Genomic DNA, 57,166 nt, shown 5'->3' with positions numbered 1-57,166 from the left:
ATCGACCGGAAGGTCGGATGTGACCGTGAGCAACGGCGTGGTCACCTTTTGGGGAGCCTACCTGTCGGAGCAAGAGCGGAAAGCCTCGCTCATCCTGGCTGAAAACACCGCTGGCGTGCGGGCTATCGATGATCACCGCATTCCCCTCGATATGACCTACGGTGTGGTCTGAAGGACCGGATAAGCGCTGGACCAGAGCATGCCCTTGACACAGACAGCCCCGATTTCCGAAGAACAGATACGACTGCTCGTCGACTCCTTCTACGGCAAGATCCGGGTCGATGCAGATCTCGATCCGATTTTCGAGCGCGTCGTTGCCGGCGACTGGGAAACGCATCTGGCGAAGATGTACGATTTCTGCTCCTCGGTGATGCTGACCACCAGGTATCGCAAGGAAAATCTGTTCGCGGTCCGCAAGCACTTCGATGGGTTGGAGATCGGTCTGCTCGACCGGTGCCTCGCCTTGTTTGGCGACAGTTGCGACGAATTGCTGGACAGCGAGACTGCAGGGCTCTGTTGGCTGAAGGCCGCCCACATAGCTGAAAGTCTGAAGCTGTTCTTGTTCTGTCGCCTTGACCGGTCAGGGCTGAGAAACGCCGCATGACGTTCGTGGTCACCGACAATTGCATCAGATGTAAATACATGGACTGCGTGGAAGTCTGTCCCGTGGATTGCTTCTATGAAGGCGAGAACATGCTCGTCATCCATCCCGATGAATGCATCGACTGTGGCGTCTGCGAGCCCGAATGCCCGGCGATGGCCATTTTTCCCGATACCGCGCCTGGTCTCGACGATTGGCTCGCGCTGAATGCTGAGTACGCGTCTGTGTGGCCTAATATTGCGATCAAGCGTGATCCACCGGCCGACGCCAAGGCGTTCGACGGCGAAGCAAACAAGCTTGCGAAATATTTCTCGCCGGAACCCGGGCTGGGTGACTGATCAAAATGAACGCATACGCGCACCAGCCGTCACCTCTGTATCTGGGCATCGATACCGGCGGCACGTACACCGATGCCGTGCTGTGGTCGGAATCCAAAGGCATCGTGGCCAAGGCCAAATCGCTGACCACGCGCCACGATCTTGCCGAGGGCATCGCCGGAGCCGTCGACGCTGTTTTATCCGAGGCTGCCATCGAACCCAGCGCGATCAAACTCGTCTCGATGTCGACCACGCTCGCAACCAACGCCCTCGTCGAAGGGCAGGGCGGACGGGTCGCGCTGGTGATGATCGGTTTCGCTGAAGGCGATCTTGCCCGGAACGGGTTGTCAAAAGCCCTCGGCTTCGATTCCGTGATCTTCTGCCCGGGCGGGCACGACGTCCACGGCGATCCGTGCCAGTTGGTGCTGGACGCTCTCGTGGCCGCGCTGCCGTCTCTCGCCGGCACGGTTTCAGGCGTCGCCGTGGCCTCCTATTTTGCGGTTCGCAATCCTGAACATGAGATCGCGGTACGTGACGTCATCCGCGAACGCACCGGGCTTCCCGTGACCTGTTCGCACGAACTGTCGTCGAAACTCGGTGGCCCGCGTCGGGCGCTGACGACGCTTCTCAACGCGCGACTGATCTCGATGATCGATCGCCTTGTCAACGCCACCGAGGGCTTTCTGGCGGAACGTGGGATTGCCGCTCCGCTCATGGTCGTGCGCGGGGACGGCGCGCTTATCACGGCGGAATTCGCTCGCGCCCGGCCCATCGAGACCATCCTATCAGGACCAGCGGCAAGCCTGGTGGGAGCGCGGTATATGAGCGGCATCGATGACGCCGTGGTATCCGACATCGGCGGCACGACAACCGACATCGCCGTTCTCGACGGCGGCCGCCTGCGGCTCGATCCGGAGGGCGCCACCGTCGGCGGAATGCGAACGATGGTGGAAGCCGTCGCCATGCGCACCTTTGGCCTCGGTGGAGATTCGGAAGTCTCGCTCCATGAGCGGTCGCTGACTTCGACGATCGTCCTCGGCCCCCGTCGACTCGTGCCGCTGGCGCTCGCCGCTGTGAAGCACGGCGATGCCATCCATAATGGCCTCAAGCGGCAATTGCTCAGCCCCAATCCCAGCCGGCTGGACGGCCGCTTCGCGTTGCGCACAGGTGTACCCGAGCGTCTGGCTGCGGGCCTGACAGTTACCGAGGCGCGGCTCTATGCCGACATTTCGGCAATTCCCGCTGCGCTCGATCGGCTGCTCGTATCGACGTCACAGGTCGCAACGCTCAATCGCCTGGTTGCGCGTGGTCTGGTGCATATCGCGGGCTTCACGCCCTCCGACGCGGCCCACGTGCTTGGCCGGCAAGAGAATTGGGATTCTGTCGCGGCTCGACTGGGCGCGGAATTGTTCGCACGCAAGCGCGACGGCCAGGGGCATCGTGTCGCCAAAGACGCAGAAGCATTTTCCGAGATGGTCCTCACCGCCGTCACCCGGCGTTCTGCCGAAGCCATTCTTGAAACAGTCTTTGCCGAGGACGGGCTGGATGGCGGCGTCTCTGTGGCCAATCCGCTGGTTCAGCGGGCGGTTGGCCGGCGAGGCGGTATGGCGCGGCTCTCGATCGCACTCGACCGGCCGGTAATCGGCCTAGGGGCCTCCGCAGCGCTCCATTATGCGGGTCTACCGCAATTGATCGGCAATGACTGCAGCATTGCCGAACACGCCGATGTCGCAAATGCGTTGGGTGCCGTCGTCGGGCAGGTGCGGATGTCGGCGGAAGCGCGCGTCAGCCAACCCGAGATCGGGCTTTTCCGTCTGAATTCAGGCGAGCGGTTGGACGACTATGATACCGAAGACGAAGCAATGGCTGCCGCCGAAGCCCACATTCGTGCCCTGGCGGCAGGCCTTGCCGAGCGCGCCGGAACCGATCAGGCGCGGATCGAGATCGCACGGGACATAAGGGTTGCTACAATCGAAGGCGAACGCAGTTTCGTCGAAGCCATTGTCGTCGCGACAGCCACCGGGCGCCCGCGCATCGCGTCGTGACGCAGATCAGTGCCGCGCCGCAACGATGGCCGCACGTACGACGCTGGAGGGCTTCACCGGTCCGAGGACGATGCAGATATGGCGCCAGATACAGCCAAGGATGCTGCGAAACATTACTCCGCAGGCCAGCGGCCCTCCGCAGTAGGTGCATGTGCCGTCAACCGCCAGCGCATCGTGGCCGAGGCGTACCAGGAACACCAGCTAACCGGGGGCATGGGCATTATCGCTATTGTTACGTTGAACCACCAGCAGCGAGGTCGGGGCAGTTTCCACGGTCGGCGAGCTTTCCTGCCTGTGTCGTGCCTTGGGGAACCAATCCTCGCCAAGCGCATCCAATAGTTTAGAGCATGGAACTGGAGATATCGATGGACCTGCAATCGCAAATTCTGGACGGCACCGAAGACGGCGCGCCGGCAGCCGCCCAGGGAAATTCAGTGAGAGAGCTTAGGCCAGTCGCCCGCGCGCGCCCGACGCGCTCCGATGCAGAGGCCGCAGTCAGGACGCTGATCTCATGGGCCGGCGACGATCCGGCCCGGCCCGGGCTTATCGATACTCCTGCGCGTGTCGTGCGTGCCTATGAAGAGTGGTTTGCCGGCTATCGGCAAGATCCTGCGGTGATGCTTGAACGGACGTTCGATGAGATCGGCGGTTATGACCAGGCGGTCGAGCTGCACGACATAGCGTTTCACTCTTTCTGCGAACACCACATGGCGGCAATCCACGGCAAGGCGTACATCGCCTACATGCCCGTCAACCGAGTGGTGGGCATCTCCAAATTGGTACGGGTTGTAGAAGCCTGCGCCCACCGGCTGCAGATACAGGAGCGGCTCACGGATGACATCGCTCGCGCCATCGAGGATGCTCTGCAGCCGGGCGGAGTGGCGGTCGTGCTTGTTGCCGAGCATGGCTGCATGACATCGCGCGGTGTCCACGCGCACGGCACGCGCATGGTCACCAAACGCATGTTTGGCGTTTTCGACACGAACCTCGATCTGAGGCGCGAATTCCTATCGTCGATCCCAGTGTGACGAATTTTCGGAACTACGTCATCGATCCCACCAAGAAGATCCGTCTCAGCATGACCTATCACCGAGCGCAGGCCGGAACCTTTCCGAAATCCTGCGCGGCATCGTCAAGGTCACTACGCCGGTAAACCGGCAACCAGGCCAGTCATCATCACGCCAATACTCACCCACGCGCAGGCGAAAGATCAGTGGCTGGTGCTAGGCGGCCTCGGACTTCTTGCCTTTCGCGCAGCTTGATCATCGTCTCCGAACGGGTTGACGTAACGCCGGCGAAGTTCCGCGTGATCGTCACCCGCCGCCTCAAGTATGGCTGCTCGCAATGCAAAGAGGGCGTTTCACAGGCGGAACAACTGCTGCGGGCTCACGCCATGCGCCCGCGCCACTGCCGACACGTTTGCGCCCGGCGCCAGCGCCTCTCCCAGAATCCGCCCTTTCGCCTCCGCCGACCAGCGCCGCGGAGCAAGGGTGGGCTCTCCTCGAGCCGGTTCGCTACCGCCTCGATGACTGCATATGTTTCAAGTCTGGACTTGGGTGCAGACTTGAATCAAGCCTCCCGCGCAGAACTATTACGAGAGTGTCGCCCCTGCACAGCTCAGCGAAATACGGGGTCGGATTGGCGCTTACGATGCGAACACCGCTCGGTCCGTTTGATTCGATGCGCCAAGCACATCGCGAGCCATTGAGAGCCGAAAGAGCCAGTCTTATGAGTTTCGTTCACGGAGGACGCAGCATTATGGGGAGCTAGGCTCCCCAACGTCCGGAGCCTTCACGCAAATGTTCCTAACCGGTGCCAGAAACGCGTGTCTCGGTCAGCGCTAAAATTCGTCATCGACAGTGGCTTGCCGGCCGCTACTGCTTTCAATCCGGATACGATAAAAAATCGTTTCGGGTGCCCTTATCGATCTTTGGCTGCTTGGCTTTAGGCCGCCGGGCTCCCACCAATCGACCCGTTTTCTGAGAAGGTCCCACGCATGACCACGATCAAACCTCATAACCGGGTCTTCGGGCAACTCATGAAAGACACCGTTGACAACGACACTTCGCCACGTGCGCTTGCCAGAAAACTGATCGACCTGGACGCACACCCACGGGTTCATCCGCATCCACTCGATCTTCCGGCCAAGCAGCGAAAAGCTGTAAAGATGGTTCTCAGCAAAAGCAAAATGGATGGGCACTACATACGGCCGGTTGTCTTTGACACATGCCAAGCGACCAAGCCTGCTCTCGGAAAGAACGGCATCAATTTCTGCTCGTGTCATCTCATGAATAATCATCGCTGCTCGCAACGCGGAAGACGCACATCGTGTCGTACGGGGCGATCGGTACCGGGAATCTCAAGCCCATCGCTTAGGTGCCGGTGGCGAGTAAGCACGTCACACGCCAAGTGTGTTACGTGTTTGCTCCTTCCGTCGATCGCGGTCACGCGGGGGCCCGGGTGCAGATCGAATTTGTTATCCGCATAAAGAGCCCGGAGCAAACTCAAATCCTCGGGAGCTGCGCCAGCGAGATAGCCTTTCGAAAGGTCGACCACAAGCCAGTGTCTCATTGGCTCAAACTCGTAAACCCGGCCGGATTACTCCCGACGAGGTGTTCTTGTTGCGGCGCCAGGTCGACGATATCCTCGTTTCGGAACATCGACGCGCCGCCATAAGATCGCGCGCCTTTAACCCTTTCAAACAGCGACCCACTCGATGCCCCGCCGGCCAAGCGACGTCGGCGTCTATGACGCTAACATCCGCCACCGGCGTTAGTTCCGCATCAGGTCGTTTTTGGAGTCGTTTGGGCTTGGCTGCGGGTGGCCGTTGCCCTTCGCGTAACAGCTGCCGTCGATCAATCGTACGGTCGTTGGCTGAACGACATTGGCTCAGCCGCAAGTTTCGTGAGGCTCGAGCCTTTGTGGAAGGCGATAAGCCCAGCCTTGCTGCTTTTGATTTCATATTGGGGCGCTAACCGTTAACCTTGAAATTCCACGTGCGTACCCGGCTGATGCTGACGCGCCCGGCATCGGACATTCAGCTCACCATGATCGTCGCTTTTGAAACTTCTGGTCATAATACCCTCACGCAAAAACTCTTATGCCCGGATTCGCGTAAACCTTTCGCGCCTTCATCCGCCTCGCACTGAAGACCTTAAAGTCGTGTCGGCTACCACTTCGACCATAGTCGCAGCAGCGAACGGAGGCGAGGTGTCAGGCGCGTATGGTTGTACGCTTCGGCTGCCTTCTTGATAGCTTCGGCCTGGGTCGGATAGGCGTGAATAACGTGAGCCAGAGTGCGCAAACCGATCCCCGCGACCATCGCCAAAGTAATCTCGCTGATCATTTCTCCCGCGTGGCGCGCAACGATAGTCGCGCCGAGGATCCGATCCGTCCGCTCCTTAACGTGGATTTTCACGAAGCCCTCCTCCTCGTCGTCGGCGATTGCGCGATCCACGTCGTGCATCGGGATGGTGAAGGTCTTGATCGGGATATTCCGCTCGCGAGCCTGCCGCACATAAAGGCCGACATGCGCGATCTCCGGATCGGTGTAGGTGCACCAGGGAATCGTCAGCGCACTCAGCCGCCGGCGACCGAGGAACATCGCATTCCGAACCACGATGCGAGCCGACGCCTCGGCCGTATCATTGAATTTATGCTCCAGGCAGACATCGCCCGCAGCATAGATGCGCCGGTTCGTGGTCCGCAGAAAATCGTCAACGTGGACGCCATTGTCGGCGTCGTAGTCAACCCCGGCGGCCTCCAGGTTCAGACCTTCGACACTCGGCATTCGACCCGTGCCTATAAGGATGGCGTCGACCTCGACCGTGTTCCTAAAATCATCGCTGACTAGATCTGCGATCTTATGACTGCCTTCCACGCGCACGCCGACGACGCGGGTGTTGAGCCGCACCTCGATGCCATCGCGCGCTAAGGCATCGGACAAGATCTGCGCGGCATCGCGCTCTTCCCTTGGTAGGAAAAGCGGCCGTTTCTGCACGATGGTAGTGCGTGCTCCAAAGCGGCAGAATGCCTGCGCCATTTCGCAACCGAGGGGGCCGCCCCCAATGACAAGAAGGCGGCGCGGCAACTCGGTCTGGTCGAAGACGTTCCGGTTGGTCAGGTAACCGGCCTCGACGAGGCCCGGAATCGAAGGCGTATTCGGCCGCGCGCCAGTTGCGATCATTGCCTTTTTGAAGTGCAGCGTGGCGCCGTCGTCGACCTTTAGTGTATCGGATCCGGCAAAGCATGCCTGGCCGAAGAACACATCCACGCCAGCCTCCACCAGCCGTTGCACCGAATCGGCGTTACTGATGTGCGCGCGAATAGCACGCATGCGCTGCATAACCGCGGAAAAGTCGACACGGATACCGGTCGGAATGCGCGCGCCGTACTGCTCAGCCTGGCGCATTTCCGCATAGAGCCGCGATGTGCGGATAACCGTCTTCGATGGCACGCAGCCGATGTTCAGGCAGGTGCCGCCGAGTAGATGACGCTCGATCAGCGCGACCTTCGCGCCCAGTGCCGCGGCAGCGTGCGCCGCTGCCAGTCCCGCCGTACCCGCACCTACGACCACCAGGCTGTATCGGCCGGCAGGCTGTGGATTGCGCCATTCGGCTGGATGCACGTTATTTAGCCGCTGGTGCTCGTATACGTCATTCGGCGCTGTCGAGACTGGATCGTTGAACTGTTGCATGGTTGTCATCCGTGAAAGCCACTACAGCCAGCCGCCGCGGAATCCGGCGCGCCGCAATCCGGCCGCGACAATGGGACACTCCCGCATCAGCCGCCAGATCAGTTGGGTTCGATGATTTTCAATCATCATCACGACGATGCCTTGGTCGAGCCCGAAGTGGCCGGTCGAAACCCAGGCGTCCCGGTTGGCAGTGGCGAGAGTCGGATTGAAACTGCTCGTGTATTGGTGCGCGACCAGCATCTCGGGATAGCGCTGAAGCATGTCGCGCGCGGCGCGCAAGGCGGTCTCGGGCGCGAACGGCAGCGACGCCAGCGCCGCCCACCCGCTGACGGTTCCGTCATCAGGACCATACGGCACACCACGCGCGGCATACCCGAACAGGCGCCGCGGCTCGCTTGCCAACCTCGGCGACTGGTTGGTGGGCCCGTCACAGGCAGTCAGGCCCCAGCAGTTTTCGTCGTAACCGATGAACCGGTGCGGGTTGCGCCGCGTGTACTCGCGCTGAACTTCGGTCGCGCGTCGGCTGTTCTCGAAGTAGTCGCAGCGTTTCTCTCGCATGAAGCGATCTTGAATGCCTCGAAAGTCGATCCAGGCGTGGGAGAATTGATGCACGAACAATGGCCCTGCATACAAAAAATCATAGCCATACAAATTCTCCCACTGGTAGGTCGCGGTCCACGCCTCGTATCCGTCGCCCTCCATCGGGTGCGTCGCCGATCCCAGCGCGAGCGCGTAGAGCACAATGGCCTCATTGTAGCCGTCCCAACCGTAGTGCAGATATCCACAATCGGGCTTCCAGCCTTGTCGGATGGTCGCCTCGCCACCTTGTGCCCAGCGCCAGTCGACACGCTGGTAAAGGGCATCGGCGATCCCACGCAACGTTGCTTCTTCGCAGCTGTCTGAGTTGAAGTAAGTGCTTGCCACTAGTACGCCAGCGATCAGCAACGCTGTGTCAACCATCGACAATTCCGAGCGCCACACGCGGGCGCCGGTATGCATATCGAGAAAGTGGTAGTAGAAACCTTTGTACCCGGTTGCATCTGGACTGTCGCTCTGATCGCTGTCGTGGAAGAATCGCAGCACCGAAAGGCTGCGGTTAACCCCTTCGGCCCGCGTCATCCAGCCGCGCTCCACCGCCACCGGATAGGTCGACAACCCGAATCCAACGACGGCGATGCTGGATGGCGAATTCTCGCGCGAGGTGTCGGCGATCAGCCCGTTGGCCGGATTGACCTCCTGCAAGAAATAGTCGAATGCGGCACGCTGAAGCCGGTCGAGTAGCGTTTCATCGCTCATCATCGCCTTCCTTGCTCCAGGGTTTTCCGACGCGCTGTTCACCTGACCAGTTCGACATCAATCGATGCAGTCCGCGTTCTCAAAAAAGCTAGCGGGTAACGCCTCCAAAAGCCCACTCCGTAAGCCTGTGGCCGTGGGCGATCAAATGGGCGTGCATCTGCGCTTGACTGATGTGTCCTCTAACCGCGCCGAGATGTGCCGCAGACCGAGATGGTTGGCCAGATCACTCCGCTCTCACGACGTTATGTTCTCGCCAATCGGCAAATCAAGCAAACGATTTTTGTCCGTAATTGAATGCAGTTTTTATGTAGGCTCAGGCTCGAACAATGGCGAGCCGAGCTGGCTGCCGCGAACACCGGATGTATGACATCGCGCGGCGTCACGCGCACGCCACGCGCATGATCAACATGTCGATCAGAGGCGCGAATTCGTGTCGTCGATTCCGATGTGACGAATTTTTCGGGAACCCTTGTTGTTGAGACCCATCTATTAAAGGGCAAGGAGACTGCTCATGTCGTACGTTCGACGAGACGCGACCGAAATCATCGCTGCCTCTGGCGATCTGGAATTGGCACAGCGCGCCATGGCGCGCGACGGCGCTGCCTTCCGCACCATCATCAAGACGCATAACCAGCGACTTTACCGCATCGCGCGCGGGGTGGTGCGCAATGACAGCGAGGCCGAGGACATCGTCCAGGAGGCCTATGTCAGGGCCTTTGCCCATCTCGAGAGTTTTCGCGGCGATGCCTCGCTCGCCACATGGCTATCGCGCATCGTCATCAACGAAGCGCTCGGCCGGTTGCGTAAAAGACGGCGAACGGTGGCGATGCCCGAGAACCCACAGGCCGAGATTATCCAGTTTCCCCTCAACCCCAGCGACGATCCGGAGCGGACGATGGCGCAACGGCAGATCCTGGCCCTTGTCGAACGGGCAACCGACAGCCTTCCAGATCTCTACCGGATGGTGTTCGTGGCGCGGGTGATCGAGGGCCTGAGCATTGAAGAGACCGCCGATCTTCTCGGCGTGCGGCCACAAACCGTCAAGACAAGGCTGCACCGCGCCCGCGGCCTGGTGCGCAAGGCGCTGGACGACCAGATCGGGCCGGTGCTGCTCGATGCGTTCCCCTTCGCCGGCCGGCGTTGCGAAAGGCTGACCAGCGCCGTGATGCGGCGACTCGGCCTGGAAAGCTGACCTTTCGTCGATTCCCTGGGAACGTTTGCCGCCGCCCAGCATCCAATGACCGTCAACTGAGAACGATGCCCGATGCGATTTGCGCATCCGGGCGAAGGAGATGTCATGCTTATTCGTCACACCGCCGCCCTGGCCGCCTTGCTGCTGCTTGGCACTGCCCCGCTCGCGCGAGCCGCCGACAAACCAACCGACCCGCAGATCGCCCACATCGCCTATACAGCCGGCGTGATCGATGTCGAGGCGGCCAAGCAAGCGCTCAAGAAGTCGAAGAACAAGGAGGTGCTCGCCTTCGCCAAGGACATGGTTCGCGACCATGAGGCGGTGAATGTGCAAGCGCTCGACCTGGTCAAGAAACTCAAAGTGACGCCGGAAGACAACGCCACCAGCAAGGCGCTGACCAAAGCTGCCGCGGAGGAGCGGGCCAAGCTCGCCAAGCTCAAGGGCGCGGCCTTCGACAAGGCTTATGTCGACAATGAGGTGGCCTATCACAAGCAGGTCGACGGCGCTCTCGAAACGCTGCTCATCCCTTCGGCCAGCAATGCCGAGTTGAAGAGCCTGCTTGAAACCGGCCTGAAGATCTTCCAGGGCCATGAGCAGCATGCCGAACACGTCGCCGGCATGCTGAAGTGAGAACGGCGCTGATGGTGCGGAAACAGCATCTGTGGATTGCACTGGCGCTGACAATCGTTGCCGCGCCGGTGAAGGCCGAAACCATCCAGGTCACCATCGACAAGCTGGTCTTCTCGCCAGCGACGGTCGAGGCGAAGGTTGGCGACACGATCGAGTGGGTGAACAAGGACGTGTTTGCCCACACAGCCACTGTGAAGGGTGGCTGGGAAGTGATGATCCCGCCGAAGAAGTCCGCAAGCCTGACATTGAAGGCTGCGGGAGCGGTCGACTATTTCTGCCGCTTCCACCCCAACATGAAGGGCCACATCAGGGTGGCGCCATAGCTGGAGCGTGGGATCGCGGCAGGGGCCGCGATCCCACAATTTGGGAGGTGCGTCGTGCCCAAGGAGGTTGCGCAGGCAAAGACCGCGTTTGTGTTTGCGGGCGGCGGCAGCTTCGGCGCCATTCAGGTTGGCATGCTGCACTCGCTCGCGCGCCGCGGCATTGCAGCGGATATGGTTTGTCGGTTCGAGCGTTGGCGCACTGAACGAGGCCTACTATGCTGGCGATCCCACGATTGAAGGAATCCGACGGTGGAGACGATCTGGCGTGAATTGTGCCGGCGCGACGTCTTTCCGTTCACATGGAAAACCATGATCGGGTTCATTGTACCGTCGCGATTCTCTTGTGACGTCGGACCGGCTGCGCCAACTCGTCGTGGCAAGGGGCTGAGTGTTGCGACGAATGCCAATGAAGTCGACCCAAACTGTCTGGATCATTCGTCGCCACGAAGCAGCAAGCGTCTCAACATCGGCTCTATTCGCGAAAGCTCGTCGAGATGCGCGGCCGAAAGGTCGGCCAGGTGGTCGTCGGCACGCGCGGTTAACTGCAGTAGCACACGGCGGTGGTCGTCCTTGTCCTGATCCCGTGCGACCAGCCCTGCCTCGCCAAGGCGATTGACCAGCTCGACGGCGCTGTGGTGGCGGATGCGCAGCCGCTCCGCGAGGTCGCCGACTGTCACCGGTCCGCCACCCGGATATCCCTTGATCGCAAGCAGCGCCTGATGCTGGCGTGGGGTCAGTCCGGCGTCTTCCGCCTGGATCTGGCTGAATTCGAGGAAGCGGCGGATCAGGTAGCGAAACTCGGAAAGCCGCTGATAGTCGGCCTGGCTGATGGCGGGGCGTGGTTTTCGTGGCTGCGACATATCAGACATGTGTTCGTTTTCCGACGAAAGCTCAAACGGATTTCGGCCGAAACCGGCTTGAATATTTATATCGTGTTACGATACATAGCCACCGACAAACCGGCTGGCCTTATCGACCGTGCCGCATATCCACATTCGGCCCGCCGCCAGGAAGCAAAGCCCGCAATGAAGACCCCTCACTCGAACCCGGAGCATCTGCGTGATTTCACCACAGACGCCAGGGTGCTGCTTGTTGCGGCTATTGCCGTAGTGGTCGCGACAGCCGGGCTGTTTGCCGGTATCGCGCTTTTGAAACTGATCCGGCTCGCCACCAACATTGCTTATTTTGGCCAGTTCACGCTTGCCGATCTGAAGCTGCAGGACACGCCGCTGGGCCATGCCTCTGTCGTCGTCCCGGTGATCGGCTCGCTGCTCATCGGCCTGATGGCGCGCTTCGGCAGTGAGAAGATTCGCGGGCACGGCATTCCCGAGGCCATCGAGGCGATCCTGCTCGGACGTTCGAGGCTCGACGCCAAGGTTGCGATCCTGAAGCCGCTGTCGTCGGCGATCTCGATCGGTTCCGGCGGACCATTCGGTGCCGAGGGTCCGATCATCATGACGGGCGGCGCGATCGGCTCGCTGATCGCGCAGATGCTGCCGGTCACCGACAATGAACGCAAGACGCTGCTGGTGGCGGGTGCGGCAGCGGGCATGACGACGGTGTTCGGAACACCGATCGCGGCCATCATGCTGGCGGTCGAACTGCTGCTTTTCGAATGGACCCCGCGCTCTTTCATTCCGGTGGCGGTCGCGGCTGTTATCGCCGAGGTCGAGCGCACCATGCTGCATCTGCCCGGGCCGATCTTTCCGTTCCAGGGCGGCATGGAGGTGTCCTTCGTCGGCCTTGCCGGCTGGGTTCTCATCGGTATCTGCGCCGGCCTGCTGTCGGGGCTTTTGACGCAGATGGTCTATGCCTGCGAGGACGGTTTTCAGAAGCTGCCCATTCACTGGATGTGGTGGCCTATGCTCGGCGGTCTGGTGGTCGGCATAGGCGGGCTGATCGAGCCGCAGGCGCTCGGCGTCGGCTATGACAACATCGCCGACATGCTGGACGGCCGCACGCTTGCCACCGCCGCACTCATCCTGCTTGTGGTCAAGGCCATCATCTGGTCGGTGGCGCTCGGTTCGGGAACGTCGGGAGGCGTGCTGGCGCCGCTGCTGATGATGGGCGGGGCGATGGGGGCGGTGCTCGCTGGCATTCTGCCCGCTGCGGACCCGGGTTTCTGGGCTCTGCTGGCGATGGCGGCCACCATGGGCGGCACGATGCGTGCACCGCTCACGGCCACTTTCTTCGCGGTCGAGTTGACCGGGAACACCCATGTGCTGGTGCCCCTGATCGCGGCCTGCGCGGCGGCGCACGCCGTCACCGTGCTCTTGATGAAGCGTTCGATCCTGACCGAGAAGATCGCCAGGCGAGGGCACCACCTCGTGCGCGAATACCGTGTCGACCCTTTCGCCCTGACCAGGGTGCGTGAGGTGATGACTTCGCAGGTCGAAAGTGTGCCGGCGACAATGACGCTACATGGCGCGGCGGCCTTCCTGACCGCACCGGAGACACGGCATCCGAGCTTTCCGGTGGTCGATGAAAACAGGCAGGTGCTCGGTCTCATCGATCCGCCGGCGATCCTGCGCTGGCGCCGTGCCGGCACCCACCGCACCACGACCCTTGGCGCGTTGCTGGCTGGCAGCAAGGTGACGCTCGCCTATCCGGACGAATATCTGGAAGGTCTCTCCGACAAGCTGCTGATGGCCAACGTCTCCCATCTGCCGGTCGTCACCCGTGAAGGCCTGCAACTGGTCGGTTATGTCGGCTGGAAGGATCTGATGCGCGTGCGGTCGAGAAAACAAGCCGAGGAACGCGAGCGTTCGGCATTGCTGGGCTTCGGCACCCGCCGTAGAAAACAGGATGGCGCTGAACAAGACCGCGTAGGTTGAACAAGCGAAGCTCACAGAGCCTGTCCGGACGACTCGTCATCAGGGTAACGGCAACGCCGCTCCCGGGCGGATGCTGGAGCACCAGCCAGGCCGCTACGTCCAACGTCGAGCCGGCGGACAAGTGTGGATGACGCGCGGCAATTCTGACCGGCACCCTTCACGCGCGAGGCTATCCGCTAGATCCCTCGATCAGTTCGAAATTTTTGGAGACCGGGCCGCATCTTGCTCGAGTGTAACCTTCGACGCTAGAGGCGAATTTTCTTGAAGTGCGGTTGATCAACCTCGCCAGCAATTACGCGGCTCCCAATCGCGACCCGGTAAAGTATGTGAGGGACTTTCAAACGCCCGACTGACCGGAAACCTTCTCACCGACGAATCGAGGACCTTGGCAGGCCGGACAAAAAATCCGCCCCACAATCTGTGATCTCATTCAATCAAAATATGCGCCTCCCGCGCAGCTTCGACAAAAACTTCTCTTGCAACATCGGCGGAAACGCCGCCGTTTATGGCCTGTCGGCAAGCTCTCAACGCAGACCGATGTTTTTGACTTCCGGCATCCCGCCAGTTGCCTCCAAGCAAATCTGCCGCTTGTTGCGCGTTCAAGAGATTGCGAATGTCTCCACTAATGCCGGTGGTGACTGACACCGGCTTGGAAAACCACGCTTCGTACATGATGGAACCTCAGATAAATCGTACTGAACAAAACGCACGTGTCGGCGAACGGTTTCGCTGAACAGCTATCACCGTTGCGTGAGTAGGTGTGAAATGTGATCGCCCGCGACAAATTGCATTGTTACGCCGATCATGTCGGAACCATACCAAACGTCGAGCTCGGCCGCTCTGCCTAATGGCGTCAACGACAATTGCTGTTTTTTGCGGGCAAACGTCAGGTCAAGCCTTTCGTTGTCGATGCGCCACGCGGACGTGACACCGATCACGCCCGCGCCCAGAGCAATACGTCGTTAGCCTGCTAAGCAGCCGACGGTCCGGGATCGTCGAATCCGCTTGAATCCCTCACGAACATTGTCTTGGCTGCCCGTAGGAGAATAATTGCTGAACCACGCATGGCTCCGAGAGCGGGCTGGCGCGGTGCTTGCCCGCTTTCCGCCGCTAGACCACGCTTGGCCTTTGCTCGCAGTGAGGCCTCGGGTTGATAAACCACCTTGTCTAACGATACCGTTTCTTCGCTTCCGTCCGCCTTCACGAACGTCATCCACTCTCCTTCGGCCAAGCCCAGTAGAGCGAGCCCCCGCGGATTGGTGATCGACAGAACCGACCCGACTAGGCCGCGCATCTCGTCATGGGCAACGATGCGCGTTTCAGCCGGGGCGTCGTTCACCCTGTAAGTGACCCGGCTGCCAAGTGTCACTACGTTCGCCGGGATATCTTCTCGGAACGTCACGAGGGCGGCCGACAGCTTGCACTGAAGGATCGGGACCATAGGATCGTCACGCCCAAGGCAGCGGTCGAGCATGACTTCGAGGACGGTGTAGTCTTTGGTCGTGAGGCGAAATATCTGATCGTTGGACATGGCATATCTCCAGGTCGGCCGCTGAGACCGACAAAAAGCGTTCTCCGTTCTGTGATTTGTTTACGAACTGCCCCTGATCCGTGAACCACGAACGGTTACGGAAGGGGCCACTCTGCCGCGATGGGACTGCCCGCCTGGTTCAGCCGATTGAAGAGATTCGGAAGGGTTATGTCCACTTTGCCGACTGAGCTTCGTCTGCCGTCGCCGTTTTGCGTTGGCCGCTGGGGTCCGCCGGGGCTGTTCTGCAACGCCAAAATAATCTCCACCCGATGGTAGCGTCCCACGACCTGCGGCTCGTGCCACCAGTGCAGGAAGCCTAAAATGGGAGATAGCGCTAGCAACGAGCCTTGGCCTGCTCCAGGATTCAATTTTTTCGGCCATTTGAAGCTCGCTAAAGTTTGGCTACGTCCGTCTGGAAGCGCAGGCTGCCTCATGTTGCACCTGAAGAGCAGGAAAAGGCGGTCACCCTGTTCGATAGGTTCGACAGAAGAGTTTCCATATAAGGCGGTTCTCGAAGAGCGCCTTATATGGATGATCTAAGCGCGGCTATTTCTTACCAGTACGCCGCCCGTCTTTGAGAGATTGCTGGGATACAGCAGATATTTCCTCTGGTTTTTCCTTAATCTGCTTTGGTTTGCGTATTTCTCGATTACCATTTTTCTTCGACATTGGATTCGGATTCCTGCCTTGAAGCCAACGTCACATCAACCTCGTCCCGCGCGGGAACAAGCCGTGTGACATTCGCAATCAGATTCCGCCTGAACGTGTTGCGGTCAGCGAAACCAGTTGAGTTGTTGATATCAAAGTGAAGAGCTCCCTGGCCCACTTGTCGCTTCGGCGACAAGTGGGCCAGGGCTAATGGCCTTCGAGAAGGCCCAACCGAAAAGTCGGCAAATAGGGGAGCGAACTTTGCATGTCGCTATCCTTGGCGATAACGCCGTCGAAGTCAAATGCGGGAATGTCGTTTGCAAAGAACACTTTTGTCGCAGGGCAGTTTCAACCCTTGTTTTGATCGGCACAATGTCTAGATTGGAAGGCATGTGCATGAAAACATTCATCTTGATTTCGAGGCTTTCCGGGGAAGCATATGCTTTTTCCCGGGGTGGCTTGATGATGAACTGACAGCCGCACAGTACTCCGCTCCGGGAACACTCACCAAAATTATCGCGGTGCAGCTTTAATTGCGCGTTGCTTTGCAGCGTGCGCTCGGAGTCCATCATGTTCACCCTGTTCCTGGCCGCCACGTGCCAGACCTGTCACCGCACCTTGCCCAGGGCCGCACCCCGCTGCCCGTGGTGCGTAGGCCAGGGCATCCGTCAACATGGCTGCCATGCGCGTTCTCAGAAGGGTTTTCGACGGCGTCGATGCGTCGCTCTCGAAAAGACCGGATTGTAGACCGTGTCAGCGATTGAAAAAGCTGCCATCCATGGAAAGCTAGAGTTGTTCCAGGGGTCAGGCATTCGCCGTCAGTACGGTGCCATCGCATGGCGCCGGTCCAGGAGTGGAGAGCTCGAGATTCTCCTGGTCACCTCGCGAGAGAGGGGGCGGTGGATCGTACCCAAAGGCTGGCCCATCAAAAGGGAGACCCCGGCAAAGGTCGCCGCACTGGAGGCGTTCGAAGAAGGAGGAGTATTCGGAGATGTTCGTTCGGAACCGATCGGGGCCTACGACTACCTGAAAATCCTTCGCGACGGCTCGACAGCCTTATGCCGTGTTGTTCTGTTCGGCATCGAAGTCCGCGGCACCCTCGCCAACTGGCCCGAGCAGTCTCAACGCAAGCGGAGTTGGTTCACGGTTTCCGAGGCGGGACGAACCGTTTCGGACTTCCAACTCGCGCAGGTTCTAAAGTCGTTGGAGGCGAGTTGCACTGTTTGCGTTGGCGATTGCAAATGCGGACGTCTCCCTTGGCCGACGCGACCCGCGAAAAAGAAGACGGTCTCCGTAAATCAAAACCTTGAACCCTTTCCCGTCACGTCTCTTACGTGACGCCAACCATCATGGACAAGCATATGAAAACCGAATCCTGGCCTGTGCACGCGCGAATTTCCGGCCCCATCGTGATGATTGGCTTCGGCTCCATCGGCAAAGGAATGCTACCGTTGATCGAACGCCATCTTGAGTTTGACCGGTCACGCCTTGTGGTGATCGATCCCGACGACACCGACCGCCACCTCCTCGATGAGCGGGGGATCAGGTTTGTCCATGCAGCGGTCACACCAGATGGCTACCGCGAGATTCTCACGCCTCTGCTGGCAGCAGGTGGTGGCCAAGGGTTCTGCGTCAATGTTTCGGTCGACATATCATCGCGCGACATCATGGAGCTCTGCAGGGAGATCGGTGCGCTCTATATCGATACCGTCGCTGAACCGTGGGCGGGCTTCTACTTCGACAGCAGCGTCGGGCCTGAGGCTCGCACCAACTACGCGCTGCGCGAAGTCATCCTCGAAGCACAACGCCGGAACCCGGGTGGCACGACTGCCGTGTCGTGCTGCGGGGCCAATCCCGGAATGGTCTCGTGGCTGGTAAAGCAAGCACTGCTTACCCTTGCAAGCGATATCGGAATGGAATTTGAACAGCCGAAATCGCGAGAGCAATGGGCGGTCTTGATGCATCGCGTCGGGGTGAAGGGCATGCATATTGCCGAGCGGGACACGCAGCGCGCCCTTTCGCCAAAGCCTGTAGGCGTGTTTGTCAACACCTGGTCCGTCGAAGGCTTCGTGTCCGAGGGCCTGCAACCCGCCGAACTTGGATGGGGCACCCATGAAAGATGGATGCCAGCCAACGGCCGAACGCATGACAAAGGCTCCAAGGCGGCGATCTATTTGCTTCAGCCTGGCGCCAACACACGCGTCCGCTCGTGGACGCCTACAGCACAGGCGCAGCATGCCTTCCTTGTGACCCACAACGAGTCCATCACGATTGCCGACTACTTTACCGTTCACGATCATGACGGAAAGGTCGCCTATCGGCCGACCTGCCACTACGCCTATCATCCTTGCGACGATTCGGTGCTGTCGTTGCACGAAATGTTCGGCAAGGCCGGCAAGGCCCAGGATAAGTTCCATATCCTGGGCGAGAACGAGATCGTCGACGGGATAGATGAACTTGGCGTGCTTCTTTACGGGCATTCAAGAAACGCGTTTTGGTACGGTTCGCAGCTCTCGATTGAAGAGACACGCCAGCTTGTGCCCCATCACAATGCTACTGGGCTTCAGGTCACGTCGGCTGTGCTCGCAGGCATGGTCTGGGCGCTTGAAAACCCCGAGGCTGGCATCGTGGAAGTTGAAGATCTGGACTTCCGGCGCTGCCTGGAGATCCAGAAGCCCTATCTTGGCTCTCTCGTGGGTGTCTATACGGACTGGACGCCTCTGGATGGCCGGCCTGGGCTCTTCCCAGAGGAGATCGACACATCCGATCCCTGGCAGTTCCGGAATGTGCTGGTTTCATGATAGCCGCCGGGCAGGGCAGCGGCGCACGCGGTTTCTGCTCCGACAAAGCTGCCGACATGGTTCTCTCCCGGCGCGGAAGCAATTGGTGTGGACCGACGATTCCGTGCGGACGGTCTCGTCCAACTCGAGACGCTAGACACGGCAATAAGGAAATTGACCTGATGGATCTCACCACACGGCTTATAGTCGCGATCGGGCTTGGCGCGCTTCTTATCGGGGCGTTCATTCTCATATAGCCGAAAGTGACGTTTCAAACGCCTTGCACGCGTTGACGCTGCCTATCGTGCGGCAAGTCTGGAGGGACTGGACGGCAGCATCGACTTCTCGTCCTGCCGTCGCCTGTCCGTTGGTCGGATCGCCCTGTGCCTACTCTCAGATGGTGACGCTCCAGCCCGCCGTCCACACCTACCCATTTCGTACGTCTTGAGACCCTGCAGCGCCATGACATTGCCTGCCTGCAAATTCTTCAGTTTGAGATAGCGATGGCGCATCGGTCCGCGTCGGCTCGGTCACCGACGTGCGCGGGCGAACGTCAGATTGGCATGCGATAGCCATAGAACTCATGGTCCTCGTTGTAACCGCCCTGGCCTGCACCAAGGTCGGCGAAGTCGCGCACGAACTCGATCGCTGCGATCCATTTGACCATCTTGAAACCGAGTTCGTTTTCGCACCGCAGCCGCAAAGGTGCGCCATGCAGCATACTGACTGGCGCACCGTTCATCTCGTATGCGAGGATTGTCAGGTGATGATACATGTTTTCGATCTTGTGGACGTCGTAGTAGCGGCCGCCATCGGCTCCATCGGCCAGCGAGTAGAACACCGCGTAGCGGGCCTCCGGTGTCGGTTTCACCAGATCGAGAATATCGCGCATGGGGACGCCGCCCCATTCGGCGACTCCGGACCAACCCTGGATGCAGAAATGCGTCGTGATCTGCTCTTGCTTCGCCATCGCCATTAGGTCGGCCATCGAGAAGTCGCGCGGCGCCTCGACAAGGCCACCAATACGAAGCAGGTAGTTGGCGAAGTTCTCGGCAACGAGGTCGTCGAATTCCTTGGAATCCGGCATCGTACCGTTCGGCCAGAAGTAGGGCGAGATGTCCTGTTTTGTAAGTTGCGATTGCGGATCCCATCTCTCGGCCAACCCCATCAGCCAGCCTATCATGAACGCGCCCGTGCGCTGCACGAGACGGGCGTACCGGATAGTAAAGGGCGAGGCGACAAGCCACGCGACAACCAGGATGGCCATGGCGAGGAGAAACAGGGGAAAGCCCGTCCATGACGCGTTGTCGACGCCGGCGAACATGTGGTTGGTGTTCTGCCGAATGCCGGTGACGAACACCATGGCGCCATGCGCCAGGATGAAGCCGACGAACCAGGCGAACGAGATGAAGTGAACCGAGCGCATCGCCTGCCGATTGAACACCCTGCCGAACCACCCGACTGCATTGGAGATTGCCGGGCTTTGCATTAGCCCGGTGAAAATCGAGATGGGCGCCGCGACGAAGACGGTGATGAAGTAGGTGAGCTGCTGGAGGCCGTTGTAGCGGGTCCAGCCCTCGTCGACGGGAAAGTTCAGCGAGGCATACTGGATCGCTGTCGACAGCGCGGCCGGAAATACCTCCCAGGTCAACGGCACCAACCTGCGCCATTGGTCGGTGGAGAACAGTAGGGCGTAAAAGGCGATGCCGTTGATCAGCCACAAGAGGTTGACCGAGAAATGCCACCAACGCGACAGGCCGAGCGTATGGCGCAATCCGGGAATGCCGAGCCATGTCGGCAGCGTGACGGAATCATCCTTGGCGGTCCAGATACGGCCCGTCGGGAGGGGTACCTGGAAGCGAAACCAATCGTTCCCCGGCGTGCAGTCGCGGCCCCAATAGAGCCGCGGATGATCAGCCAGGATCTGCAGGCCTGCCCGCATGATGAACAGCATGAAGAACATGTTCAGGAAATGCTGGACTTGCAGCCACCAAGGGAAACCGGAGTCCACCGCCGGCGCCGATTGCGCGATGCCTGGATGGTTTTGGATGAAGACGGTCACGCTCGGAAGCTCGCGCAAGCTTTGTGCCAAGGCAATCATGCAGAGCAGCGCGGCGGCGCCGATCGGCAGCGCCCATAGCGTATTGATCCAGCGAGTCCCAATGCGGATGCGTGGGAAAATCCCCTGTTGCGGCGGCATCCAATGATTGAGACGGATCCGATCGTCGGCGTCGCTGAGCTTGGCGCGGAGGGGCTCGGGCGAACGAGGCTGCGTGTTGGTGGGCATCGGGCAACCGCCTTCTTTGATCAATCGCGTCTGACGAAAGTCAGTCGCGAAGTCTGGTGAGCGCCGAACCCTTGTGGAAGGCAATATGGTCGGTCTTGCTGCTCTTTATCTCGTATTGCGGCGCTTCGGCGCTTGCATGGTGCGTGTAGCCATGAACATCGAAATTGTGTTTGTGCACACGAACGATCGTGCCGCTGACGCCCCCGGCTTCCGAATTCCAGCTCACGTGATCGCCGACTTCGAATCTATCCGCCATGTGGCTCGACCAAGGGTGACAGGGATTCTCGCGGAATCAAGACGCCATTCCGCACCTGGATGGCGCAATCGAATGGCGATGATCCACCACTCAACCTTTGCGCTCGAATTCGGTTCCAGCGAATCGCTTCCCGATGCAGGCGGCTTTTTTGATCTGGAAGATAAACAGGCTACAATCCGCGTCGAGGTGGCCACGGTCGCCGTGCGCCGTCAGATTGGAATCGAAACGAACAGCTTCTTCACCATAGGCCATTCCACGCGTACGATCGTCGAGTTCGCCGAACTGCTTCAGGAGTCTCGTGTCGATTTCGTTGTCGATGTGAGGTCGATGCCGCGCTCGCGCACCAATCCGCAGTTCAACGAAGACAGCCTTCCCACAACGTTGACGCCGTGGCGGATCGGCTATGAGCATATCGCTGCGCTCGGCGGCTTGCGGGGCAAGGCGCGTGGGCCGGTGCCTTCCCCCAATAGCTATTGGCGCGTTAATAGCTTTCGCAACTACGCCGACTATGCACTGACGGAGCCGTTCGCCAAAGGCTTGGCGCAACTGCGAGAGCTTGGCAGTGAGCATCGCTGCGCAATCATGTGCGCGGAAGCCGTCTGGTGGCGCTGCCACCGCCGTATCATTGCCGATTACCTGCTCGGAGAAGGCGAACGCGTCATGCACATCCTTGGGGCGGGTCATGTCGAGGAGGCCAGCCTGACGCCCGGCGCTGTCGTTCGCGAGGATGGAACGATCGTTTATCCCGGGGAGCATTTCCTCGGGAAGTAGGCATCGATCATCGCCAGCGGTGCGGCCAGTTCAGTTTCCTTTGGGTGTCCCGAACGCGTGGTCGACGATCGTCTGCGCCTCAGTCAGGATTTCGCGCAAATGGTCTTGTCCGCGAAAACTCTCTCCGTAGATCTTGTAGATATCCTCGGTGCCCGAGGGACGCGCGGCAAACCAGCCGTTTTCCGTGGCCACCTTGACGCCGCCGATTTCAGCGTTGTTGCCCGGCGCACGGCTGAGCACCGACTTGATCGGCTCTCCGGCCAAGGTCTTCGACGTGATCTGCTTGGGTGAAAGCTTCGACAGCTTTTCCTTTTGTGCCGGGGTCGCGATGGCCTGGATACGGTCGGCAACCGGCTCGCCCAGATCGTTCGTCAGGTCGCGATAAACCTCGCCGGGGTCCTTGCCCATGCTCGCCATGATCTCTGCCGACAGCAAGGCTGGAACGATGCCATCCTTGTCGGTCGTCCAGACGGCACCGTTGCGGCGCATGAACGTCGCTCCGGCGCTTTCCTCGCCGCAAAAACCCAGCGAGCCGTCCTGAAGCCCCTTGGCGAACCATTTGAAACCGACCGGCACTTCGTACAGCCTGCGCCTGAGGCTGGCGCTGACGCGATCGATCATCTGGCTGCTTACCACCGTCTTTCCGACGGCTGCGTCCCCGCGCCATTCGGGGCGATGCTGGAACAGATAGTCAATCGCCACCGACAAATAGTGATTGGGCGGCAGCAGCCCGTCGGTGCGCGTGACGATGCCGTGCCGGTCGTGATCGGTGTCGCAGGCGAAAGCGATGTCGAATTGGTCCTTCATGTTGATCAGACTTTGCATGGCGTAGGATGAAGACGGGTCCATGCGGATCTGGCCATCCCAGTCGACCGTCATGAAACGAAAGGTGGGATCGACCTGCCGATTGACGATGGTCAGGTCGAGCTTGTAGCGGTCGGCAATGGCTGGCCAGTAGTGGACTCCCGCGCCGCCGAGCGGGTCGACACCCATGCGAACATGCGCTTCGCGAATGGCGTCCATATCGATCACGTTGCCCAGATCGTTCACGTAACTATTCAGGAAATCGTACTCATGGCTTGTCGGCGCATGGAGGGCTTTCTCGAACGGCACCCGCCGCACGCCTTTCAGGCTGCTTAGAAGCAAGTCATTGGCCTGGTTTTCGATCCAGCCGGTGACGTCGGTATCCGCCGGGCCGCCATTAGGCGGATTGTACTTGAAGCCGCCGTCGCCGGGCGGATTGTGCGATGGCGTGATGACGATGCCATCGGCGAGCCCGGTCTTTCGGCCATGATTGTAGGCGAGGATCGCATGAGAGACGGCCGGGGTGGGCGTATACCCGCCACCCGCGGCCATCATGACCTCCGCTCCGTCCGCGGCCAGCACTTCCAGTGCGCTCGCAAACGCCGGTTCCGAAAGGGCATGTGTATCGATGCCGATGAAGATCGGGCCGTCGATGCCCTGTCGCTTGCGGTACAGGCAAATTGCTTGGCTGATTGCCAGAACATGTGCTTCGTTGAACGTTCTCTCGAATGCCGACCCGCGATGCCCTGAAGTCCCGAATGCCACGCGCTGCAACGCGTTGGAAGGGTCCGGCGCTTGGCTATAGTAGGCCGTGACAAGCTTGGCGACATTGACCAGCATGTCGGGCGGGGCCGGCTTTCCGGCCAATGGACTGATGTTCATGATCGTGCTGATTGCCTCATTTGGTGAAAGCCGCGCTAGCTGGAGCTTGAATGCCTGCGATCTGCGCTTTCGCTGCCACGACGACGTGTGCTGGTTCGAATCCGAAGTGTTCTGCGACAACTTTCGATGGTGCTGACAAGCCGAAACTGTGCAGAGCGAGGATAGCGCCGTCGAAGCCCGTATAGCGCTCCCACCCGAAACCAGATGCTTCCTCGACCGCCACCCGGGCCTTTACCGCGGGCGGCAGGACCATCTCGCGATAGTCCTTCACTTGGCTTTCGAACAATTCCCATGACGGCATGCTGACGACGCGCGCCTTGATGCCCTCGGCCTTCAGCTGTTCATAGGCCGCCACGCAGAGCGCGACTTCGCTGCCAGTCGCCAGCAGCAGGACATCGGGCTTGCCGTCGGGAGTATCGGCCAGCACATAGGCGCCCTGCGCCACGCCGCCTGCGTTCGCATAGATCGAGCGATCGATCGTCGGCACAGCCTGTCTCGTCAGCACGAGGCAGACGGGCCTGTCCCTCAGATGCATGATGACCTTCCATGCCTCCACGACTTCGTTCGCGTCTGCAGGGCGCAGCACGACCATGCCGGGCATGGCGCGGAACGAGGCAAGCTGCTCGATGGGCTGATGGGTTGGCCCGTCCTCGCCGAGACTTATGGAATCATGGGTCCAGATGGAGATGAGCGGGAGTTCCATCATCGAACTCAACCTCAGCGCCGCGCGGCAATAGTCGGTGAAGATCAGGAAGCTGGAGACGAACGGCCGTAGCTTCGACAGGCTCATGCCGTTGCCGATGGCGCACATGGCATGTTCGCGCAGGCCGAAGTGGAAATTCCGCCCGCCGTAGCTCACGGCCTGTTCACCCTTGGGGGTCTGAAAGTCGCCGGCAAAGTCAAATTCGAGGCTCGTTTTGGTTGACGGGGACAGGTCGGCCGCGCCACCCATCAGCCATGGCATGTGTTCCGCGATGGCGTTCAACACCTGACCGGATGAGTCCCGCGTCGCGAGGCCTTTCGCATCGGCCGCGAAGACGGGTAGCGAGGCGTCCCACCCGGGAGCAACTTCACGTAGCTGCATCTGATCGATCTGTTCGGCCAGGTCGGGATATTGTTTACGATAGGCCGCGAACAATTTTCGCCAGGCGGCATGAGCGGCGTCCCCACGCTTGCCCATATGTGCGCGGAAATGCGCCACGACCCCTTCCGGAACCTTGAAATCGGCGTCCGGATCCCAGCCGTAGAATTCCTTCGTCAGCCGAACCTCTTCGGTGCCCAGCGCCTCTCCGTGAGCTTTGTTTGTGTCATGCTTGTGCGGCGCGCCATAACCGATATGGCTTTGAACGATGATCAGCGTGGGGCGGTCATGCGTATCGATGAACGTCTGATAGGCCTTGCCCAGCAACACCAGATCGTTTGCATCGCTTACCCGCTCGACGTGCCATCCGTATGCGGCGAAGCGGGTTGCCACATCTTCAGTGAACGTAAGGGCAGTAGGACCCTCGATGGTGATGTGATTGTCGTCGTAGATCCAGCAGAGGTTCGACAATTTGAGGTGTCCCGCCAGCGATGCTGCCTCGCTGCTGAGCCCCTCCATCATGTCGCCGTCGCTGCACAGGGCATAGACGTTGTGCGAGAACAGAGCATAGTCGGGTCGATTGTACGTGGCCGCCAGCCACTGTTCCGCAATTGCCATGCCAACGCTTGTCGCGGCGCCTTGTCCGAGAGGACCTGTCGTGGTTTCCACGCCCGAGGTCCAGCCATATTCGGGATGCCCCGTGCAGTGGCTGCCAGCTTGGCGAAAATTCTTGAGATCGTCCAACATCACGGCAAGTCGATCGCCCGATGGATAGCTCGGGCCCTTTGCCTTGACGCCGCACAGGTAAAGCAAGCTGTAGAGCAGGGCGCAGGCATGCCCGGCCGAAAGAACGAAGCGGTCGCGGTTCGGCCAATCAGGGTCGGCAGGGTCGTAGCGCAGGAAGCGCTGCCACAGGCAATAGGCCGTCGGCGCGGCATCCAGCGGCGTTCCGGGATGGCCAGATTTTGCTTTCTGAACCGCGTCAATGGAAAGCGTTCGCAGCGTGTTGATACAAAGCTGGTCAAGTGGCACCGGTTTCATGGGAAATCCTTTGATCGGGTTTATGCAACCCGACTGTCAAAGTGCTGGCGGGTTGCGCTGTTGAAGGTTTGGTCAGGTCGGCGCCATGGGCGACCGGCCTCACCGCATTTCATTTCTTTCGCCTCCGGAATCGGCGATAGCGCTCGATCAAAGCGTTGGTCGAACTGTCATGTTGGAGATTTGGGATCTCGGAGGCTGCCAGCTCAGAGATTGTTTTCTCGGCCAGTGCCTTGCCCAGCTCGACGCCCCATTGGTCAAATGAGTCGATGTTCCAGATGACGCCTTGCGTGAAGACGCTGTGCTCGTAGAGCGCCACTAGACTGCCGAGGGTCTTTGGGGTCAGGCGCTCGGCAAGCAGAGTGTTGGTGGGGCCGTTACCTTCGAAGGTGCGGTGCGGAATCAGCCAGTCCGGCGTCCCTTCGGCCCTGACTTCATCTTCCGTTTTGCCGAAAGCCAGCGCCTCGGTCTGCGCGAAAAGATTTGCCATCAGGAGATCGTGGTGGCGTCCCAGCGGATTCAATGCCTGGCAAAACCCGATGAAGTCGCACGGAACCAGCTTGGTTCCCTGRTGAATCAGTTGATAGAATGAATGCTGCCCGTTGGTGCCAGGTTCGCCCCAATAGATCGGCCCTGTCTGGTAATCGACTTTCGTGCCGCCAAGCGTGACGTGCTTGCCGTTGCTTTCCATCGTCAGTTGCTGGAGATAGGCAGGAAAGCGCTTTAGATATTGCTCGTAGGGTAGTATCGCGACCGTCCGCGCCTCGAAGAAATTGTTGTACCAAACTGCGAGCAGGCCCATCAGCGCCGGCAGGTTCTCACCGAACGGCGCGGTTCGGAAGTGCTGGTCCATGTCGTGGAAGCCCGACAGCATCGCCTGGAAATTGTCCCCCCCGACGGCGAGCATGGTGGATAGGCCGATCGCCGAATCCATCGAATAGCGGCCACCGTCCCAATCCCACATGCCAAACATCTGATTGGTGTCGATGCCGAATTCGGCGACCCCTTCGGCATTGGTCGAGACGGCGACGAAATGCCGGGCGACCGCCTGCTCGTCGCCCAGCTTGTGCAGTATCCATTCCCGTGCGGTGTGAGCGTTCGTCAGCGTTTCCAACGTCCTGAACGTCTTCGAGCAGATGATGAACAGCGTTTCTTCAGGATTCAGGTCCCGCGTCGCTTCAACGAAGTCGGTCCCGTCGATGTTTGAGATGAAGCGGAAAACCATGTCGCGGCGGCTATAATGGCGCAGTGCTTCATAGGCCATGACGGGCCCGAGGTCCGAGCCGCCGATGCCGATATTGATGACGTTTCGGATCGGCAGGCCTGTATGGCCGTGCCATGCGCCGCTGTGAATCTTGTCCGTGAAATCGGCCATCTTGCCGAGCACCGCGTGTACTTCCGGCACGACGTCGATACCGTCGACTAAAATTCGCTCGCCAATAGGCGCGCGCAGCGCCGTGTGAAGCACCGCGCGCTGCTCCGTCACATTGATCTTCTGACCGCTGAACATCGCTTCGATGCGCTCACGCAGCCTGCACGCCTCGGCAAGTTCAATGAGAAGCTGGACCGTCTCAGCCGTGATGCGGTTTTTCGAATAGTCGAGATAAAGTCCGCAGGCGTCGATGGCGAAACGCTTACCCCGCTGGGGATCATTGGCGAAGAGCTGTCGCAGATGTAACAGGCGCACGTCCTGGTAGTGCGTTAGCAATGCCTTCCAGGCTGCAAGTTGCGTGAGCGGCAATGTCCTGGCCGCAAGAAGCGCGCTCATCATCCGCCGGCCGAAGCGTGGCGGTGTAACTGCTCGCTCTTCGACGCAATCACCGCCATCAGATCAGTCCACGATTTGGTGAAGGATTGCGCGCCTTCCAGCTGGAGCCGCGCGGCAAGCGCCTGAATGTCGACGCCGGCTTTTGCAAAGTCGCCAAGCACTATTTCGCTCTCGCCGCCATCCTCCCGCATAACGCCCCTCACCGCACCCTCTTTCGAGAACGCATGAAGCGTCTTCTCCGGAATGGTGTTGATGGTGTCCGGTGCGGCGAGCGCTTCAATGTAATAGGATTGCGGAAGCTGCGGATCCTTGGTCCCGGTGCTCGCCCAAAGCAGACGCTGTGACAGTGCGCCGGCATTGGCCAGCTTGCGCCACCCGGAAGAGGCAAGCCCCTCCCGGTAGGCTTTATAGACTTGCCCGGATATGGCGATGCCGAGGCGGTTCCGCAGCGCTGGGCTAACCTTGTCCATCACCGCCTTGTCCCAGCGGCTGACGAAGATCGAGGCGACCGAGGCGATCTTCGGGTCGAGCCCGGCATGGATCCGGCGCTGAATGCCTCGGCAATACGCGTCAGCCGCCGCTATGTACTGCTCACGCGAAAACAGCAGGGTGACATTCACGGGGACCCCGGCGAAAATCGAAGCCTCGATTGCCTCGACACCTGCGGCCGTGCCCGGAATCTTGATGAACAGGTTGGAACAGTGCGCCTGTGCGTGCAGCAGCTTTGCAGCCTCGACGGTGCCGCCGGCATCGTTAGCCAGCAGAGGCGACACTTCCAGGGAAACCCAGCCATCGACGCCGCCCGTCGCTTCATGGACCGGACGGAACAGTGCTGCGGCCTGCGTCAGGTCTTCGAGCGCCAATTCGAAGAATAGCTGCTCGCCGCTTTGCCCGTCCCCGCCTTTTCGGTGAAGGGTCTCGTCGTAAGCCGCGCTGTTTCTAATGGCTTCATCGAAAATTGTGGGGTTCGACGTCAACCCAGTCACAGAAAATTCGGTGCAATAGCGCCGAAGGGTGCCACTGCTCAGCAGATCGCGGGTGATGTTGTCCAACCAAAGGCTCTGGCCGAGTTCGTGCAATTGGGTTGTTGCGTTCATGGCGCCCTCGCTAGTGGCGGGAAATGGTCCATCCCGGCATTGTCTATTGGTTCGCACAATCGACCAACATGTGCGCTTCCCGCGCTGCGTCGATGAACGCATCTCTTGCGATGTCGGCGGGAACATTGCCGTTCAAGGCCTGTCGGCACCGCCCGTTTCGCAGATCGGTGCTTGTCGCTTCTTTCACTGCGCCAATGATCGTTGAGCAGGTCAAAAGCTTGCCGAGCGTTAATAAGGTTTCGAATGTCGCTGCTTATGCCGGTGGCGACAGACAGTGGCTTGGAAGACCACGCAACGTACATGGGACAGGCCTCGGATTGGCTGAACCCACGCAACGCGCTTCCTCGGGGGAAGTTTCATCAACAGGCATCACCCTTGCGTGAAACCAGGGTGTGTGAGTATGGCGCCGAAATGAAAAACCCACCTCGGCGGCGGGTCGCGGGCGCAAATCCACTATGCCCGTATTAGCAGCACAGTTGCCGGGTCACTAGGCAACCGGGTCGTGCACCGGGGTGTCGATCGCACCTCTGGCTGTGCTGTACAGCCTCGGTGAACAGTGGCAGCCGGGTCAGCCGGTCATCATCTCGCCAAGCCTCACCGACGTACAAGCCAAGGAACGGTTTCCGCAAGGCCGAACGGAGCTTCGGCCATATCTTCGCATAGTGCAGTTACAGGACTGAATCCCAGCAAATGCCGTAGGCTTTGCGATCAATTCTTTGCAGCGGCGAACGGGGGCGCCGCCGACTGTCCCATTTCGACGCAGTAGCCGCTGGACAACTCCTTTGGCTGTCTCCTTCGAAAGGCTCACTAGGGTACATTTGGTGGGCAGGTTCGAGATTGAAGACTAGACAGAAGAGCGGTTTCGAATCCTTGTATCGACACCGACGCCAATTTCTATAGCTTGATCACGGCGTTGAAGCGAGGCGTGATCTCTGTGGCGGCTGCCGCAGCATATGAAGTGATTCTCGCCGGCTCGCCTGCATCGGGAGAGACGAGTAATGGATTTTGATCCTGTATTCCTGTCGCGACTGCAATTTGCCTGGGTGATCGGCTGGCACATCCTGCTGCCGGCCATCACCGTTGGGTTGGCCGCCTTCATCGCGATGCTGGAGGGCCTCAATTTTTTCACCGGGAAGGACATCTATCTCCGCATCTCGACGTTCTGGATCAAAATATTCTCGATTGCATTCGGGATGGGCGTCGTCACAGGCGTTGTGATGCCTTTCCAGTTCGGCACGAACTGGAGCCGCTTTTCCGACGCGACCGCCAATGTCCTTTCACCGCTTTTCGCCTATGAGGGCCTGACGGCGTTCTTCCTGGAGGCGGCCTTCCTTGGCGTCCTTCTGTTCGGACGGCAGCTGGTGCCACGCTGGGCGCATTTTGTCGCCGCGCTGATGGTGGCACTGGGAACTTTGCTTTCTTCCTTCTGGATCCTGTCGGCCAATAGCTGGATGCAGACGCCGGCCGGCTACGAGATCATCGACGGCCGGTTCTTCCCGACCGACTGGTTCAAGGTGGTCTTCAATCCTTCCTTTCCCTACAGGTTGGCGCACACCGTCGTCGCCTTCTTCGTCACGACCGGCTTCGTCGTCATGGGCGTCGGCGCCTATCTGATGCGTCGCGGGAGGTCGGCCGCGGAAGGGCGAACGATGCTGTCGATGACGCTCTGGCTGCTTACAGTGCTGGTCCCACTCCAGATTTTCATCGGCGACCAGCATGGTCTGAATACGCTTGAGCACCAGCCGGCAAAGCTCGCTGCAATCGAAGCGCGTTGGGAAACCGCGCGGCAGGTGCCACTTACCCTGTTCGCCATTCCGGACGACAACGGCGAGCGCAACCGATTTGCCATCGACCTTCCCTGGCTTGGGAGCCTCATCCTAACCCACCAGCTTGACGGCGAGATCAAGGGCCTCAAGGACTTTCCGGCCGATCAGCGTCCGCCCGTCGCGATCCCCTTCTTCGCCTTCCGGATCATGGTCGGCTGCGGCCTGCTGATGCTCGGCCTCGTCCTTTTTGGTGGATGGCTTCGCTGGCGCGGCCGGCTGGACACTTCGCCGGCTTTTCTCACGATCACTCAGATCGCGGCGCCCATCGGCTTCGTGGCGGTTATCGCCGGATGGATCACCACCGAGGTCGGACGCCAGCCCTGGACGGTCTACGGCCTGCTGCGTACGGCGGAATCGGTGACACCGTCGCTGACGAGGTCCGATGTTGTGATCTCGCTGCTTGGCTACATCGCCGTCTATCTCATCATCTATCCTGCGGGCCTCTTCCTGATGCTGCGCATCGTGCGCAAAGGCCCGTCCATCGTCGCCGATGAGGGCGCTGAGATCGAAGGGGGTAGGCCCGAGGCGCCGGTTCGTGCCGGAGCGGTCGAACTTCGAGAGGGGGAAGTGCGATGACCCAAGTGCTGGATTTCGTGCCGATCTGGACACTGATCCTCGGCATGGCGGTGTTCTTCTACGTGCTTCTGGACGGCTTCGACCTTGGCGTCGGCATGCTTTACGGCTTCGCGCCCGACACGGCGTCCCGCAACACGATCATGAACTCGATCGCGCCGATCTGGGACGGCAACGAGACATGGCTGGTGCTGGGCGGCCTGGGACTTCTTGCGGCGTTTCCGCTTGCCTTCGCCATCATCATTCCCGCGGTGTATTTTCCCATCCTCGTCATGCTGCTGGCGCTGGTGTTCCGTGGCGTGGCGTTCGAGTTCCGCTTCCGCGATGCCGAGCACAAGACCTTCTGGGACCATGGTTTCTGCTATGGCTCGGCCGTCGCCACCTTTGCTCAAGGGGTCGTGCTCGGCGCCTTCATCCAGGGTTTCGAGGTCACTGGCAGGCAGTTCTCGGGAGGGTCCTTCGACTTTCTGACGCCGTTCTCGCTTTTGACGGGCTTTGCCCTTCTGTTCGGCTATGGGCTTTTGGGCGCGGGCTGGCTGATCTTGAAGACAAACGGAGCGGTACAGGAAACAGCGCGTCGGCACGGCCGCGCGTGCCTTGTTGGCGTGCTCATCGGTATCGGCTTGGTCAGCATCTGGACCCCATTCATGAGCGAGGCCATCGCCTCGCGCTGGTTTGCCTGGCCCAACGTTCTATATTTGGCCCCGGTGCCCTTAGCGACCGCGGCGGTGGCATTCTTCACGTGGCGGTTTCTGGACAGCGCAAGTGAGATAAAGCCCTTCATCGGCGCCATCGGTCTTTTCATGCTCTCTTACGTCGGTATCGCGATCAGCCTCTTTCCGATGATTGTTCCTTATCATTTCACGCTTTGGGAATCGGCTTCGTCCGAGCGCACGCAAGCGTTCCTGCTTGTCGGCACGCTCGTGTTGCTGCCGGTGATCCTGATGTACACCGGCTGGTCCTATTGGGTGTTTCGCGGCAAGGTCCGTACAAATGTCGGATATCATTGATTTCGTTGTGCGGATCCACTCAGTCGCTTGGTGGCTCGCTGGCAGCTCAAATGAGACTGTGAGCTGCGGTGTGGCCGTCACCTAAACTGTCCGCAACCTGTCGCCACGAACCAGCAGCGCAGGTACCCGCTCTTTCGATTTTCGCTTCATCGCGTCGTGAACCCTGCAGCAGTTGGCTCCAGCCGCTTGCCTAAATGTGCTGGTGCCCGACTTTGACTGAGCAGATACTGTTTGGGGGCGGCAATATGGGAGTGCCTGATGACCACGCACAAAGTCGGCTATCTGATTGGTAGCCTCGCCACGGCATCRATCAATCGCAAGCTTGCGAAAGCGCTTGTGCAGCTTGCTCCACCAGAGCTTGAAATGTCGGAGATTTCCTTCAAGGATTTGCCGCTCTACAGCTACGACTACGATGCTGACTTTCCACCTGTCGCGCGCGCCTTCAAAGACTCTATCGCCGCTGTGGAGGCAGTCCTTTTCATAACGCCCGAGTATAACCGCTCGATCCCAGGTGGGTTGAAGAACGCAATCGACTGGGCCAGCCGCCCTTATGGCAAGAACTCCTTCGCCCGCAAGCCCTCAGCTGTCATTGGGACCTCGCCCGGAACCATAGGGACCGCCGTGGCCCAGCAGAGCCTGCGCAGCGTGCTTAGCTTCTGCAACTCCCCGCAGATGAACGCTCCGGAAGCCTACATCCAGTTCACGCCGGGCCTGATCACGGAGAGCGGCGAAGTCACGGTCGAATCCACGCAGGAGTTCTTGCGCAACTACATGGCCGAGTTCCATATGTTCATCGCACGGGTACTTCAGGTGCTTCCCAAGGATGCCTGATGTTGTCACGGAGCCTCTAGACGGCTGCGATCCGGAGGCTGAGGGAAGGGCGGCTTGCTTGCTGCCTTTCGCAACACCGCATTGGATCCGGGGCGTGATCGCTATCGGGACTTCGGCCCGACACACCCCCCTCTGCTAACGGTCGTCCTGTCGCTTATGAAAAGGACCAGGGATGGCTGGTGTGGATAATCAGCCGTGGCGGCTTGCCGATTGGGCCAACCGGCGCGCATTCTCGCAGCTATGGTGGCGGAGCATGTAGAATTGGCCTTGTTTGAACAGTCACTCGGCAACATCGAGGGCCTCAATCGACCGTTCTGTGATCGTGTGGCTGACGCCGCGGAAGAAACCGATGGGTCGGTTCTGTTCGATGTTCGCGTCGACGACGACACCTGCGTTCAGAGGATAGCTGCGATTGGATATGGCGTAATCGGCACAGCTATAATCGTGATGGGGAAGAACGGACAACTTAGATGCGCATCGGTAAACGGGGACACCGCTCTTTTGGTGGCAGAATTGGCTGACTGGAATGCGTCTCCGCTGAGTGAGCAAGCGAAGGTTGATCACCGCGGAACAGCCAGCATCCTGCTAGCGAAGCTCCGTAGTTCCGGTCACTTCGGCCGGGATGGTTGGTGTTCCTAAGCGAGAGTTAGGCGGCATTAGCCACCTTCCTAACGCTCGCGGCCGCTTCTTCAATGTCGTCGATCTGGTCAACAGGCTCGACACCGAGACCCGCGCCGGCCGCCAGGGCCAAATTGCCGATCACCTGACCCGGCTCGACTTCGTCGTGCTCGATGAACTCGGCTATCTCTCCTTCGCCCAATCCGGTGGCCAATTGCTCTTCCATCTCATCAGCCGGCTCTACGAGCGCACCTCAATCATCATCACCACCAATCTCGCCTTCGGTGAATGGCCGAGCGTCTTCGGCGACGCCAAGACGACCGCGCTGCTTGATCACCTTACGGATCTTTGCGAGATCGTCGAGACCGGAAACGAATCCCTGGCGCTTCAAAAGCCCCTCTCAAAGCTAAAGCCGAAAAGCCAATCAGGCGCGCCCAATCAGGCTGTGCAACCCTGACCAGCTTCATTTAATCGGGCGCTCACCGCCGTGGCCTTCACCGCCCCAAACCGGGGTTCCTTTTGCGCGAAACATGGGTCCCGATTCCACGGTCATTGACACAGGATCGCTATGGACGCGTGCCTACGATTCTTCACGGACATTTCCAACCGGTCGCGGCTGTAAAATAGGTGTTCGGATTCCAATGGCTTAGTCAAGTTCCATAAGATAGATTATGCGACTTTCACAAGTAACGGCAAATATCTTTTTCCAATTAAAAAGCAACTAATCGCCTCGAACAGGTTTATTTAGACGCTTATCAACGACAAAAACCAGCTTTCAGCAATATCGCCTACTAGACATATTAATTGATTAGCAGGCGCTATTTATTAATTGATTAGCAGGCGCTATTTAAGGCTGCCATCATCCTTTTGATTAAATTTGACTGGAGACCCTGAACTCTTCCGAGCAGCTGGGCAGGTGTTCCAGGTCAAACCATATCGTCCTTCGCTCGCCTTCCCTCTCGGCGCACTCACTTGTGTGGCATACAATAGACGCCCTCTGATACCATCAGTACCGCGCCACCCTTCAACTCGCTCAATGCGCCGACCCACGCTTGCGAATAAGTGCGGCTGGCATCCACGGCCGTCAGCCAAAGAACGCGATTGTCGGCCAGTTCAACCTTAACTTCCTGCTGCAAAGGGCTCCCCTGCACGGTCTGTTGATAGTGGCGTTTGATCCTGACATTGCTGGCCGGAAACTCAGCTTCGTTGCTGCCGTAGTTCAGCACAAATCCCGTGTGGTCCTCAGCCACTGAGCAACCGCCATCACGCTCGCACACGATTTTGGTAGCTGTGTTGCAGTCCCATTTCGGTGAAGCGGGCCACATAGGATTGTCCACGTTTGATCGCGGCTTGTCGCTCTGACCAGCCGCTGTCAACACGACGCCTGGCCCAAGCGGTCGCCCAGAGCGATCCGGCCCATTTCACGGCCGTTTTGTCAAAGGCGCGCCGCAAGGGTCGTATCTTTGTGGACTATCTACGCAATCAGCGCGGGGCGACCGCTATCATGCCCTACAGCGCAAGATCACGACCGGGCGCTCCTGTCGCAGCACCGATCACGTGCGCGGAGATGAAGACAATAGATTCCCCCTCTCATTTCCACGTGGGCGATGCTCCTCAATTAAAGACACGCGCAGCCTCGAAAGCTCTGGCGGGATGGGGTCGCGCTGACCAATCCTTGCCCAGTCTGTAGCGTCCGACGCGGGAGGAGACAGTAAAGCCGGGATTTAAAGGGCAACGCGGCGCTCATGGCCTTGCCTGATTGGAACCTGCGGAGATCGGCTTCGTTTGGCTGTAGCCATGGCAAAAATCGATCCGAGGACTGTCGCCAGTCTTTTGAGGGAATATGCGCAACGGGCGTCTATGCGCGGCGACAATCCCTATCGCACAAAGGCATACTTGCGCGCGGCAGACAGTCTGATGGCGCTGTCGCAACCGCTTGATCGGATCATTGCCGCCGGCGCCCTCACTAGGATCCCGGGGATCGGTGACGCGATCGCAGACATCGTGACCAAACTTCACCAAACCGGCACGCACCCAAGCCTTGAGAAGCTGCGCGAGGATGTTCCAGCGGGCGTGATGGAGCTGTTTGCCATACCCGGCCTTCGTCCCGATAAGATACTGAAGCTTCATCAGGCGCTCGGCGTGAACTCGCTGGCGGAGCTTGAGGCCGCAGCAAGAGAAGACCGCATACGCCCAGTCAAAGGCCTCGGCGCCGCGCTTCAGACAAAGCTCCTGCAGAACCTGGCCATCGTGCGAAGCGGCGAAACGCAACTTCACCTGCACAAGGCCGCCGCCCTTCTCGAACATGCGGTCATATCGGTGAAGCAAGCGCATCCAGAGTTTTCGCGCGTCGAAATTGCAGGTGACTTCCGGCGCGGTTGCGAGCTCGTTTCCGACTTCGCCCTGGTAGCGCAGGGCAGAAAGTCGACTAGTATCGAGGATACAACCCTCAGGCTTGTTGTCACGGACAGGAAGCACTTTGGCGCGAGCCTGCTCGAAGCAACCGGTTCGGCAGACCACCTTGAGCAACTGAAGACGTTCGCGGCCGACAAGGGATTCACCCTTAAGGCTGACGGGCTTCACCGCGGCAGAAAGCTGATCGCGTCAGAGACAGAGGAAGAAATCTACCAAGCTCTAAACCTGCAGTTTATCGAGCCTGAATTGCGCGAAGGCAGGGACGAGATTGAGCGAGCGGCAAAGCAGAAGCTACCCGCCCTCATTCGGGATGAAGATCTGCATGGCATCCTGCATTCTCACACGACCGCATCCGACGGCACCGAAACGCTTGAGGCAATGGCTGAAGCCACGCGCAGGCGCGGGTTCGAATACTATGGTGTCGCCGATCATTCGCAGTCCGCTCACTACGCAGGCGGCCTTTCGTTGCAGGAAATTGCTGAACAACACCGCGAAGCTGACCGGCTGAACAAGGCATACGATGGAAAATTTCGGATATTGAAGGGCATCGAGGCGGACATCATGGYGGACGGCTCGCTCGATTACCCGAATGATATCCTGGAGCAGTTCGATTTCGTTGTCGCCAGCGTGCACAGCCGCTTCAAGTTGCCAAAGAAGGAACAGACGGAGCGTATCATCGAGGCGATCGGAAATCCTCGGACGACAATCATCGGGCACATGACCGGACGCCAGCTGTTGCGCCGGCCCGGTTATGATCTCGACGTCGACAAAGTCCTCAAAGCGTGTGCGAAACACGGCATCGCTGTCGAAATCAACGCTCATCCCTGGCGACTCGACCTCGACTGGCGCTGGCATCAAAAGGCACTCGATCAGGGCTGCATCTTCAGCATCAATCCGGACGCTCATTCGATCCGGGAGCTCGACCACATGCATTGGGGTGTCGAAATGGCGCGCAAGGGCGGTGTCCCCGCGAAGCGGGTCCTGAATGCGATGCGTTTGCCGGCCCTCCTTGCGCATCTCGCACGGCGCAGGCAAACGTCCTAAACTGCTTGTGCGCCCGGCCTGTCAGCGCAGGAGCCCGTCCTTCTCAAAATCTTCCCAGCCGCGCAAACGGGAGTGCGAGTTCTCATCGGGGCCATAGGCAGCTGAAGCTGCAATTCCGCGACCGCTTCTTTGAGCGCGTTTCATAGCGGCCTTCCCAGCGGCTCGCCGCCTATTGTCTGCAGCTGTCGCTGCGTCCTGTTCGCGCCAGACCGTAACCAGGTCGCGGTCAAGCACATCCTCCACGTGCCGCGGGTCGAACACGTGAAAGGTGATGTTCCTTGCCCGCCCGCGGAGTTTCACCTTTTTCGTCCCGGCGCTCTGCAAGCGACCATCTTTCAGCCAGCGGTGCCGTTCGGCCGTCGAGATCGTCAGAATGTCCTCGATTTCACGGGGAATTACGGGCAGCTCTTCGATGTTCTGCAGTGCTTTGGATACGATCCCCATTGCCACCTGCACATCATTTTCGGCGCCCTCAGACAGGCGCAGGGTGAGCACGCGGGACTCGATATGGAGCAGTTTCCTGAACTCTGTTGGAAGGCGGGCGCGTATTTCGAGAAAAATACCCCTCGCTCTGACGGACGATCCAAGCGTCGCAGCCGGGGTTAAAGGCCACTCTCCAATCAGCTTCGCTGTTGCATTGATTTTTCGGCGCGCGGACATGCCCCTTTATATAGGTCACCGATTTTCAGCAGCGATGAGCCGATCGTTCTAATCCGCCTGCGGTCTGAACCACGATGCTCTAAGGACGCAACCACGATTGTTAGCGGGTCCGATTGCAATTTCGGCTAACAGGAAGCGGCAGAGTTTATCTCACAGTGCGTTGCCGCGTGGCGGCTCAACGGACGCCCCAGAAAGACCTTGCTCTATCAGACCCCAGCGGAGAAGTTCGCTGAGTGTGTTGCAGCGATCGGTTGAACCCGCCGCCAATAGCGGTCATTGATGACGGTTCCGCGCTAAAGGCGGACGAGCTCGTAACCGATTGAAGCAACCGGTGGCAGTCATTTGCACGAGTAAGCGCAATGACACCGGAGGGCTCGGGCGCACGCCGGTGATCGCCGCAATCATCGAACGGACTACCACGGCAGCTTTCACTGCGGAGCGACAACTAGAAAAAGGCGGACTCTGGCACGGTTCTGGTCTATGCCGACGCTCGTTGCCGGTCCGCCGGCCTTTTGCAACTGGTCCATGAATGAAGCGCCAGCCCACGACGTCGAGCCTGTTACGCCGACTCAATCGTTCGGCCGTGGTGGATTTGATCCGCACCGACGGAGTGGCATCACCTTCGAGCCTCGCCGAGCGACTGAACATCAGCATCCCGACGGTGATGCGGGTGATCGAGGATCTGATTGCCGAGGATTTGGTGGCGTATGACGGGTTTGACGAGCCTAATGTCCGGGGCCGTCCCCGGGCACGCATCAAGTTCCGCGGCGCGGCGCATGCGATCATCGGCATCGAGGCCGGCAAGGGCGAGTTCTATGGCGCCGTGGCCAATCTCGAGGGCGTCGTGCAGACCGAAATGCACGAGACCGCCGACGATGATGGCGAGCGCAATTTCGAGAAGCTGGTCGGCCTGATCCGCCGGCTGATGGCGGTTCCCCGCCCGCGCGGCCAGACCATTCGCGGCATCGGCATTGGCCTACCCTCGATCGTCAGGCAGCCGGAGGGCGAAGTAGTGCTGACGCTCGGGCTCGGCTGGCGCGACATGCCGTTGCGGGCGCGGCTCAGCGAACATTTTCAGATGCCCATCGTCATCGAGAACGGGCGCAACCTCGCCGCCGTGGGCGAATGGSGATTCGGGGCCGGGCGTGGCGCCGACAGTGTCGTGAGCCTCTCGATCGGGCCCGGTGCCGGCGCGGGCGTAGTGATCGACGGCAAGCTCTATGGCGGGCACTCGCATGCGGCGGGCGAGCTCGGCTGGTATCTCGATGACCCCCTCCTCACCGGGCGGCCGTTCGAACATTTAGGCGACAAGCAATCGCTCCGCTTTTTCGGCATCCCCGAACAGGCGACCAAGATGCTCGAAGAGGCCAACACCCAGTATGCGGCGGGAAAGCTCACCCTGGCTGCCGTCACCGACCGGCGGGCGGACCAAATCGCGCCAGTCGTGACCGAACTGCTCGACTATGCGACGATGGCGGTGGGCAGCGTTGCTGCCTTCATGAATCCCGAAATCATCGTACTGGCGGGCCGGATCGTCGGCGGCGGTGATCTGGTGCTCGATGTGCTGCGGCATCGCATCAAGGGCAATGTGTACGACCCGCCGCGCCTCGTGATAGGCGCGCTGGGGCACCGTGACATCGTGCTTGGAGCGGTGCGCCTGGTGCTCGATGCGACGACCCTCAACCCTGCCGACAGCCTCGTGATGGCCGACTGACGATCAATCGATCGCAATTGACAGCGACTGTATGTCGGCATTAAGTTTCTAACTGAAAGAAAACCCGCGCCCTGCGTCGTGTGGGAGCGTATCTTTCGTGGGAGGACTTCAATGACGAAGATTTTCAATCCGCTTGGGCGGATGATGCAGCGTCGTGACTTCTTGAAAGTTGCGGGTGCGAGCGTTGCGGTAGCGGGTCTGCCTGCGGCAGTTCGCGCTGCCGAGCCCGTCAAGGTGCTTGTGTGGTCGTGGGTGCCGAATCTCCAGCTTGAGGTAGACATGTTCAACGCCGCGCATCCGGGCATCCAGATCGAACTCGTGAATCCCGGCCAGGGGGACCCGTTGTATAACGCGCTCCGCGCGGGCGTGCAGGCGGGCAGCGGCCTGCCGGACGTCGCCCAGATCGAATACCAGCACCTCGAGAGCTTCCGCCAGGTCGACGCCCTCGCAGACATCGGCCAGTACGCCAATGCCCATAAGGGCGAGTTCCCCGAAGGCCTATGGGCGCAGGTCGCCATGGGCGATGTGGTCAACGCCACGCCGCAGGATTACGGTCCGATGGCGATGCTCTATCGCAAGGACATCTTCGACAAGCATGGGATCACGCCGCCCACCACCTGGGCCGAGTTTGCCGATGCGGGCAAGAAGATCCATGCGGCCGATCCGACTGTGTTCATGACCGACGCGCCGTTCGGAGCCAACGCCGACTGGGTCTTGGGTCTGTTGTGGCCGATGGGCTGGAAGCCGGTTAGCCGCGATGGCGACAAGCTCGTGATCAGGATCAACGACAAGATTGCTAAGGACTTCGCCGCCTATTGGCAGGACCTTATCACCGCGGGTGTTATCGAGACCAAGCCGGGCTTCAACAATGAGTGGTACACCGGCCTCGACTCGGGTCGCTATGCCACCTGGCTCGCTGCGGGCTGGGGTCCGCTGTTCCTGACCTCGGTCGCCAAGACCAGCGTGGGCAAATGGCGTGCCGCCGATCTGCCGCAGTGGGACGCGAGCAAGTTCGTGACTGGCGCTTGGGGTGGCTCATCGCTGGCCGTGATGAAAGCGACCCAGCATCTGCCCGAGGCCGCCGAAGTCGCGATCTGGTTGAACACGAATCCCGAAGCCACAAAGCTCTACACCACCAAGCAAAACTTCTTCCCCTGCACCAACGCGCTGCTGTCGAGCCCGGAATGGGCGAGCGCCAAGCCGGAATTCTTCGGCGGCCAGGAGGTGAACAAAGTGTTTGCCAAATCGGCGAGTGCCGTGGCGCCGTTTGAGTGGAGCCCGTTCCAAGGCTTCCTCTACCAGTCGATGTCCGATGAATTCGGCGCCTCGATCAGCGGCAAGGGCACGCTCTCGGATGCGTTCGACCGCGTCCAGGACGCCGTGGTTACCTACGCGAAGGACCAAGGCTTCACCGTGGCCTAACTCCTCCCGGGCACCGGCCGGGCGCGCCTTGATCGGCGCGCCCGATCTCTTCATCTTGCCGGACGGGGGACCCATGGCAATGTCGAATTCGCCAACCGCACCGACGCGCCCAGCGCGATTGGGCGGTTTTACGTCACGAAAGCTCGCGCCCTATCTGTTCCTGGCGCCCTTCATGCTGCTGTTTATCGCCTTCATCGTCGCGCCGCTGGTCTATGCGTTCTACATGAGCCTCTACCGCGACACGCTGGTGGGCGGACGGCAGTTCGCGGGTGCAGCCAGCTACATCAAGGTCGCGGACGACGCCAAATTCTGGGGCGGCGTGTGGAACCTCGTTCTGTTCGGCATCGTGCAGGTGCCGATCATGCTGGCCCTGGCGTTGTTGTTCGCCATCGTGCTCGATCGTGGTCAGGTCTATGCCAAGGGAGTCTGCCGGCTCGGCTTCTTCCTCCCCTACGCTGTGCCGAGCGTGATCGCGACGATCATCTGGGGTTATCTGTACGGCCCCACCTTCGGCCCGTTCACGCAGATGGCCAAGGCGTTCAACCTGCCGCCGCCGGACTTCCTATCGCCGGGCGCGATGATCTTCTCATTGGCCAATATCGTGACGTGGGAATATGTCGGCTACAATATGGTGATCTACTACGCCGCGCTGAAGGCGATCCCGTCGGACCTCGCCGAGGCCGCGCGGATGGACGGCGCCTCGCCCTGGCAATTTGCCCGGCTGATCCAGCTGCCGCTGCTGTGGCCGGCGATCCTGGTCACCATTATCTTTTCGATCAACGGCACACTGCAGCTGTTCAATGAGCCGTACTTGATGCGCGCGCTCGCCAGTAACACCATCAATTCGAGCTACACGCCGAACCTCTATGCCTATTCTCTGGCGACTAAGAACCAGCAGTATGGCTATGCGGCCGCCGTTTCGTTCGTGCTTGGCATCGTGATCGCCGGTGCCTCCTACATCTTCACCCTGATCGCCAACCGCCGTCGGCCGGAGCAATGATGACTGCGACCACCGACATCGCCACTTTCGAAGCTGCCAGGCGCCGGCCCGGCGAAAGGCGGCGCTCGCGGATCATGCTCACGCTGCTGCTGTCACTGTTCCTCCTCTACAGCTTCATGCCGCTGGTCTATCTGGTCCTATCGGCAACGAAGACGAATGGCGACCTGTTCACCACGTTCGGCTTCGGCTTCGGCACCGAGTTCAACCTCTGGCAGAATCTGAGCGATCTTCTGGCGCGCGACAACGGCGTCTTCCTGCGCTGGATGTTCAACAGCCTACTCTATTCGACCGTCGCCGGGCTCGGTGCCGCGATCTTGGCTACCGCGGCAGGCTATGCGTTAGCCAAATTCAAATTCGTCGGCCGCAATCTGCTGTTTGCGCTGGTCTTGGGCGCTGTGATGATCCCGCAGACGGCCCTCGTCGTGCCGACCTTCCTGCTGCTGGCGCTTTCGGGACTCAGCGACAATCCGCTGGGCGTGATCCTGCCCTCGATGATCTCGCCGATCGGCGTCTATCTGATGCGCGTCTATATCGAGCAGGGCGTCGACGACGAACTGCTCGACGCAGCGCGTCTCGATGGCGCCGGCGAGTTCGTGATCTTCCGCGCCATCGTGCTGCGGCTGGTGGCGCCGGGTATGGTGACCGTGGCGCTGCTCTCGTTCGTCGGGACCTGGAACAATTACTTCCTGCCGCTGATCGTGCTGCGCACACCGGAGTATCAGCCGATCACGGTGGGCCTTGCGACCTGGTATCAGCTCGCGCAACAGGGCGGTGGCGGCGGACAGGTGCTGTTCTCGATCATCATCACCGGCGCGCTGGTCAGCATCATCCCGGTCATCGTGGTGTTCCTGCTGCTGCAGCGGTTCTGGCAGGGCGGCCTCACCGCCGGCGCCATCAAATAGAACTATCGCCTGGAGTTTTCCGACTATGACGACTGCCTCGAAATCCGCCCCGCTCTCTGTCTGGCGGCCGATCGCGACCGACACTTTCCTCGTCGGTACCCCGCATTACCCGGAGCATGTCGATGAGAGCTATTGGCAACGCGACGCCGACCGCATGGCAGCCGCGGGCTTCAACGCGGTGCGACTTGCGGAATTCGCCTGGCATATCTTCGAGCCGCATGAGGGGACGTTCGACTTCGATTTGTTCGACCGCGCCATACATGGGCTGGGCAAGGCTGGCATCAAGACCATCATGTGCACGCCGACGGCGACGCCGCCGCGCTGGCTGACGGCGCGTTATCCCGAAGTGTTGCGCGTCGATGCCAATGGCCGCGCCATGTGCCATGGCTCGCGCCAGCATGCCAATCTTGCGAGCGGCGTGTTCCGCGAGCATTCAAAGCGCATCACTCAAGCGATGGCCGAGCATTATCGCGGCAATTCGCACATCATCGGCTGGCAGACGGACAATGAGTTCAATACCTCTGGATCGCTGTCCTACGGTCCGGTGACTCTGGCCGAGTTCCAGGCCTTCCTCAAGGACAAGTACAAGACCATCGCCGCGCTCAACGATGCGTGGGGCGGGCATTTCTGGGCCACCGCCTACGACGATTTCGATCAAGTGGTGCTGCCCCTCGACTACGCTCCTGCCCCGGTCGGGCCGACCCATGTGGTCGACTATCACCGCTTCCTCGCCTTCGTCACGGCGCGGTTCCAGCACGATCAGGTGCTGATCCTGCGCGCCACCAATCCAGACTGGTTCGTCTTCCACAATTTGGGCCGGATCGACGACATTGACTTCCGCGGCGAGTTCTCGACCGATCTCGATTTTCTCGGCTTCGACATCTACCCGCATCTCGATGACGAGATGCAGCGGGTCGGAAGCGTCGGCGAGGCGCAGGCGCTGCGTCTCGATCTCTGCCGCGGCTTCACCGGCAATTTCATCGTGCCCGAGCAGCAATCGGGCTTCGGTGCGCAGCCGAACTTCTCGACGCTGACGCCCGAACCCGGCGAGATGCGCCGCATGGCCTATACGTCAGTGGCGCGGGGCGCCGATGGCGTGATGTTCTTCCGCTGGCGGCCGGCGCATTTCGGTGCCGAGATCTATTGGATGGGCATCATCGATCACGACGACATCCCTCGGCGGCGCTATGACGAGGCCAAGCAGTTTGCGGGTGAGGTCACGGCGCTCAAGGACAAGATCCTCGGCACGCATGTGCGCATGGATTTGGGCATCGCCGGATCAGATTTCGACAATCAGGAGATGCACCGCTCCTGCCCTATCGGCATGCCGAGCCCCCAGGACGATGCGACGCTGCTGCACCGCTATTGCTACCGCCACAACATCGCCTGCGGCTTCATCCATCCCGAGGATGATCTCAGCAAGCTCAAGGCGCTCTACGTGCCGCATTGGCTGAAATGGACCGATGCGTGGACGGCGCGGATCGAGGGCTTCGCCAAGGCGGGTGGAACGGTAATCCTGGGCGGCCGCACCGGATCACGCGACGTCAACAACCACGTCATCCGCGACACCTCACCGGGTAAGAGGCTCTCGGCGCTGGCCGGGATCACGGTCGAGGAGTTCGGGTTGCTGACGCCGATCGGCGGCGAGGGCCTGTTCGAGCATGGCGGCCGCTTCGGCGCCAACACGGTGCGTAAGAAGCTGCCGGCGACGTCGGCGAGCCGCCAATACGAGCTCAAGATCGGGAATGCGCAGGTGACGGCGGCGCATCTTTATGAGCTGCTTAACGTCGCGCCCGGCACGGAGGTTATCGGCAGCTGGGCCAGCCGCTTCGCCGAGGGCCAAGCCGCGATGACTTCGCGCAAAGTCGGCAAGGGCAATGTGATCTACCTCGGCACGTACCTCAGCGATGCTCTGGTCGAGGTGCTGGCCGATCAGGTGCTGGCGCCCGCCGGTATCGTCCCGCTCGTCGCCGACATGCCGGCCGGCGTCGAGGCGACGATCCGCGAAAGCAAGGACCGCCGCCTGCTGTTCATCCTCAACACGCTGGGCGAACTGGCAAGCATAGGCAATGTCCCCGCGGGCAAGGATCTGCTCGGCGATGGCAAAGTACGCGGCGGTAAGCTGTCGCTCCCGGCCTATGGCTGCAGCATCATCGAACTCGACTAGGGATGCTGTCGCGAGGCCTTGGGCAACGCTCAATAACTTCTGTCCCGGTGATCTTAGATTGGCAGCAATGTCCACTCTAGGCGTCTTTGTGCCGCCAGGTCCCACGACTTTCGGTGCGACCATCACGAACACGCTCCTTTCGATCGTCGCAGGCAACGGCTGGCGCTGTGGACCCGTGTCCGCTTGGGCCAAACCCGGACATCATGTCGCCCAAGCCGAACGACGGCTTTGAGGACCGGTGAATTTGATCTCAACAGCCGACAAGGCGCAAAGCGGTCATGTGCGCTTCTACTGAAGAGAGCCCGCTTTGGGACCCAATGCGGATACCGAAATCTCATGTGAACCTCGCGCCGAAAGCAAACTTACAGGCAACGGCTGCGAATGGCCCTGTCAATCATGGTGGAAGACCTCCACCATGCGTGCCCACCACTCGCCTTCGCCGCGGGTCTCGAGCGGCTCCTGCATGGGATCGCAGATCGTCCACCATTTCTGTATCGCCGGGTCTTGCGCCATCACGGCGGCATCGGCGGCGAAATCGTTGCCGTGATACTCCCAGTAAGCGAAGAGGATGTTCTCGGGCTCGCGGAGGAAAATCGAGTAATTGCGAATGTTGGCTCTCGTGATGGCGGCAAGGACATCCGGCCACACGGCCGCATGCAGTTCCCGGTAGGCCGGGATCACGGCGGGCTTCAGTCCAATGCACAAACCCATTCGCTGCATGGTCGCTTCCTCAATAGGTGGTCCGGCCACCCGAAAGGTCGAAGACCGAAGCCGTCGTGAAAGAGTTATCCTTCGAGACGAGCCAGGCCACCATGGCGGCGGCTTCTTCAACTTCCAGGAAGCGCCCGCGGGGAATGCGCACCAGCATGTAGTCAATGAACTCTTTCGTGAGTGTTTCCAAGATCCGGGTATTGGCCGTTGCGGGGGTGATGGCATTCACGGCGATGTCGTATTTGGCCAGTTCCTTGCCCAGTGACTTGGTGAGCCCCAGCACGCCGGCCTTGGCGGCAGAGTAAGCCGACAAGCTCGGATTGCCTTCTTTTCCGGCCACCGACGAGATGTTGACGATGCGGCCATAATTCCGCGCCTTCATCGACGGGATCACCACCTTGTTGACGTAGAAGGTGCCGTTGAGATTGATCTCGACGACCTTGCGCCATTCGTCGGGATCATAATCCTCGACGGTCGCATTCTTGCCGGCGATGCCGGCAGAGTTGACGAGGATCGACACCGGACCGACCTCGTTCTCGACTTCGGTATGGACGCGCGACAGGCCGGCGAGATCGGTGATATCGATCTGTTTGGCCGAGGCGCCTTCGCCGAGCGCGCCGACCGCCAAGCCGAGCGCGCCGCTGTTGTTGTCCCACAAGCTTACCTTCGCGCCGGACTTGATCAGACGCAGGGCGATGGCGAAGCCAATGCCCTGCGCCCCGCCGGTCACCACGGCGGTCTGGCCGTTCAAGTCGATATTGTTCAAGGTTTCATTCCTTCATGAGATTGAGTCGGCCGCGATCTCGAGCGTGTTGCGGAGTGAAGTTGCCAAATGTTCACGCATGCATTGCGCCGCATGCGGGGCGTCTCCGGTCTGCATCGCCTCCAGGATTAGCCGGTGCTGGCGGATCGTCACCGCACCCAGACCGGGTTCGGGTATGGCGAGATGCCGGCCGCGATCCATCTGCGCCTTGGAAATGTCGACGGCGCGCCACAGCATATGCAGTCCGTTCACCTCGGCGATCATGCGATGGAAGGTGTCGTCCAACCGGATCGCCTCGGCAAAATGACGACGCCCTATGGCGAGTTCGTGCGCGGCGATGTTGTCGGCGAATGCTTCGGCGGCCGTCGTGGTCAAGCGACCTGCCGCGCGTGAGGTGCTTTCCGCTTCCAGCGCCGTGCGAATCACGTAGGCTTCCTCGAGCGCCCTGCGGCTGATCGGCGCGATGAATGTGCCGTTCTGGGCAAAGACGTCGATCAGACCCTCGTCGCTGATGCGTTTCAGCGCCTCGCGCACGGGCGTGCGCGACACGCTGAGCCGCGCTGCGAGCGTCGCCTCGATGACAGCTTCTCCCGGCCGCATGCGGCCGCTGACGATCAGCCCGCGCACGACTTGGTAAACCTGTTCGCTCAACGCGACACCGCGTTTCAGGCGTATGGCTTCGATATCCAACTTTTGGCATCCGGTGCGAGAACGAGTCCAATGCGCCTTGTCCGGACCCCTGGTGGAAAGTCGAGGCGGGAAGTGTCCGCCTCGACTTGGGTCATTGTGAGCCCGTTACTTGGCGATGCAGGTATCTGCAGTCTCGGGCGTGCACACATCAAGGCCGGTATTAGGTCGGGTCCTGCGGAGCGGGCTTGCCATCCTTGATGTCCTTCAGCGCCATCATCGTCTTGTAGGCCATTTCGAAGGGCCCGCTGGCCGACCTGGCCTTGCGAAAGCCCCTCCTTCATCTGGTCGATCTGGGTCGGCAGCGTGTCCGCGTAGACGACGGCGAGTTCCTTCTTGGCGATCTTGTCCTTGAATGGCGCATCACCGAAACGCCTTGGGATTTGAGGCGCCGGATCAGTTCTAGCACTTCGGCGACCTGGCGCACCGAAATGGCCGCGGTCGGTTCGTCCATCAGCACCAGCTTGGCTCTGGAAAGACGCGTACTAGCGATCGCCACCGCCTGGCGCTGACCGCCCGACATCTTCCGAACCAGATCGCGCGGGCGGGTTTCTGACTTGAGTTCAGCAAACAGCGCCGCCGATCGGTCGATCATCGCTTGCTTGTCGAGGATGCGAAATGGCCAGAAACCCTTCTTGATCTCCCGCCCAAGGAACACGTTCTGCGCGGCCGTCAAGTTGTCGGCCAAGGCAAGGTCCTGGTAGACTACTTCGATGCCCTGGGCCCGCGCCTCGATGGGCTTGTGGAAATCGCAAACCTGATCGTCGACGAGCACCTTACCGTCGTTTGGCGGGAAGTTGCCGGCGATCAGTTTGACCATTGTCGACTTGCCGGCGCCGTTGTCGCCCATCAGGCCCACAACCTCGCCCGACTCCACAGTAAAGCTGACATCCGTCAGGGCGCGGATTGCCCCGAAACTCTTCGAAACGCCACGGACTTCCAGAAGTGACACTTTTCTCTCCCTTCCCCGTGCGAGCCGAAATCGGTCCGAACGGCCTGTTTATCCGCGCTCTGACGGCTGCGGTTTACGCGACGACCCTTAGCCGACACCTTCCAGATTGACCGGCGCTGCAACCTCCTCGATGGTCGCCCACCGCCGCGACCGGGCGGACCGCAGCACCGCGTCCACCACGGCGTCGGCCGCAAGGCCATCTCGAAAGTTGGGCACAACCTTCTCTCCAGTGCGAAGGCCGCTAAGGAAGTCGGCGACCTGATGTACGAATGTGTGTTCGTAACCGATCTGGAGGCCCGGCACCCACCAGGCCTTCATGTATGGATGGTCGCTGTCGGACACGTGAATAGTGCGCCAGCCGCGAAGGGCGGCTTCGTCATGGTGGCTGAAGTACTGAAGCCGGTGCAGGTCGTGCAAATCCCATGCGATCGAGCCGTGTTCGCCGTTCACTTCCAGCGTAAAAAGCGCCTTGTGGCCGCGCGCGAAGCGGGTCGCCTCGAAACTTGCGAGCGAGCCGTTGGCAAACCGGGCAAGGAAAAGGCCGGCGTCCTCCGCCGTGACGGCTTCGCGCTTGCCGCTCAGCGCATGCATGCGTTCACGGATGAAAACCTCGGTCATGCCGCACACCTCGGCAAACGGCCCGACGAGCCAAAGTGCCGCATCGATACAGTGGGCAAGCAGATCGCCCGTGACGCCGCTCCCTGAGCGGCTGGCGTCGAGCCGCCACGTACCCGGCCCGCCTTGTGGYAGATCCGCCGACATGGTCCAGTCCTGCAGGAACTTGAAGCGGCTGTGGAAGATCTGGCCGAGCCGCCCTTCCTCGACCATCTGCTTGGCCAGCGCCAGCGCGGGCACCCGCCGGTAATTATACCAGACCATATTGGCGACGCCCGCACGCTCCACCACCTCGACCATGCGCCGCGCCTCGGCGAGCGTGGTTCCGAGCGGTTTTTCGCACGCCACCATCTTACCGGCTTTCGCGGCGGCCATCGCTATCTCGGCATGGGTGTCATTCGGACTGGCGATGTCGATAAGATCGATGTCGTCGCGCTCGACCAGTTTGCGCCAATCCGTCACATGCGAGCCGAAACCCCATTGGGCGGCAAAATCCCGGGCCTTGGCTTCGTCGCGTGAGCAGACCGCCACCAATTCCGCRCCCGCTTCCTCGGGAAAAAAGCGCCGCACCTGATGATAGGCATTAGAATGGGTACGGCCCATGAAGCCGGTGCCAACGAGCCCAACCCTCAAGCCCCGGTTTGACGGCACGTCATTCTCCCAAAACTCCCCTAGCAACTATCTTGACGCCTAGCGAAAGAGTGTCAATCGAAATTGGTATATTAGTGTACAACACACTAGCGGGCCCATCGCGGGTCTGAGCGTTCTAGAGGCCGGCACTAGAAAATGTCGGGGCAGGCTGTTGGCGGGCAAGAATTTTGAACTTCTGTTTGAGAAGCAGTTTTCGCTTTTATTGATCGCCGCTATGCAAGCCAATGTAGCCTGCAATCGGAAGAGCCAAATTACGGCTCATGGAGCCACCACGACCTCCAGCGCGTTCTCGTGCGACAGTCAGCTTTCAGGAAACGGCGAAGCTGAAAAGCGCCGTTGCGTCGTGGAAGACGTACGTCAATTTTCGGGGGTCAGAAGCTGACGTTCGCTGACGCCTAGATCTGACCCAAGTCCGCATTCACAGCAGGTCTGAAAGCGAACAGCAGTCTGATCGAGCTTCCTGGAAAGACCCGCATCATGGAGTGCAAGATGGCCTGTATGTGCCTATCCAAGTCGAGCTCGCCCCGTGCCTCAACAGTCAAGCGGCCTTGGCCAGGCGGTCGCGCCGACCGGTCGCAGGATAGGAGCAGATAGCCAGCAATGCTTGCTCTTCAAGTTGGTCTGCCCTCATACGGTCGTGCCGGCTGCAGCCCGCTCGATGAACAACCGCATGGAGTGCATTATAAGTAGTCTCATGGGCTGAGATCAGAGCCTGCAATTCGGCTGAGGTACCTTCCTCCTCTGCAAACGTCGGTTCAACGACAGACGCAATTGCGGTCAACGCAAGAAGCGTACGGCGGGTGACTCCGGGCATGCCTCATATCCTTGCCGTCTGATGAGTTCCGGCACAGCATAGCACCGGCGCAACGGTCCGCAGAGGTACTCTGCAACGCGATCACACTATCTGCTGACAAAAGGTCCCGCCCCGGCAGCTGCCCGCCTATCGTTGACGGGGTTGAGCTCCGTGAAAATTGAAAGTCGCCCGGTAGTAGAGCGCCTCGCCACGACAAACCGGTCGGCCGTTGATCTGGCCTCGCGACGTCAGCGATCTCGCCCGCTGGCTGCCAACTGGCTGCAACCGGCTGATTTGGATGGGTGGGAAGCTGCCGTTCGGCTCAACGCCAGAACAGCCACGTTGCGCAAAGTACCAAGCCAGTACTTAGACGTCGCGTTTGGGGCCGTAACCGGACTGTCAGGTCTCGGCAGGCATTTGAGATAAGCTGCCGTTCTCCATACGACCCCAATTCGGTCGTTCAACGAGCCCGGCCAAATGGCCAAAAGCGGTCAGCCCTGTTGAGAAGGCATAGATGCGCTGAGGGCTCTCACAAATCCGTCGTTTTCCCGCTTTGCGCCAGACGTTGAACGAGCAGATCAATGAGCATTCGGACCTTCGAGGGCATATAGCGACGATCTGGATAGAGCGTGTATACCGGTAGCGGTTCACCTTGATACTCTGCCAGAAGGGGGACCAACCTTCCCGCTTCGAGATCGGCCGCCACAATTGCGCTTGGCAGACTGGCGATGCCGAGTCCCCCAATCGCTGCGGCACGCAGGCCATCGGCGCTATCCATGACCATTCTCGCTTGCGCATGCCTAACTTTCACCAGTTCATCACCGGCCTGAAGCGACCAGGCCATTAAGTGGCCGTCGCGGCCAAATGCCAGATGATCATGTTCGTTTAGCATTTCGGGGTTGTCTGGCTGGCCGCGTTTGGAGAGGTAGGACGGCGCGGCGCACAGGACTCCATCGATCCGATCAATGACGCGGCTCACAAGGCCGGTGCTGAATTCAAGTCCCCCTATGCGAACCGCGAGATCATAGCCGCCACCAACGAGGTCACTGATGCGATCGGAAAATGTCACCTCTGCCCTGATCTCTGGCCATTGGAGGAGGTATTCCTGCAGAACCGGCAAGATGCGTAGCCGGCCATAGGCATCAGGAACGGACAGTTTTATCGTGCCACGGGGCTTTTGCTCACGGTGCCGGACTGCCGCCTCTGCTTCTTCCAGATCTGCCAGCAGCGAAACGCAGCGTTCGTAGAAAAGCAGGCCGTCCGAAGTGGGCGAAACTCGGCGCGTACTTCGGTTAAGCAACCTTGCGCCAAGACGCTCCTCCAGCCTGATAACGGCCTTCCCCACAGCCGATCGCGTTATGCGCAGCGCTCGCCCAGCCGACGTGAAATCGCCAGCGTCCACCACAGCGATAAACGCCCGGATGACTCCGATATCGAGTTCGTCTCGCAACAGGTATCCCCCGTCCGTTGTGTGGGGACACACATTCCCCAATAGGTCGCTTATATCGCGAATTGTAGCGCCAGAACACCTCCCGTTCCCAGTCGCGCGTCAAGCAAACACGATGGAGAATAGCTATGTCCGCCATGTCCCCTCGCGATACCGCCCCGGTGGTTCGTCACAATCCGTCAACGATGTGGGATTCGACCGCGAACGGTCACTCACAAATCAGCGTCGCCCAGGCAAGGCAGTTGGCCTACCTGTCGGGGCAGATTGCATCCCCGCTCGACGGCTCGGCGGTGCCAGAGACAGTAGGTGGCCAAGCGGAGCTCATTGCCGATAGCTTGAAGGCTGCCCTCCAAGAACTAGGCGCCTCGACAGACGACATCGTTATGCTCCGCATCTATGTTGTCGATGGCACAACAGAGCGCTTTCTCGAGGCCTATGCACCGATCCAAGCGATGCTTGCCGGAACAATGCCGAGTCTCACCGTGTTGGGGGTGCAGTCCCTCTTTACCCCAATGTTGCAACTCGAAGTGGAGATGGTCGTCCGCGTCCCATGACGAAGACAGGTGGAGGTCGGGGCCCAACCATGGCTGCTTTCAGGAGGACCTGAACGAGCCATGCGACGGTTGAAATGAGGGCGCTTTTCGGACAGGCAGCTTCGGGCCGACTGCAGACTGTCTGGTTCGGAGAGCCTGATGGGGATAGCAGCCGTTCGCCGGGTCCGATTCCGCTGTTGTCGCCGAATCTGGAGCTGCAGCACGAGTTGTAGCGCAATTACGGAGCGGGTTTCCGCCCGCCCTAATCTAGAATACGTCCGCGTCGTCCCCTCACCGAATCAGCGCAAGGCAAGCTGTCCGCAGCGTAGAAGTCAGAGTGGATTGGCTTGGGGTCAGATGCGATGTCGGAGCGCCTCGACGACTACGGCCATCGCAGGCGAGAGCTGCCGCCTACTCGGGTAGTAGAGGTGATAGCCCGCAAATGGCTGACTCCAGTCGTCAAGCACCAGCCTGAGGCGTCCGCTGGTGATGTGGTGGCTTACGAGATTTTCCGGGACATAGGCGATCCCGCAACCGCGTATCGCAGCCTCGATCATGGGTATGGACGAATTGAAGGTGAGTTGGCCTTCCACCCGCACGCGAAGGTCGCGCCCATCCCTGGCGAATTCCCAGGCATACAATCCGCCGAAGGTCGCCTGTCGCATGTTTATGCAGTCATGATCGACCAGATCCTGGGGTGCGGTTGGCACCGGATGGTGGGCAAAGTACTCTGGCGAAGCCACGGCCACGAGCCTCCAATCCGGACCGATCCGCACTGCGATCATATCCCTGTCGATGCTCTCGCCGAGCCGCACGCCTGCGTCAAAGCGCTCCTCCACAATGTTCTTCATGCCGTTGTCGCTGTAGAGCTCGACGCGCACGTCGGGATAGTCGCTTAGCACGGGCTGCAGCTTCGGCCAGACAGTCGTCTGGAGCGCATGGTCGGACAGAGTGACGCGGACCGTTCCGGAGGGTTTGTCGCGAAAGGCCACCAGGCTTGCAAGGTCGGCCTTGATTTCCTCGAAGCGGGGAACAAGAGATTGGAAAAGCCGCTCGCCGGCCTCGGTCGGGGCGACACTCCGCGTCGTGCGCGTCAGCAGACGGACTCCAAGACGAGCTTCCAGATCCTTGATTGTCGAGCTTAGGGTCGACTGCGAGGTACCGAGCTTGGCCGCCGCCTTGGTGAAGCTGCGCTCGCGGGCGACAGCCACAAACCAGAGCAGATCTTTCATGCCATCGCGCTGCATGGGTCACCTCCAATCGGACATTTATATCATAAGCAGATAAGTCCATGCGAATTACTCAGACTAATAGAATGGGTTCCTCGCGATATATTCCGGGCATGGCGACGAAGAAGGCGACTGATCCGCCCAGCTGCGTTGCAGGGATGCCAACTAATGGAAACGACCTACGACACCCGATTCATCGAAGACCGCGCCGCGTGGGGTGCGGTGCTTTCGATGGCGCTTTGCGTCTTTGTGCTTATCGCGTCGGAATTCATGCCGGTGAGCCTGCTCTCCCCGATCGCGGCCGATCTCGACATCACCGCAGGCCGCACCGGACAGGCGATTTCGATTTCGGGTGCTTTCGCTGTCGTGACCAGCCTGCTGGTTGCCGGCCTCACGCGCCGGATTGACCGCCGGCTGGTCGTGACCGGCTTTACCCTTCTCCTCATCGTCTCCGGGCTCGCTGTCACCTTTGCGCCGAATTACGCGTCCCTCATGGTTGGCCGCGCGCTGCTCGGAATCGCCATCGGCGGCTTCTGGTCGATGTCGACCGCGATCGTCATGCGCCTGATGCCGCAAGACATGGTTCCGAAGGGCCTCGCCATGCTGAACGCTGGCAATGCCCTTGCCGCCACGATTGCCGCACCGCTGGGCAGCTTTCTTGGCGCCTATGTGGGCTGGCGCGGCGCTTTCTTTCTCGTCGTGCCGCTCGGTCTGCTGGCGCTGGTCTGGCAGTGGATCAGCCTTCCTGCGCTGCCCCCGCGCCAGAGGAAACGTCCAGGCAATCCGCTGGCGCTGCTGGGCCGTCTTCCAGTCGCCATCGCCATGGCGTCCATCATGATGCTGTTCATGGGCCAGTTCGCGCTTTTCACCTATCTGCGCCCCTTCCTCGAGAGCGTCACCCAGCTTGATATCGCCGCGCTTTCGGCGATCCTGCTGGCAATGGGGCTGGCGGGGGTCCTCGGTACCTGGTGCGTCGGCCGGCTTTTGCGGACGCGCCTGTTCGGCATTCTCATAATCATCCCTCTGGTCATGGCCGCGCTAGCAGTTGCGCTCGTTGCCTTCGGTGCCTCGCCAGTTCCCACAGCGCTGCTGCTCGTTGCCTGGGGTTTCTTCGGCACGGCCGCGCCCGTTGGCTGGGGCACGTGGCTCAGCCGCACTTTGCCGGACGACGCGGAGGCTGGCGGCGGGCTGCAGGTCGCCGTCATCCAGCTCGCCATCACCGGGGGCGCGGCCCTCGGCGGCACGCTCTTCGATACGGTCGGCTGGTGGGGAGCGTTCACTTTTGCCTCGATGTTGCTCTGCGGATCGGCGCTCGCCGCCTTCGCCGCAGCGCATATAGCCCGGAGATCCTCGCAATGATCATCGAGCATGCGACGCTCAGCCGCCGGACATTGCTCGGCGCCGCGCTCGCGGTGGCGGCCTCGCCGCGCGCAGCCGCCAGCCAAGAGGGCAAGGCCCCAGCCAGCCGGGAGCCCACCGACATGAAGATAAGGATGACTTTTAACGGCCGCGCAATGACCGCGACGCTCTACGACAATCCGTCGGCGCGCGACTTCTTCGCCATGCTGCCGCTGGACCTCAAGATCGAGGACTACGCGCGTAACGAGAAGATCGCCTATCTGCCGCGCAAGCTAACGGAGGAGGGAAGCGGTCCGTTCGCCAACGAGCAGCCCTATGACCTCTGCTATTTCATGCCCTGGGGCAACTTGGCAATGTTCTACGCCGACTATCGCCATCCCGGGCTGATCAGGCTCGGCCGATTCGACGAGGGCGAACAGGCCCTGCACATTCGCGGCGAGCTCGCTCCGCATCGAACGCGTTTGATGACACAAAGGAGATCACCATGGACATTGTTCGCGCTGGAACGAGGCCTTCCGGCAAGGGGCCGGCTGATTGGTTCACCGGCACGGTGCGGATCGACCCGCTCTTCAACCCCTTCGACCCCGAGCGGGTGCAGGGCGCGCAGGTAACTTTCGAGCCGGGCGCCCGCACCGCCTGGCACACGCATCCGCTTGGGCAGACGCTGATCGTCACGTCCGGCCTCGCCCGCGTCCAGCGCGAGGGCGGCCCGATCGAGGAGGTCCGGCCCAGCGACGTCGTCTGGGTCGCGCCCGGCGAAAAGCACTGGCACGGCGCGTCGCCGCAGACCGCCATGACCCATATTGCTCTCCAGGAGGTCAAGGACGGTAAGGTGGTGGACTGGCTGGAACATGTCAGCGACGCCGACTACGGCGCCTGACGTCGATTGATCGAAAGGAAAGCAAAATGCTCGCAACCCTTCTTTACAAGCCTGGCGACATCCGCTGCGAGGAAGACGCCGATCCGAAAATCCTGCGCCCGACGGACGCCATCATCAAGCTCTCGGCAAGCTGCATCTGTGGATCGGACCTGTGGCCCTATAGAGGGCTCCAAAACGTAGACGGTCCCATGCATATGGGCCATGAATATTGCGGAATCGTCGTCGAGGTCGGTGCAGAGGTGCGCACGGTGCGTCCCGGCCAGTTCGTCGTCGGCTCGTTCTGCCTCTCCGACAACATCTGCCCGCATTGCCGCTTCGGTTTCCAGTCGTCCTGTGTGCAGCGCGAGTTGATGTCGGGCGCGCAGGCGCCTTATGCCCGCGTGCCGCTGGCCGATGGCACACTGGTCGCCACTGCCGAGGTGCCGTCGGCCGAACTGATTCCTGACCTGCTGGCTGTGTCCGACGTGCTCGGCACCGGCTGGTATGCGGCCGACGCGGCCGAGGTCCGCGAAGGGTCGACGGTGGTGGTCGTCGGCGACGGCGCGGTCGGCCTGATGGGTGTGCTGGCGGCCAGGGAGCTGGGCGCGGAGCGCATCATCGCCATGAGCCGCCACAAGAGCCGTCAGGACCTTGCCCGCGAATTCGGCGCGACCCACATCGTGGCCGAGCGCGGCGAGGAAGGCATTGCGCGCATCAAGGAGCTGACCAAGGGCGTCGGCGCGGACTCCGTGCTGGAATGCGTCGGCACGGGAGAATCTTTCGACCAGGCGCTGGCCTGCGCGCGGCCCGGCGGCACGATCGGCTATGTCGGCGTACCGCATGGCGTGAGCTTCGACGGCCAAAGACTGTTCTTCGGCCAGAAGCGGATGCTGGGCGGCCCGGCGCCGGTTCGCCGCTTCCTGCCAGACCTGATGGACCGCGTACTCAAGGGCAGCATCAAGCCCGGCAAAGTCTTCGACCTCAAGCTGCCGTTGGCCGAGGTCGCCGAAGGCTACCGCGCGATGGACGAGCGCCGCGCGATCAAGGTCATGCTCTCCGTGTGAACGAAGACTGGGAGGACAGCCCGTTCGCGCTCACATCAGATAAGGAACAAAGACATATGACGATGAGATGGAGGATCGCCGCCTTTGCGCTCGCGCTTTCGGCCGCCACGCCGGCCCATTGCGGGGAGTCCCCGATCGTCGGCGCGTGGCGCATGACGTCGCTAGAAGTCGGCGCGGGTGGAAACCTCAAGCTCGTACCGTATTCCGGTCAGGTTATTTTCACCGAGGCCGGCACTCTCTCGGTACAGGCGCAGAATCCCGAGGCCAAGGCGCCCGACACGCCTTACACAAGGAATGGCTACGAAGCCTATTACGGACCCGTCGCCATCAACGACCGGGACAAGACCTTCGTCATCACTGTCGAGTCTTCCCTGGTCCGCAATCTTGACGGGCAAAGCATGAAGCGCAAATTCGACGTCTCGGATAGTAAGCTGGTCCTCACGC

Annotated in this window: 54 protein-coding genes and 4 pseudogenes (1 of these 58 cut by a window edge); 33 read left to right on the top strand and 25 right to left on the bottom strand. The window is 60.4% G+C overall.

Features of this window, described 5'->3' with window-relative positions; genetic code table 11:
• The 6 genes and pseudogenes from AC1DZP_RS30425 to AC1DZP_RS30400 all read left to right on the top strand — a co-directional run.
• Positions 1-172: the 3' portion of a CBS domain-containing protein gene (locus AC1DZP_RS30425; RefSeq protein ID WP_477307517.1), read on the top strand. It extends 527 nt beyond the left edge of the window; the window shows 172 of its 699 coding nt (coding positions 528-699); its start codon lies off the left edge, out of view; its stop codon occupies positions 170-172.
• A 33-nt stretch (positions 173-205) separates the two neighbouring features.
• On the top strand, positions 206-604 hold the full coding sequence (locus AC1DZP_RS30420) for a group III truncated hemoglobin (protein WP_477307515.1): 399 nt from the start codon (positions 206-208) through the stop codon (positions 602-604).
• Positions 601-939 (top strand): ferredoxin FdxA, encoded by a 339-nt coding sequence (gene fdxA, locus AC1DZP_RS30415; RefSeq protein WP_477307513.1) that lies wholly within the window; start codon positions 601-603, stop codon positions 937-939. Before AC1DZP_RS30420 ends, fdxA begins: the two co-directional genes overlap by 4 nt.
• Before the next feature lie 5 nt (positions 940-944).
• Entirely contained in the window at positions 945-2,963 is a 2,019-nt protein-coding gene (locus AC1DZP_RS30410) for a hydantoinase/oxoprolinase N-terminal domain-containing protein (protein ID WP_477307511.1), read from the top strand.
• Positions 2,964-3,328: 365 nt separating this feature from the next.
• Positions 3,329-3,991, top strand: coding sequence for a GTP cyclohydrolase I (gene folE, locus AC1DZP_RS30405; protein ID WP_477307509.1), 663 nt, complete (start codon positions 3,329-3,331; stop codon positions 3,989-3,991).
• Positions 3,992-4,230: 239 nt separating this feature from the next.
• Positions 4,231-4,332, top strand: a pseudogene (locus AC1DZP_RS30400) (IS66 family transposase zinc-finger binding domain-containing protein); the annotation flags it as partial.
• Here AC1DZP_RS30400 and AC1DZP_RS30395 read toward each other — a convergent pair.
• From AC1DZP_RS30395 to AC1DZP_RS30380, 4 genes are all read right to left on the bottom strand, one after another.
• Positions 4,324-4,398 (bottom strand): transposase, encoded by a 75-nt coding sequence (locus AC1DZP_RS30395; RefSeq protein WP_477307566.1) that lies wholly within the window; start codon positions 4,396-4,398, stop codon positions 4,324-4,326. The pseudogene AC1DZP_RS30400 and the gene AC1DZP_RS30395 overlap by 9 nt on opposite strands.
• A 405-nt stretch (positions 4,399-4,803) precedes the next feature.
• Positions 4,804-5,262, bottom strand: coding sequence for a pyridoxamine 5'-phosphate oxidase family protein (locus tag AC1DZP_RS30390; protein WP_477307508.1), 459 nt, complete (start codon positions 5,260-5,262; stop codon positions 4,804-4,806).
• Between the two features lie 870 nt (positions 5,263-6,132).
• A complete protein-coding gene (locus tag AC1DZP_RS30385) occupies positions 6,133-7,659 on the bottom strand; it encodes a mercuric reductase (RefSeq protein WP_477307506.1) in 1,527 nt (508 codons plus the stop codon).
• 21 nt (positions 7,660-7,680) lie between these two features.
• Entirely contained in the window at positions 7,681-8,955 is a 1,275-nt protein-coding gene (locus AC1DZP_RS30380) for a glucoamylase family protein (RefSeq protein ID WP_477307504.1), read from the bottom strand.
• Between the two features lie 511 nt (positions 8,956-9,466).
• Here AC1DZP_RS30380 and AC1DZP_RS30375 point away from each other — a divergent pair.
• The 3 genes from AC1DZP_RS30375 to AC1DZP_RS30365 all read left to right on the top strand — a co-directional run bounded on the left by AC1DZP_RS30375 (position 9,467) and on the right by AC1DZP_RS30365 (position 11,100).
• Positions 9,467-10,147, top strand: a complete 681-nt coding sequence (locus AC1DZP_RS30375) for an RNA polymerase sigma factor (protein WP_477307502.1) — start codon at positions 9,467-9,469, stop codon at positions 10,145-10,147.
• 105 nt (positions 10,148-10,252) lie between these two features.
• Positions 10,253-10,777: a DUF4142 domain-containing protein gene (locus AC1DZP_RS30370; RefSeq protein ID WP_477307500.1), complete on the top strand. Its 525-nt coding sequence runs from the start codon at positions 10,253-10,255 to the stop codon at positions 10,775-10,777.
• 11 nt (positions 10,778-10,788) lie between these two features.
• Positions 10,789-11,100, top strand: a complete 312-nt coding sequence (locus AC1DZP_RS30365) for a cupredoxin domain-containing protein (RefSeq protein ID WP_477307498.1) — start codon at positions 10,789-10,791, stop codon at positions 11,098-11,100.
• A gap of 431 nt (positions 11,101-11,531) precedes the next feature.
• Here AC1DZP_RS30365 and AC1DZP_RS30360 read toward each other — a convergent pair whose 3' ends face one another.
• Positions 11,532-11,969: a MarR family winged helix-turn-helix transcriptional regulator gene (locus AC1DZP_RS30360; RefSeq protein WP_477307496.1), complete on the bottom strand. Its 438-nt coding sequence runs from the start codon at positions 11,967-11,969 to the stop codon at positions 11,532-11,534.
• Positions 11,970-12,125: 156 nt separating this feature from the next.
• On the opposite strand from AC1DZP_RS30360, the gene AC1DZP_RS30355 reads away from it, so the two are divergent.
• The gene (locus AC1DZP_RS30355; protein ID WP_477307495.1) at positions 12,126-13,934 is read left to right on the top strand and encodes a chloride channel protein; all 1,809 of its coding nucleotides are present in this window, start codon (positions 12,126-12,128) and stop codon (positions 13,932-13,934) included.
• Between the two features lie 426 nt (positions 13,935-14,360).
• Here AC1DZP_RS30355 and AC1DZP_RS30350 read toward each other — a convergent pair whose 3' ends face one another.
• The 3 genes from AC1DZP_RS30350 to AC1DZP_RS30340 all read right to left on the bottom strand — a co-directional run bounded on the left by AC1DZP_RS30350 (position 14,361) and on the right by AC1DZP_RS30340 (position 15,465).
• A complete protein-coding gene (locus AC1DZP_RS30350; protein ID WP_477307493.1) occupies positions 14,361-14,606 on the bottom strand; it encodes a DUF982 domain-containing protein in 246 nt (81 codons plus the stop codon).
• Positions 14,607-14,674: 68 nt separating this feature from the next.
• On the bottom strand, positions 14,675-14,872 hold the full coding sequence (locus AC1DZP_RS30345; protein ID WP_477307491.1) for a hypothetical protein: 198 nt from the start codon (positions 14,870-14,872) through the stop codon (positions 14,675-14,677).
• 32 nt (positions 14,873-14,904) lie between these two features.
• Positions 14,905-15,465, bottom strand: a complete 561-nt coding sequence (locus AC1DZP_RS30340) for a GreA/GreB family elongation factor (RefSeq protein WP_477307489.1) — start codon at positions 15,463-15,465, stop codon at positions 14,905-14,907.
• Between the two features lie 1,398 nt (positions 15,466-16,863).
• Here AC1DZP_RS30340 and AC1DZP_RS30335 point away from each other — a divergent pair.
• Positions 16,864-17,451 carry an NUDIX hydrolase gene (locus AC1DZP_RS30335; protein ID WP_477307487.1) on the top strand — a complete coding sequence of 196 codons (588 nt, stop codon included), beginning with the start codon at positions 16,864-16,866 and terminating at the stop codon, positions 17,449-17,451.
• Between the two features lie 23 nt (positions 17,452-17,474).
• Positions 17,475-18,914 carry a homospermidine synthase gene (locus tag AC1DZP_RS30330; protein WP_477307485.1) on the top strand — a complete coding sequence of 480 codons (1,440 nt, stop codon included), beginning with the start codon at positions 17,475-17,477 and terminating at the stop codon, positions 18,912-18,914.
• A 532-nt stretch (positions 18,915-19,446) separates the two neighbouring features.
• On the opposite strand, the gene AC1DZP_RS30325 is transcribed toward AC1DZP_RS30330, so the two are convergent.
• Positions 19,447-21,180, bottom strand: coding sequence for a molybdopterin-dependent oxidoreductase (locus tag AC1DZP_RS30325; RefSeq protein ID WP_477307483.1), 1,734 nt, complete (start codon positions 21,178-21,180; stop codon positions 19,447-19,449).
• 40 nt (positions 21,181-21,220) lie between these two features.
• Positions 21,221-21,436, bottom strand: a complete 216-nt coding sequence (locus AC1DZP_RS30320; RefSeq protein WP_477307481.1) for a hypervirulence associated TUDOR domain-containing protein — start codon at positions 21,434-21,436, stop codon at positions 21,221-21,223.
• 201 nt (positions 21,437-21,637) lie between these two features.
• On the opposite strand from AC1DZP_RS30320, the gene AC1DZP_RS30315 reads away from it, so the two are divergent.
• The gene (locus AC1DZP_RS30315; protein WP_477307564.1) at positions 21,638-22,207 is read left to right on the top strand and encodes a DUF488 domain-containing protein; all 570 of its coding nucleotides are present in this window, start codon (positions 21,638-21,640) and stop codon (positions 22,205-22,207) included.
• Positions 22,208-22,237: 30 nt separating this feature from the next.
• Here the strand turns inward: AC1DZP_RS30315 and pgm are convergent, their stop codons facing one another.
• From pgm to AC1DZP_RS30285, 6 genes and pseudogenes are all read right to left on the bottom strand, one after another.
• Positions 22,238-23,893 carry a phosphoglucomutase (alpha-D-glucose-1,6-bisphosphate-dependent) gene (gene pgm, locus AC1DZP_RS30310; RefSeq protein ID WP_477307479.1) on the bottom strand — a complete coding sequence of 552 codons (1,656 nt, stop codon included), beginning with the start codon at positions 23,891-23,893 and terminating at the stop codon, positions 22,238-22,240.
• A 16-nt stretch (positions 23,894-23,909) separates the two neighbouring features.
• Positions 23,910-26,015, bottom strand: coding sequence for a transketolase (gene tkt / locus AC1DZP_RS30305; RefSeq protein WP_477307477.1), 2,106 nt, complete (start codon positions 26,013-26,015; stop codon positions 23,910-23,912).
• A gap of 109 nt (positions 26,016-26,124) precedes the next feature.
• Positions 26,125-27,780 (bottom strand): glucose-6-phosphate isomerase, encoded by a 1,656-nt coding sequence (gene pgi / locus AC1DZP_RS30300; protein WP_477307475.1) that lies wholly within the window; start codon positions 27,778-27,780, stop codon positions 26,125-26,127.
• Positions 27,780-28,877: a transaldolase gene (gene tal / locus AC1DZP_RS30295; protein WP_477307473.1), complete on the bottom strand. Its 1,098-nt coding sequence runs from the start codon at positions 28,875-28,877 to the stop codon at positions 27,780-27,782. Before tal ends, pgi begins: the two co-directional genes overlap by 1 nt.
• Before the next feature lie 43 nt (positions 28,878-28,920).
• The gene (locus AC1DZP_RS30290; RefSeq protein ID WP_477307471.1) at positions 28,921-29,064 is read right to left on the bottom strand and encodes a DUF982 domain-containing protein; all 144 of its coding nucleotides are present in this window, start codon (positions 29,062-29,064) and stop codon (positions 28,921-28,923) included.
• A gap of 25 nt (positions 29,065-29,089) precedes the next feature.
• A pseudogene (locus AC1DZP_RS30285) lies at positions 29,090-29,179 on the bottom strand (hypothetical protein); the annotation flags it as partial.
• A 210-nt stretch (positions 29,180-29,389) separates the two neighbouring features.
• On the opposite strand from AC1DZP_RS30285, the gene AC1DZP_RS30280 reads away from it, so the two are divergent.
• The 6 genes and pseudogenes from AC1DZP_RS30280 to AC1DZP_RS30255 form a co-directional block, all read left to right on the top strand.
• Complete coding sequence (locus AC1DZP_RS30280) at positions 29,390-29,557, top strand: hypothetical protein (protein ID WP_477307469.1); 168 nt, start codon at positions 29,390-29,392, stop codon at positions 29,555-29,557.
• 318 nt (positions 29,558-29,875) lie between these two features.
• On the top strand, positions 29,876-31,279 hold the full coding sequence (locus AC1DZP_RS30275) for a cytochrome ubiquinol oxidase subunit I (RefSeq protein ID WP_477307467.1): 1,404 nt from the start codon (positions 29,876-29,878) through the stop codon (positions 31,277-31,279).
• Positions 31,276-32,286 (top strand): cytochrome d ubiquinol oxidase subunit II, encoded by a 1,011-nt coding sequence (gene cydB, locus AC1DZP_RS30270; protein WP_477307465.1) that lies wholly within the window; start codon positions 31,276-31,278, stop codon positions 32,284-32,286. Before AC1DZP_RS30275 ends, cydB begins: the two co-directional genes overlap by 4 nt.
• Positions 32,287-32,544: 258 nt before the next feature.
• Positions 32,545-33,117, top strand: a complete 573-nt coding sequence (locus tag AC1DZP_RS30265; protein WP_477307463.1) for an NADPH-dependent FMN reductase — start codon at positions 32,545-32,547, stop codon at positions 33,115-33,117.
• A 240-nt stretch (positions 33,118-33,357) separates the two neighbouring features.
• Positions 33,358-33,756 (top strand): hypothetical protein, encoded by a 399-nt coding sequence (locus tag AC1DZP_RS30260; protein ID WP_477307562.1) that lies wholly within the window; start codon positions 33,358-33,360, stop codon positions 33,754-33,756.
• 34 nt (positions 33,757-33,790) lie between these two features.
• Positions 33,791-34,145: pseudogene (locus AC1DZP_RS30255) on the top strand (ATP-binding protein); the annotation flags it as partial.
• 558 nt (positions 34,146-34,703) lie between these two features.
• Here AC1DZP_RS30255 and AC1DZP_RS30250 read toward each other — a convergent pair.
• Positions 34,704-34,985 (bottom strand): hypothetical protein, encoded by a 282-nt coding sequence (locus AC1DZP_RS30250; protein WP_477307461.1) that lies wholly within the window; start codon positions 34,983-34,985, stop codon positions 34,704-34,706.
• 89 nt (positions 34,986-35,074) lie between these two features.
• On the opposite strand from AC1DZP_RS30250, the gene ligD reads away from it, so the two are divergent.
• Both ligD and AC1DZP_RS30240 read left to right on the top strand, forming a co-directional pair.
• Positions 35,075-35,425, top strand: coding sequence for a non-homologous end-joining DNA ligase LigD (gene ligD / locus AC1DZP_RS30245; protein WP_477307459.1), 351 nt, complete (start codon positions 35,075-35,077; stop codon positions 35,423-35,425).
• A 107-nt stretch (positions 35,426-35,532) separates the two neighbouring features.
• Positions 35,533-37,194, top strand: coding sequence for a PHP domain-containing protein (locus AC1DZP_RS30240; RefSeq protein WP_477307457.1), 1,662 nt, complete (start codon positions 35,533-35,535; stop codon positions 37,192-37,194).
• A 21-nt stretch (positions 37,195-37,215) separates the two neighbouring features.
• Here AC1DZP_RS30240 and AC1DZP_RS30235 read toward each other — a convergent pair whose 3' ends face one another.
• Positions 37,216-37,854 (bottom strand): hypothetical protein, encoded by a 639-nt coding sequence (locus tag AC1DZP_RS30235; protein ID WP_457154145.1) that lies wholly within the window; start codon positions 37,852-37,854, stop codon positions 37,216-37,218.
• A 529-nt stretch (positions 37,855-38,383) separates the two neighbouring features.
• Here AC1DZP_RS30235 and AC1DZP_RS30230 point away from each other — a divergent pair.
• The 5 genes from AC1DZP_RS30230 to AC1DZP_RS30210 all read left to right on the top strand — a co-directional run bounded on the left by AC1DZP_RS30230 (position 38,384) and on the right by AC1DZP_RS30210 (position 45,059).
• A complete protein-coding gene (locus tag AC1DZP_RS30230) occupies positions 38,384-39,568 on the top strand; it encodes an ROK family protein (RefSeq protein WP_477307455.1) in 1,185 nt (394 codons plus the stop codon).
• Between the two features lie 111 nt (positions 39,569-39,679).
• Positions 39,680-40,990 carry an ABC transporter substrate-binding protein gene (locus tag AC1DZP_RS30225; RefSeq protein ID WP_457154143.1) on the top strand — a complete coding sequence of 437 codons (1,311 nt, stop codon included), beginning with the start codon at positions 39,680-39,682 and terminating at the stop codon, positions 40,988-40,990.
• Positions 40,991-41,069: 79 nt separating this feature from the next.
• Entirely contained in the window at positions 41,070-41,990 is a 921-nt protein-coding gene (locus tag AC1DZP_RS30220) for a carbohydrate ABC transporter permease (RefSeq protein ID WP_477307453.1), read from the top strand.
• The gene (locus AC1DZP_RS30215; RefSeq protein ID WP_457153239.1) at positions 41,990-42,892 is read left to right on the top strand and encodes a carbohydrate ABC transporter permease; all 903 of its coding nucleotides are present in this window, start codon (positions 41,990-41,992) and stop codon (positions 42,890-42,892) included. Before AC1DZP_RS30220 ends, AC1DZP_RS30215 begins: the two co-directional genes overlap by 1 nt.
• Positions 42,893-42,917: 25 nt before the next feature.
• Positions 42,918-45,059: a beta-galactosidase gene (locus tag AC1DZP_RS30210; RefSeq protein WP_457153240.1), complete on the top strand. Its 2,142-nt coding sequence runs from the start codon at positions 42,918-42,920 to the stop codon at positions 45,057-45,059.
• 390 nt (positions 45,060-45,449) lie between these two features.
• Here the strand turns inward: AC1DZP_RS30210 and AC1DZP_RS30205 are convergent, their stop codons facing one another.
• The 5 genes from AC1DZP_RS30205 to AC1DZP_RS30185 form a co-directional block, all read right to left on the bottom strand.
• Positions 45,450-45,779 (bottom strand): L-rhamnose mutarotase, encoded by a 330-nt coding sequence (locus AC1DZP_RS30205; protein WP_457153241.1) that lies wholly within the window; start codon positions 45,777-45,779, stop codon positions 45,450-45,452.
• Positions 45,780-45,789: 10 nt separating this feature from the next.
• The gene (locus AC1DZP_RS30200; protein ID WP_457153242.1) at positions 45,790-46,536 is read right to left on the bottom strand and encodes an SDR family NAD(P)-dependent oxidoreductase; all 747 of its coding nucleotides are present in this window, start codon (positions 46,534-46,536) and stop codon (positions 45,790-45,792) included.
• Between the two features lie 12 nt (positions 46,537-46,548).
• Positions 46,549-47,223, bottom strand: a complete 675-nt coding sequence (locus AC1DZP_RS30195) for a GntR family transcriptional regulator (RefSeq protein ID WP_457153243.1) — start codon at positions 47,221-47,223, stop codon at positions 46,549-46,551.
• 277 nt (positions 47,224-47,500) lie between these two features.
• Positions 47,501-48,172 carry an ATP-binding cassette domain-containing protein gene (locus tag AC1DZP_RS30190; RefSeq protein WP_457153244.1) on the bottom strand — a complete coding sequence of 224 codons (672 nt, stop codon included), beginning with the start codon at positions 48,170-48,172 and terminating at the stop codon, positions 47,501-47,503.
• Positions 48,173-48,259: 87 nt separating this feature from the next.
• Positions 48,260-49,438 (bottom strand): Gfo/Idh/MocA family protein, encoded by a 1,179-nt coding sequence (locus tag AC1DZP_RS30185; protein ID WP_477307449.1) that lies wholly within the window; start codon positions 49,436-49,438, stop codon positions 48,260-48,262.
• Positions 49,439-49,589: 151 nt separating this feature from the next.
• On the opposite strand from AC1DZP_RS30185, the gene AC1DZP_RS30180 reads away from it, so the two are divergent.
• Positions 49,590-49,820, top strand: a complete 231-nt coding sequence (locus AC1DZP_RS30180) for a hypothetical protein (protein WP_457155697.1) — start codon at positions 49,590-49,592, stop codon at positions 49,818-49,820.
• A gap of 940 nt (positions 49,821-50,760) precedes the next feature.
• Here AC1DZP_RS30180 and AC1DZP_RS30175 read toward each other — a convergent pair.
• On the bottom strand, positions 50,761-51,681 hold the full coding sequence (locus AC1DZP_RS30175; protein ID WP_477307447.1) for a LysR family transcriptional regulator: 921 nt from the start codon (positions 51,679-51,681) through the stop codon (positions 50,761-50,763).
• Between the two features lie 125 nt (positions 51,682-51,806).
• Between AC1DZP_RS30175 and AC1DZP_RS30170 the strand changes: the two genes are divergently transcribed.
• Positions 51,807-52,232 carry a RidA family protein gene (locus tag AC1DZP_RS30170; RefSeq protein ID WP_457154942.1) on the top strand — a complete coding sequence of 142 codons (426 nt, stop codon included), beginning with the start codon at positions 51,807-51,809 and terminating at the stop codon, positions 52,230-52,232.
• Positions 52,233-52,564: 332 nt separating this feature from the next.
• Here AC1DZP_RS30170 and AC1DZP_RS30165 read toward each other — a convergent pair whose 3' ends face one another.
• Positions 52,565-53,458, bottom strand: coding sequence for a LysR family transcriptional regulator (locus tag AC1DZP_RS30165; protein WP_477307445.1), 894 nt, complete (start codon positions 53,456-53,458; stop codon positions 52,565-52,567).
• Between the two features lie 150 nt (positions 53,459-53,608).
• Here AC1DZP_RS30165 and AC1DZP_RS30160 point away from each other — a divergent pair, with 150 nt between their 5' ends.
• The 5 genes and pseudogenes from AC1DZP_RS30160 to AC1DZP_RS30140 form a co-directional block, all read left to right on the top strand.
• A complete protein-coding gene (locus AC1DZP_RS30160; RefSeq protein WP_477307443.1) occupies positions 53,609-54,799 on the top strand; it encodes an MFS transporter in 1,191 nt (396 codons plus the stop codon).
• A pseudogene (locus AC1DZP_RS30155) lies at positions 54,796-55,264 on the top strand (cyclophilin-like fold protein). Before AC1DZP_RS30160 ends, AC1DZP_RS30155 begins: the two are co-directional and overlap by 4 nt.
• A 19-nt stretch (positions 55,265-55,283) precedes the next feature.
• Positions 55,284-55,679, top strand: coding sequence for a (R)-mandelonitrile lyase (locus AC1DZP_RS30150; RefSeq protein ID WP_457153445.1), 396 nt, complete (start codon positions 55,284-55,286; stop codon positions 55,677-55,679).
• A gap of 26 nt (positions 55,680-55,705) precedes the next feature.
• Positions 55,706-56,722, top strand: a complete 1,017-nt coding sequence (locus AC1DZP_RS30145; RefSeq protein WP_477307441.1) for a zinc-dependent alcohol dehydrogenase family protein — start codon at positions 55,706-55,708, stop codon at positions 56,720-56,722.
• Positions 56,723-56,778: 56 nt separating this feature from the next.
• The coding region (locus AC1DZP_RS30140; protein WP_477307439.1) for a lipocalin-like domain-containing protein at positions 56,779-57,166 on the top strand (388 nt) is incomplete at its 3' end.

Source organism: Mesorhizobium sp. P2_F8, from assembly GCF_056403655.1.
This window is presented reverse-complemented; position numbering and strand designations above follow the sequence as displayed.

What these genes read in the sequence shown, in the direction of transcription:
- fdxA (WP_477307513.1), top strand. Translation starts at nt 601, where the DNA reads ATGACGTTCGTGGTCACCGACAATTGCATCAGATGTAAATACATGGAC.
- AC1DZP_RS30410 (WP_477307511.1), top strand. Translation starts at nt 945, where the DNA reads ATGAACGCATACGCGCACCAGCCGTCACCTCTGTATCTGGGCATCGAT.
- folE (WP_477307509.1), top strand. Translation starts at nt 3,329, where the DNA reads ATGGACCTGCAATCGCAAATTCTGGACGGCACCGAAGACGGCGCGCCG.
- AC1DZP_RS30390 (WP_477307508.1), bottom strand. Translation starts at nt 5,262, where the DNA reads ATGATTATTCATGAGATGACACGAGCAGAAATTGATGCCGTTCTTTCC.
- AC1DZP_RS30385 (WP_477307506.1), bottom strand. Translation starts at nt 7,659, where the DNA reads ATGCAACAGTTCAACGATCCAGTCTCGACAGCGCCGAATGACGTATAC.
- AC1DZP_RS30380 (WP_477307504.1), bottom strand. Translation starts at nt 8,955, where the DNA reads ATGAGCGATGAAACGCTACTCGACCGGCTTCAGCGTGCCGCATTCGAC.
- AC1DZP_RS30375 (WP_477307502.1), top strand. Translation starts at nt 9,467, where the DNA reads ATGTCGTACGTTCGACGAGACGCGACCGAAATCATCGCTGCCTCTGGC.
- AC1DZP_RS30370 (WP_477307500.1), top strand. Translation starts at nt 10,253, where the DNA reads ATGCTTATTCGTCACACCGCCGCCCTGGCCGCCTTGCTGCTGCTTGGC.
- AC1DZP_RS30365 (WP_477307498.1), top strand. Translation starts at nt 10,789, where the DNA reads ATGGTGCGGAAACAGCATCTGTGGATTGCACTGGCGCTGACAATCGTT.
- AC1DZP_RS30360 (WP_477307496.1), bottom strand. Translation starts at nt 11,969, where the DNA reads ATGTCTGATATGTCGCAGCCACGAAAACCACGCCCCGCCATCAGCCAG.
- AC1DZP_RS30355 (WP_477307495.1), top strand. Translation starts at nt 12,126, where the DNA reads ATGAAGACCCCTCACTCGAACCCGGAGCATCTGCGTGATTTCACCACA.
- AC1DZP_RS30350 (WP_477307493.1), bottom strand. Translation starts at nt 14,606, where the DNA reads ATGTACGAAGCGTGGTTTTCCAAGCCGGTGTCAGTCACCACCGGCATT.
- AC1DZP_RS30340 (WP_477307489.1), bottom strand. Translation starts at nt 15,465, where the DNA reads ATGTCCAACGATCAGATATTTCGCCTCACGACCAAAGACTACACCGTC.
- AC1DZP_RS30330 (WP_477307485.1), top strand. Translation starts at nt 17,475, where the DNA reads ATGAAAACCGAATCCTGGCCTGTGCACGCGCGAATTTCCGGCCCCATC.
- AC1DZP_RS30325 (WP_477307483.1), bottom strand. Translation starts at nt 21,180, where the DNA reads ATGCCCACCAACACGCAGCCTCGTTCGCCCGAGCCCCTCCGCGCCAAG.
- AC1DZP_RS30320 (WP_477307481.1), bottom strand. Translation starts at nt 21,436, where the DNA reads ATGGCGGATAGATTCGAAGTCGGCGATCACGTGAGCTGGAATTCGGAA.
- pgm (WP_477307479.1), bottom strand. Translation starts at nt 23,893, where the DNA reads ATGAACATCAGTCCATTGGCCGGAAAGCCGGCCCCGCCCGACATGCTG.
- tkt (WP_477307477.1), bottom strand. Translation starts at nt 26,015, where the DNA reads ATGAAACCGGTGCCACTTGACCAGCTTTGTATCAACACGCTGCGAACG.
- tal (WP_477307473.1), bottom strand. Translation starts at nt 28,877, where the DNA reads ATGAACGCAACAACCCAATTGCACGAACTCGGCCAGAGCCTTTGGTTG.
- AC1DZP_RS30275 (WP_477307467.1), top strand. Translation starts at nt 29,876, where the DNA reads ATGGATTTTGATCCTGTATTCCTGTCGCGACTGCAATTTGCCTGGGTG.
- cydB (WP_477307465.1), top strand. Translation starts at nt 31,276, where the DNA reads ATGACCCAAGTGCTGGATTTCGTGCCGATCTGGACACTGATCCTCGGC.
- AC1DZP_RS30260 (WP_477307562.1), top strand. Translation starts at nt 33,358, where the DNA reads ATGGTGGCGGAGCATGTAGAATTGGCCTTGTTTGAACAGTCACTCGGC.
- AC1DZP_RS30235 (WP_457154145.1), bottom strand. Translation starts at nt 37,854, where the DNA reads ATGTCCGCGCGCCGAAAAATCAATGCAACAGCGAAGCTGATTGGAGAG.
- AC1DZP_RS30225 (WP_457154143.1), top strand. Translation starts at nt 39,680, where the DNA reads ATGACGAAGATTTTCAATCCGCTTGGGCGGATGATGCAGCGTCGTGAC.
- AC1DZP_RS30220 (WP_477307453.1), top strand. Translation starts at nt 41,070, where the DNA reads ATGTCGAATTCGCCAACCGCACCGACGCGCCCAGCGCGATTGGGCGGT.
- AC1DZP_RS30215 (WP_457153239.1), top strand. Translation starts at nt 41,990, where the DNA reads ATGACTGCGACCACCGACATCGCCACTTTCGAAGCTGCCAGGCGCCGG.
- AC1DZP_RS30210 (WP_457153240.1), top strand. Translation starts at nt 42,918, where the DNA reads ATGACGACTGCCTCGAAATCCGCCCCGCTCTCTGTCTGGCGGCCGATC.
- AC1DZP_RS30205 (WP_457153241.1), bottom strand. Translation starts at nt 45,779, where the DNA reads ATGCAGCGAATGGGTTTGTGCATTGGACTGAAGCCCGCCGTGATCCCG.
- AC1DZP_RS30170 (WP_457154942.1), top strand. Translation starts at nt 51,807, where the DNA reads ATGTCCGCCATGTCCCCTCGCGATACCGCCCCGGTGGTTCGTCACAAT.
- AC1DZP_RS30165 (WP_477307445.1), bottom strand. Translation starts at nt 53,458, where the DNA reads ATGCAGCGCGATGGCATGAAAGATCTGCTCTGGTTTGTGGCTGTCGCC.
- AC1DZP_RS30160 (WP_477307443.1), top strand. Translation starts at nt 53,609, where the DNA reads ATGGAAACGACCTACGACACCCGATTCATCGAAGACCGCGCCGCGTGG.
- AC1DZP_RS30150 (WP_457153445.1), top strand. Translation starts at nt 55,284, where the DNA reads ATGGACATTGTTCGCGCTGGAACGAGGCCTTCCGGCAAGGGGCCGGCT.
- AC1DZP_RS30145 (WP_477307441.1), top strand. Translation starts at nt 55,706, where the DNA reads ATGCTCGCAACCCTTCTTTACAAGCCTGGCGACATCCGCTGCGAGGAA.